The sequence below is a fragment of the Roseicyclus marinus genome, from assembly GCF_030163795.1.
Taxonomy (GTDB): domain Bacteria; phylum Pseudomonadota; class Alphaproteobacteria; order Rhodobacterales; family Rhodobacteraceae; genus Roseicyclus; species Roseicyclus marinus.
In genome coordinates this window covers 167,326-219,221 of sequence record NZ_JASJOF010000001.1, presented here as the reverse complement: position 1 = coordinate 219,221, position 51,896 = coordinate 167,326, and the positions used below count along the sequence as shown (strand labels likewise).

Here is a 51,896-nt window from a genome sequence, read left to right as displayed (position 1 = left end):
GATCAGCCCGCCACCCCAATCGAACAAGACATCTCCGCCCGTCCGGGCCGCAAGATCAGGCGCATCGGTGGGTTTGACCGAGATCCGCCAGACATCGCCGGGCCTGCCCACGAAAGCCGCGACATCGCGGATCCGAGCCCATTGCTGCCCGACCTGATCCGCCCCGTCCTCGACCTCGACCGTGCCGAAGGGCGCCAGCAACTCCGCGAGGCGCCCGGCGCGATAGGCGACGCTGGCCGCGAACCCTTCGATCCTGAGCAGCGTCCGCCCCTCGTCCGGCAGATGTGCCGCCCCCGTCACCTCGAACGGAGAGCCGAGACCGACAGCCATCGCCTCGACCGCTTGCCGATCACCCAGACCTCCGATCGCCAGCGTCGCCGCCGCTTCGGGTGCGGGCAGCACCTTGAAGGCCACCTCCGTCAGGATCCCCAATGTGCCCCAGCTTCCGGCCATCAGCTTCACGAGGTCGTAGCCGGTGACGTTCTTCATCACCCGTCCGCCGTTCTTGACGACCGCGCCGGATCCGTCGACGAAACGGACCCCGATCAGGCTGTCGCGACAGGCGCCCGACTGGATGCGCCGCGGGCCCGAGACATTGGCGGCCACGACACCCCCGATCGTGGGGTCGCCCGACGTGCCAAGAAGCGCGCGATGATCCATCGGTTCGAAGGGCAAACGCTGCCCTTCGGCGGCCAGCGCGCCTTCAACCTCGGCGAGCGGCGTTCCCGCCTTGGCCACCAGAGTCAGCGCGCCGGGTTCGTAGAGATCAATGCCGGCCAGTCCCTTTACCGACACAAGCTCACCAGCGACGGGCCGGCCCACGGGTCGCGTCCCGCCCCCGACCACGCGGAGCGGACCCTTGGCCCCAGCCACCTTTTCGCTCAGTTCGGTCTCTGTGGCGGGGCTCGACATCGGCCTCATCCTTCATCTTGGCAGGAAAACTCTCGGGGAGGGTCCGGGAGGGGCAGACAGCCCCTCCCGGCGGATCGGCGCCGTCAGGCGGCGACCTGTCTCTCGCGGCGCTCCCGCGACACCGACAACGGGAAGACCTTGGCCGGGTTCAGCAACCACGCCGGGTCGAACACATCCTTGACCCGCATCTGCGCCTCGAGATCGGCAGGCGCGAATTGCGTTGTCATGAGGTCGCGCTTTTCGATGCCCACGCCATGCTCGCCAGTCAGGCATCCGCCCACCTCGACGCAAAGCTTCAGGATATCCGCGCCAAAGGCCTCGCACAGCTCCAGATCGCCCGGCTTGTTCGCATCGAACAGGATCAGCGGGTGCATGTTCCCGTCGCCCGCATGGAACACATTGGCCACGCCCAAACCGTAGTCCTTCGACATCTCGCCGATGCGCTTGAGCACATAGGGCAGCGAGGAGACCGGGATCGTGCCGTCAAGGCACATGTAATCGTTGATCTGCCCCATCGCACCGAAGGCCGATTTGCGGCCAAGCCAGATGCGCTTGGCCTCGTCCTCCGACTGCGCCTCGCGCAATTCGACCGGGTCGTGGCGCCGTGCGATCTGCGCGATCAGGCCCAGTTGCTCGTCGATCTCGGCCGGGCTGCCCTCCACCTCGACGATCAGCAGGGCCTCGCACATCGGGTAGCCGGCCTTGGCAAAGGCTTCGGTCGCCTCGATGCAGGGCCGGTCCATGAACTCGATGGCCACCGGCAGAACGCCCGCCTTGATGATGTCGGAGACACAGGCCCCCGCCACCTCGTTGCTGTCGAAACCGATCAGGACGGGCCGCGCCCCTTCGGGCTTGCGCAAGATGCGCAACGTGGCCTCGGTCACCACGCCCAATTGCCCCTCGGACCCGCAGATCACGCCCAAAAGATCATAGCCGCCCGCATCCAGATGCGCGCCGCCGATCTCCATCACGGTGCCATCCATGGTCACCATGGTCACGCCCATCAGGTTGTTGGTTGTCACCCCGTATTTCAGGCAATGCGCGCCGCCTGAATTCATGGCGATATTGCCCGCGATGGCGCAGGCAAGCTGGCTCGACGGATCGGGCGCGTAAAAGAAATCTTCCTGTTCCACCGCGCCCGTCACGCTCAGGTTGGTGCGCCCGGTCTGCACCCGGATGAAGCGGTTGTCGTAATCGGTCTCGAGCACCTTGTTCATGCGCGACACGCCCAAGATCACGCTGTCGGCTGTCGGCAGCGCACCGCCTGCCAACGACGTGCCGGAACCGCGCGGCACGACCGGCACGCCCTCGGCATGGCAGATGCGCAGTGCGATGGCGACTTCCTCGGTCGTTGCGGGCAGGACCACGGCAAGCGGCGGGCAGCGGTAGGCCGTCAGCGCGTCGCATTCATAGGCGCGCACCTCGGCCTCGTCGTGAATCACCGCAGCTTGCGGCAGAGCCGCGCGCAGGCGTTCCACGATCTTGCTTTTGCGCGATAAAATCGCGGCGTCCGGGGTCGGCATGTCCATGTCGCGATCCTCCCTCTCGCTGAATTGGTAAAGAAATATAACCAATACGACCATTTGACAACGAAAATCCCCCTGAGACAACTCCGCGCGTTGCCGCGCCCCACGAATACTGGGCAACTGCCGGCATGGAATGGATCAAGGTTCTTCACCTTCTGGCCGTGCTGGGCTGGATGACGGGCATCTTCGCGGTGCCCCGAGCGATCATCTTCTGGAAACGCGAATTCGCGCGGCTGGGGGAATTCGGGCCGACCGGCGATCTGACGATCCGCATCTACCGGTTTTCACTGGGTCTGGGGATCATCGCCATCGTAACGGGCCTCTGGCTGGGCTGGTTCTGGGGCTATCCGATCTGGGTCTGGACCAAGCTTGGTCTCGTGACGCTTCTGGCCGCGCATTACGGATGGACCGGGCGGCTGGTCCTGCGCGGCCGGCGCGGGGTCTTCACCGAAAGCGACTTCTACCTGCGGGTCTTCAACGAGATCAGCGTCTTCGGCGCGATCGGCGTGCTGATCATCGTGGTCTTCAAACCGTTTTGACGGCACACTCCCGCGCAGTCGCTGCGCAAGGGAGAACGCGATGACACGTTTCCACTCGCTGTTGGTCTTCATCCTCGTTCCGGCGCTGCCAGTCACGGCTCAGGCCGATCCGGTGGCCGATATCCTGTCCGAGGCGGAGGCCGATTGCGCAGGGTTCGAAAATGGCCGGTTCGACGCAGGCAATGCCGTGACCGAAGCCGATCTGGATGGCGACGGCATGAATGACCGGCTGGTTGACACCGCAAGTTTCACCTGCACCTCGGCGGCCAGCCTTTACTGCGGCTCGGGCGGGTGCAGCTTGATCGCAGTGGTCGGATCCGAAAGCTGGGATTTCTAAGTCGAAGGCTGGCGTCTGGACGAATGGAACAGCATACCGATCCTGTTGCTGGCCCGCGACGGCGGCTGGTGCGGGGCGAGCGGTGCCGAAACCTGTTTCGAGGCGATCCGTTGGTCGCAGGGAAGGATGCTGACGGTCGGGCCCCAGCCCTGACGCCGCCGCTTAGCGCCGCCCCTCGCGCAGCCATCCTGCCACGGTCAGTGCCGCCGCAAGCAGCAGGAACAGCCATGCCGCGATCAGGGGCGTGACCGTCACATCCGTCGTAAGATAGGCCTCGCGCGGGGTCAGGCCGATCCAGCCGCGTCCCGAGGCATTGCGCCCCTCGGCCACCCGCCGAAGGTCCGGCATACCGTCCTCAAGCCGCATCACCGCCCCGGTCAGGGGATCGGTCAACGGCAAGAGCTGGGCATCAGAGGCGATGGTTTCCTCGAATTCGCGCGGCGCAGCAGGCCCAAGCGCGATGACCGTGTCCAATTCGCCCTCGGCCAGACGGTAAAGCCCCTGTTCGCTTCCCTCGATCTCGGCGGTGAACCGCCCCGGCGCGGTTTCCTCCAGCACGATCTCGCTCTCGGTTCCATCGGGGGCGGTGACGCGCAGGGCACCAACGCCCTCGGCCAAAGTGCGGCGGGTCACGCGGATCGTCTGGCCGTCGGCTTGGGCCACCAGCGCTTCTTCCTCTAGGTCGGGCTCGCCCATCATCCAATGCGCCAGCCTGCGCAACATCTCCAGCTGCGGGCCACCCCCCTCGTAGCCCCGATCCCAAAGCCATGCATGATCGGACGCCAGAAGCGCCACGCGCCCCTCGCCCACCCTGTCCAGCATCAGGAGCGGCGCGCCGTCATTTCCGGTCATCACCGTCTGGCCCGACTGTTCGGTCACTTCGATCTGCCGCATCCAGCGGCCCCAAGGCTGATCGCTGCCCTCCAGCGGTTCATGCTCGGTCTCCAGCCCCGCCGTCACCGGATGGCGACGGCCCAGATCGGAAATCTCGGGCAGGAACGGCGCTTCGATCACGCGCGCGGTCGGGCGACCGGGCAGGATCTCGGCCAGGGGTGTCCGGTAGAGAGATGCCGCCGAGGCGTAATCGGGGCCCGCCGCCAACAGTAGCGCGCCGCCATCCTCGACGTAGCGGCGGATGTTGTCGATGTAGAGCATCGGCAGGATCCCGCGCCGCTGATAGCGGTCAAAGATGATCAGGTCGAAATCATCGACCGAATCCATGAACAATTCCCGCGTCGGAAAGGCGATCAGCGACAATTCGGTCACCGGCACGCCATCCTGCCGATCCGGCGGGCGCAGAATCGTGAAATGGACCAGATCCACCGAAGGGTCGGATTTCAGCAAGTTCCGCCAAGTGCGCTGGCCGGGATGCGGCTCGCCCGAAACCAGCAGGACGGACAGCCGGTCGCGGATGCCATTGATCTGCACCACGGCTGCGTTGTTGCGATCGGTCAGTTCTCCTTCCGCCACGGGGATGGTGAACTGCACCACATTCTGACCCGCATGTTCCAGCGTCAGGGGCAGTTGCAGCGTCTCGTTCGTGGGAACGGTGAATGTCCGCTCCTCCCCGCCGTCGAGCGCGATGGCAATCTCGGCCCGACCGGACAGGCCCGCGGGCACGGCGCCCTGATCCTCGATCCGGAGCGTCATCATCAGCTCTTCACCGATGATGCCGAAGGCCGGGGCCGTTTCGATCACCAGCCGCCGGTCCCAATCGGTGTCCCGTCCCGTCAGCAAGGCATGCAACGGTGCCGGCAGATCAGGCACCAGTTGCGCATCGTGCAATTGTCCGTCGGTGACAAGAATGGCACCGGCGATCCGGGCGCGCGGTTCCTCGGCCAGCATCCGGTTCAGTTCCGCCATCAACAGCGTACCGCCATTGTCGGGCGCATCCGTCACGGTCGAAATCCGCATCTCCATGCCCATCGCCGCGATCTCGGCCTCAAGGGCGGCCAGCGCTTCGGCCGTCTGGTCGGCCCGATCCGAAATCCGCTGGCTGGCCGAGGCATCGGCCACGACCAACACGATATCGGTGATCGGTTCGCGGTCTTCGGACTGAAGCGAGGGGTTCAGCAGCGCAGCCAAAAGCGCACCGGCCGCCAAAAGCCGGAAAGGCCAGCCGTTCAGCCCCCGCCACAGCGCCAGCGCGATCACCAGCGCCACGAACCCGGCTAGCGCCCAGATCATCGGCATCGGCAAAAGCGGATCGAAAAGGATCGTCTGCGCCATGTTACTGCCCCAACCTTTCCAGAAGGGCGGGCACATGCACCTGATCGGATTTGTAGTTGCCCGACAGCACGTACATCACGAGGTTCACGCCGAACCGCAACGCGATCTCGCGCTGGCGGTCGCCTGCCGATCCGCGCCCGATCGGATACAGCGGGCGGCCGGTTTCATCCTGCGCCCAGGCAGCAGCCCAATCATTGCCGCCGATCAGGACCGGCGTCACCCCGTCGTTGAGATTGCGAAATGGCATGCCCTCGACCGCTTCTGCATCGGGGGGCGAGGCCTCCAGCCAGACATCGCGGCTCAGGTGACGACCGGGAAAATCCTGCAACAGGTAGAAGGTCCGCGTCAGGATGTGATCGGGCGGCACTGGCTCCAGCGGCGGAATATCGAGCGGGGCGGCCAGTGTGCGCAGGCGCCGCCCCTCCGGCGTGCCCGATCCGAAGCCTCCGACATGCGCGTCGCGCGTGTCGAAAACGATCATCCCACCCGACCGCAGGTAGTCATTCAAGCGTCTGTAGGCCGCGGCCGAGGGCAGCGCCTGATCGGCGGTCACGGGCCAGTAGAGCATCGGAAAAAAGGCCAGTTCGTCACGTTCCAGATCCACACCGATCGGCGGCGCGGGCTCGACGGAGGTGCGCTGGAACAAGGTATTCGACAGCCCTTGCAGCCCCGCGCGCGAGGTGTCGTCGATCCGGGCATCGCCGGTCAGCACATAGGCGAGCGTGACTTCAGACGTGGCCAGCAGCGCGCGCGCGTCCTCTTCCGAAAGGTCCTGCGCCTGTCCGCCCTGCGGCAAAGCGGCCACCAGCGCCAGAACGGCGGCCCCGCGCGCAAGACCCGACAGCCGCCCCGCCAGCCAGAGCGAGGCGATGGCATCGACCAAAAGCAGCACCAACGCGCCGGTCAGGAACGCGGCCATCAAATCGGTCGGTGCGATGACGCGCATCCCCTCGACCGGGACGGCGGCAGGCCAGCTTGCGGGGATCAGGACAGTATCGGCCGTCACCACGTTGCGCGCGATCCGCCGGTCGTCCGAGGCGTAGAGCCCCGGCAGAAGATCGTCGGACAGCGGAGCCTCTGCCAGAATTTCGCCCGGCACGCCGGGGCGCGTGCCCGCGTCGCGCAGGGTGCCGAACCCGTCCAGAACCTGATCCGCCGTCCAGATCGTCCCCTCCAGATCAGCAGCCTCCGGCGTTGCGGGCTGCGTCGAGATCGCCAGCCGCTCCAGCATCTGCACGAAAAGTCCCGACAGGGGCAGTGTCGACCATTCGGCATTGGCCGTGACATGGAAGAGGACGACCGATCCCTGCCCATGGCTCGACCGGGTGACAAGCGGCGTGCCGTCCGTCAGCGAGGCGATGGTCCGCGCGGCAAGTTCGGGATCGGGCTGCGCCATCACCTGCGCGCTGATTTCCACGTCTTGCGGGATCTCTAGCCCGAAAAACGGTGATGTGTCGGGGAAAGGCCGCAGGCGTTTGGGTTCGCCCCAGCTCATCGCGCCCCCAACACTCCGCCCGCCTTCGCGCAATCGCACGGGCATCAGCGGCCCCACATCGTCGCGCGCCACGTCCGAGGCGGCCAACCTTGGCCCGGCAAAGCGCACCAAGAGCCCGCCACGGTCGACCCAATCGGTCAGCCCCTCCTCCTCTTCCGGGGACAGGGTGGCGATATCGGCAAGGATGACGACATCGGGGCTGGCCAAAAGGAGATCGGACAGCGCGCCCTCGATCAGGTCGGCGGTCGGCTCCAACGCTTGGCGCAGGTAATGCAGCGGCGACAAAAGCGCCTGTTGTTCATCCGTCGCCCCGCCCGCGATCAGTGCCACCTGACGGCGCTGCAACCCGTCATCGGTCAGGGTCACGGTCCCCGCGCCGCGCAGGCCCGCCACCTCGAACCGGGTGATGCGGTTTCGCAATTCCGGTGGCAAGTCGAACACCGCCTCTGTCGCCGTCGCGCCTGCCTCGAACAGCGCAGCGTTCCGCGCCAGATCGCGCGGAATGCCCGCGGGATCGAGGCCGTGGGCCACGACATCAAGCGCAAGCGGGGCATCCCCGCCCAGCCGGGTCAGCGAAACGCGGACTTCGCCATCCTCGAACCGGGGCGGGGCAAGGGCCACCACATCGCGGTCGCCCTGAAACACGGACAAGGGCCCAAGCGCGCGCAGCGCGGCCGTCAGGTCGCCGCGCCCCGGATGATCAAGGCCATCGGCGATCCACCACGTTTCCAGAGGGCCATCAAGGCCGGACGCCCAATCGGCAGCGGCCACCATGTCGGGCGCAAAGGGTCGCGGCACGAGCGACGGCAGACGCGGTAGCCAGGCATTGGCCGATTGCAAAGGCAGGTCGCCCGGTGGCAGATCGGTCAGCGCCACGATGGCCACGGGCCGCCCTGCGCGCCCCGCCTCGTCCAGCAAAAGGCCCGCCCGCTCGATCCGGTCCGGCCAATCGCGGGCCGAGGCCCAGCTGGCATCCATCACGATCAACAGCGGCCCGTCGCCCGTGCGCACCGCGGCCGGGTTCAGGACCGGTCCGGCAAAACCGATAATGGCCGCAGCCAGCGCCGCGATCCTGAGCAGCAACAGCCACCACGGCGTCTTGTCGGTCTGGCTCTCGTCATCCTTGAGGCCCAGAAGCAGCGCGACACCGGGAAACCGCCGCCGGATCGGCGCGGGCGGAACCGCGCGCAGGATCCACCACAAGACGGGCAGCGCGATCAGCGCGGTCAGCAAAAGCGGCGTGGCAAAGGCAAGGGATCCGATCATCCGCGCACCTTTTCCAAGGCGCGGTACAGCCACAGCAGCGTCGGCTCGGCAGGCTGATCGGTATGGTGCAGATGATAGCGCCACCCGGTGCGGCGGCACAGGTCCTGCAAATGCGCCTTCCGCTCGGCCAGACGCGCCAGATAGGCCTCGCGCAAGCTCCGCGCTTTCAGCGTCTCGAAACGGATCGCGCCGGTCATCGATTCGAACACGGTGCGCCCGTCATAGGGAAACACCTCTTCGTCGGGGTCGAGCACTTGGACCAGAGCACCCTTGACCTCCCGGTCGGCGGCGCGGCCCAGTGCCGCCTCGATCGCGGCGATATCGCCAAAGAAATCCGACAAGAACACCGCACGACCGCCCATCGGCATCGTCTGCGGCTTGGGCGCGCCGTAATCGCCGAGCGCATCGCTGTCCATCAGGGCTTGCGCCATCCGCATCAATTGGGCGGTGCCGCCGCGCGGGGGCTCGGCCAGATGGGTCAGGCCCACCCGCTCCCCACCGCGCACCGAAACGATGGCCAAGGCCATGGCCAGTGTCTGCGCCCGGCGCAATTTCGAGGGGCGGTTGCGATGGCCGGTAAAGGTCATGGAGGCGGCGTCATCCACCCCCAGCATGACCGATTGCGCGGCCTGCCATTCGGTCTGGCGGATGAAATGCCCGTCCGATCGCGCCGATCTGCGCCAGTCGATCTGGCGGTAGCCGTCGCCCGCCTGCGCGGGACGATATTGCCAGAATTCGTCGCCCATGCCCGCCCGCTTGCGCCCATGCACCCCCAAAAGCACCGTTGCCGCCAGATGCTGCGCATCGGCCATCAGCGCAGGCAGCGTTGCCGCAACCGCTTCGGAGCGGGAGCGCAGGCTTTCGGGCGTATGAAGCGCCGCGTCGTTCAAGCCGCAAGACCGATCCGGGTAACGCGGGCGGTGACCTCATCGATCACCTGTTCCAGAACCGCGCCCTCGGCCCGTGCGCCAAAGCTCAGCGCCATCCGGTGGCTCAGTACGGGACGCGCGAGCGCCGCCACATCCTCGGGCGAGGGTGCCAAGCGGCCACCGAGAAGCGCACGCGCCCGGACGGTCAGCATGAGCGCCTGCGCGGCACGCGGGCCGGGACCCCAGGCAACGGTCTTCTTGACGATCTCGGGGGCTTCCTCGGCTTCGGGGCGGCAGGCGCGCACCAGATCGAGGATCAATTCGACCACGCTTTCGCCGACCGGCATCCGCCGGACCACGCCTTGCGCCGCGATCAGCGCCTCGGGGGTGAAGACGGCATGGGATGTCGCCTCCTGCGTGCCGGTCGTGGCAAGCAGGATGCCGCGCTCCGTGTCCCGGTCCGGATAGGCCACATCGATCTTGACCAGAAAACGGTCCAGCTGCGCTTCGGGCAGGGGATAGGTGCCTTCCTGCTCGATCGGGTTCTGGGTGGCCAGCACGTGGAAGGGACGCGGCAGGGGTTTGTGATCGCCCGCGATGGTGACCTCGCGTTCCTGCATCGCCTGCAACAGCGCCGATTGCGTCCGGGGGCTGGCGCGGTTGATCTCGTCGGCCATCAGGAGCTGGCAAAAGATCGGACCGGGCAGAAAGCGGAAGCTGCGGCTGCCGTCCTGCGCCGTCTCCAGCACTTCGGAGCCCAGGATGTCGGCGGGCATGAGGTCGGGGGTGAACTGGATGCGGTTCGCCGAAAGGCCCATCACTGTCGACAGGGTGTCGACAAGGAGCGTTTTGCCAAGGCCCGGAAGGCCCATCAGGAGCGCATGACCGCCCGACAGCATGGCGGACAGCGCAAGGTTCACCACCTCGTCCTGTCCGATGATACGCTTGGCGATCGAGGCCTTGGCCTCGCCCAGCTTTACGCCCAGCGCTTCGATCTCGGCCACAAGCGCGTCGGGGTCAGACATGGCAATGCTCCGCTGGATGGTTATGTAGTCCTTGGTAACAGACCTATTCCGCGGACCACAAATGGCAAAGCGAGACACCACACAAAAGATCGTGACGGGATCGCCGGGCAGCGGGCTCGATACCCTTTTGAAGGCCACGAAAGATGCCGCAAAGGCGGGCGGTTTACCGCCGGTGCACCTGTGGAACCCGCCTTTCTGCGGGGATATCGACATGGAAATCCGCCGCGACGGGACATGGTTTCACGAGGGAACACCGATCGGGCGCGCGCCCTTGGTGCGGCTCTTCTCCACCATCCTGAAGCGCGAGGGGGACAGGTATTTCCTTGTCACGCCGGTCGAAAAGGTCGGCATCCGGGTCGAGGACGCGCCTTTTGTCGCGCAGGATTTCACCGTGACAGAGGATGGGCGCGGGCCGGCGCAGATCGTGACCTTCACCACCAACGTGGGCGACAGTGTCGCGGCCGGGCCCGAGAATCCGATCCGGGTCATGCGCGACGAAAGGGGCGAGCCAAGCCCCTATGTCCATGTCCGGGCGGGGCTTGAGGCGCTGATCGACCGCAAGAGTTTCTACCGGCTGGTCGACATCGGCGAGGCGCATCGCGTGGATGGCGAAGATTGGTTCGGCCTGTGGTCGGGCGGTGCGTTCTTTCGCTTCATTCCCGTCCGCGAATTGACGGGCTGAGGTGCCCGCGGATGGTCAGGCCGCCGAAATGGATCGGCGCGCGGACGTGCGGGCCCGCGGTCGGGAGACAAGCGTTTCGATCCGCTGCATCTCGGCCTCGGCACTGGCGATATCGGTGACGACGGTGACCGGAACCGGCAGATCAGCGATCCGGCCCTCATCGACAACCACCTGACCCGAAAGCAGAATATGGGCCGAGGGCCGAGTGCGGGCGAGAACGGTCAACAGGCGGCGCAACGCGGGATAGGAATGGCTGCCAGAACAGCTGAGACCGATCACGGGGCGGTCGTCGCGGGCGATGCGGCTCACCAATTCGTCATGGCCAAGCCCGACCATCAGGCCGACATCCCAGCCGTTGCGGCGGAACAGATCGGCCGCCATCATCACGCCCAAGGTGTGCTGTTCCCCGGGGACGGCAGCGAAAATCGCGCTTTTCGAATGGCTTGGCGTGGGGGCAGAGCGGGTCGGCGGCATCCGGCGCACCAGCGCCTGAATGCGGGCCGTGGCCAGCGCAACCTCGGTGAAGGGGATGCGGTCGCGGTCCCAGAGATCGCCGAGATGGCGGGCGGCGGGGCCAAGGTGGTCGAGGCACAGATCCTCGACCGAAAGGCCCGCGCGGAGAAGGTCGTCGACCAGCGCGGTCGCGGCCGCGTCATCTTCGTCGCAGAGCGCGTAAGCCATTGCTGCGGCACACGGATCCCCCAGAACCGCATGGGCCTGCGTCACGGCGGCATCGGCGTGCATCTCGGCGCAGAGGCGGGCCACGGCGCGCCGGGCGAGATCGTTCAGGTCGGAGGTCCTGTGGGCACAGCCGCTTGGCGATGCCTGCGTCAACTTTGTCGGATCAGTCGTCACGGTCGTTGGTCTCTCGTCGTCTGCAAGCCGTCCGTCCCGAAACGGGCCGAAAGGGTCCCACGCGCTTCCCTGTCTGAAGACGACTGTATACCGCGCGATGTGTCAATCAAGGTTTACATTTCGTGAATTTGCGTGGTGCAAAAGTAAACGAAGTATTTCCTATTCAGGTCAATATCTTAAGGAAATGTGAAAATCTGAGTTGACACTCGGTAAAGGTCTGGATCGGACCCATTTTCCCAGTTCCACGAGATTCGAACGCGCCGGGAAGGCCTGTTGAGGTGGCGGCGTGGCGGGGTGGAGAGGTCGTCACCAAGCACGAAAATCGCGCCCGTCGGGGCAAGGCTCGACAGCGGAAATCACCCGGCGCGAAGGGCGGGTGCGGTCAGGTTATTCGCGAGAAAGGGGAGAGTGGCGCACTGGGGAGGATTCGAACCCCCGACCCCTTGATTCGTAGTCAAGTACTCTATCCAACTGAGCTACCAGTGCGTGAGGGCGGGGTTTAGCGCCGCTATTCGGGGCTTGCAAGGGGGAATTCCCGATTGTCAGGTCGCCAATCCGAGCGGCAGCAGGATCTCGAACCGGGTGCCTTGTTCCGTGCTTTCGGCCAGTTCGAGCCGCCCGCCGTGGCCGCGCACCAATTCGGCGCAGATCGCGAGGCCCAGACCCGAGCCGCCCTTGCGCGCCGCGCCGTGGAAGGGTTTGAACAGGTGATCGCGCGCCTTTTGCGGCAGGCCGGGGCCGGTATCGCAGACCGAGATCATCCAGCCGTCGGCGGTTTCCGCGCCGCCGATCCGGATCTCGCCCGCAGCGCCGCTGGCGACGATGGCCTGCCGTGCATTGCGCACGAGATTGGACAGGACGCGGTGCAATTGTTCGGAATCGGCGCGTACGGTGACGCCCGATGGCACCTCGCAGAGATAGGCGATCTGCGCGCTGTCGGCGGACAAGCGGTCGTTTTCGACCACGTCTTCGACCAGGGGCCGAAGGGCCACGCGGTCGAGCTTGGGCGGGGGTTCTTCGGCGCGGCCGAAGGCGAGGGTCGCCTCGGTCAGGTTGATGGCGCGGTTGAGCGAGTTGACGAGCCGCGGTGCGATGCGGCGGACGGTCGGGTCGTTCGAGGCCTCTAGCCGGTCGGCCACGAGCGTCGCAACGGACAGCATGTTGCGCAGGTCATGGCTGATCTTGGCCACGGCCTCGCCCAGTTGGGCAAGCCTTTCGCGCTGCTTGAGCGCGCCGGTCAATTCGGTCTGGAGCGACAGGAGTGCGTCTTCGGCATTGCGCAATTCGCGCACGCGGCCCTGCGGGCGGATGATGCGGGTGGCGTCGGAGGGCGCCTCGGCATAGCGCATCATCGCGCCGACCAGCCGACGGATCGGCGTGACCATGAGGCGGCGCACGCTGACGAAGAGCAAGAGCGCGGTGAAGATCGAGATGACCGCCGATAGCGCCAGAATGCGCAGCCCGTAGTCAATCAGCGCCATGCGCAGGGGTTCGCTGGGCATGGTGATCTCGATCAACAGCCCCGCATCGCGCACCGGTTGGCCGATGACGCGGATCACCTCTGGCTCCGGGTTGGCGAGACGGGCCAAGGCATCGCGCATCAGCACCCAAGGCGCGGGATCGCGCAGGTCATAGGTGGCGGCGATGGCGGGCATCCCGTCACTGGACAGGATCAACTGGCGCACGGCGTCGCGCCGCAGCACGACGTTGAGAACCTCGGCATTGTCGAGAAGTTCGCGTTCCAGTTCCTCGGAGATCATGCCGTCGGTCGCCAGAAGCGCGAGCGAGGCGATCTGCGCCCGTTCGAGGCGGGCCAGCAGGTAATCCTCGCGGAAGCGGGCGACGGAGGGCACGAAGATAAAGACCTCGGCCAGCATCACGAAGATGATGGTCAGGATCAGAAAGCGCCCTGATAGCGAATGTCTCACGCGGTCCAGCCTATTCTTGGCCCGAAGACCTCAGGGCAGGCGCTGCACCAGACGGACGATGCGCTTGACCATGGGGCTTTCGAACAATTTAGGAGAGAAATAGGCCCCCGCGGCGCGTTTGTTAATCTCCCCCAGTGTCGGATACGGCGAGATCATGCCGGCAATGGCCGACATCTTGAGCCGATTGGCCAGTGCCAGCGCCCAGATCTGGATCAATTCGCCCGCTTGCGGCCCGACGATCGTGGCGCCCACCGGCCGCCCCTTGACCACCATGACCTTGCAGAAGCCCGTGGTCTGGCCAGTCGCGATGGCGCGGTCGTTATGGGCGAAATCGGCGCGGGCGATGAACAGGCGGTCGCCATGGAGCTTGCGCGCCTCGGCCTCGGTGAGGCCGACCTGCGCCAGTTCGGGCTCGGTGTAAGTGGTGCGCGGAATGTGGTCGGTGCGGGCGCGCGCGGGCAGGCCGAAGAGCATGGGACGGATGATGACACCCGCGTGGTAGCCCGCGACATGGGTGAATTGCAGGCCGCCCGCCGCATCGCCCACGGCATAGACGCGGCGGTTGGTCGAGCGCAGGCCGCTGTCGACGGTGATGCCGCGCCGGTCATGGCCGACATGCGCGCGGTCGAGGTCGAGCCCGTCGGTATTCACCTGACGCCCGACCGCCACCAGAAGGTGGGAGCCATCGAAGCCGCGGCCATCGCCGGTTTCGACGCGAATCGAACCTTCGGTGCCGGAGACGGAGGTGACCTCGGCCCCTTCGACGATCTCGATGCCCTCGGCGCGGAGGTGTTCCAGCACGATCGCGGCGGCTTCGGGATCGTCGCGGCCCAGCGCCTTTTGTCCTTCGAGCACGGTCACGCGGCAGCCGAGGCGGCGGTGGGCCTGCGCCATTTCCATGCCGATGGGGCCGCCGCCGATGATGATCAGGTGATCGGGCCTGTCGCGCAGGTCGAAGATGGTTTCGTTGGTGTGATGCGGCGTTTCGGTGAGCCCCGGAATGGGGGGGATAAAGGGACGGGAGCCGGTCGCGATGACGAAGCGGCGGGCGGTGATGATCGTATCGCCCGCCTGAACCTCGGTTTCCGAGATGAAGCGCGCCTGTGCTCGGATCACGCGAACGCCCAGACCTTCGAACCGTTCCTGGCTGTCGACGGGGGCGATGGTGTCGATGGTCGCCTGCACATGATCCTTGGCGGCGGCGAAATCGGGGGCGGGCTCATGGCCTGCCGTCCCGAACCCGCCCTTGGCCACGGCATGGACGCGGTGGCCCGCCGCCAAGAGCGCCTTGGAGGGAATGCAGCCATAGTTCAGGCAATCGCCGCCCATCTTGTGCCCTTCGATCAGGGTGACATCGGCCCCCATCTGGACCGCGCCCGCCGCGACCGAAAGGCCGCCCGATCCGGCGCCGATGATGCAGATATCCGTCTTGATGCGGGACATGGTGCGATGCCTTTCGCGAGAGGGTCAGAGGCCGGGGCGGCCCCGAAAGGCCTTGATCGCCACGGGCAGGAGGGCAAGGGCGGACAGCCCGAGGAGGGGCAGGAGGATCTGCGGCTCGAAGATCAGGCCGAGGTCGGGGCTTTCGCCACGGGCGAAGACCTCGGACAGGCCCGCGCCGACCGAGGTATAGACCAGCGCGCCGGGCATGATGCCGAAGAAGGTGGAAATGACGTAGCGCCGGAGCGGCACGTCGAGAAAGGCGGGGATCAGGTTGGCGAGGAAGAAGGGAACGACCGGCAGGAGGCGCATCAAGAACAGCATCGACCATTGGTTGTCGTCGATCCCGTCCTTGACGCGTTTGACCAGACCTTCGGAGCCTTCGAGCCGGGCGGCCATGCGCGTGCCGATGCCGCTGCGCGCGGCGAGAAAGATCGCGGTCGCCCCGAGCGTCGCGGCGGTGATGTTGAAGAGCGCGCCGGGGAAGGTGGCGAAGAGGAAGCCGCCCGTCAGCGTGGCGATGGTGGCGCCCGGCAGGGAAAAGGCCACGATCAGCGCGTAAAGCGCCACGAAGCCAAGGGCAGCGACAAGGTAATGGGCATCGCGGAAGGCGATCAGCGCCTCGCGATTCTCGGCCAGCGTCTGGAAGGTGAGCCGGTCGCCCAGAAGCCACCACCCCAGACCCGCGCCCAGCGCCAGCAAGATCAGCGGCAGGAGCCGCCCGGAGGGGGATTTATGCGTCTGGGTCACGGTGTCGGTCATGGGGGCACGGTCCTTTGGCTTTGTCCAGCATGTGCCGCAAAGGACGGCGCGGTGACAGGGCGCATCACGGGCGCTTGATGGGACGTGACGGCGCGACGGGATTTCGTGACCGGGTCGGCGAATTTCGGTAACACTGGGGGCACATGGTTACAGGATCGGCGGCGATGGAACGGATATTGGTCAGCGCCTGCCTGCTGGGTCAGCCCGTCCGGTACGACGGGCGGGGCAAGGGCGTGGCGTCGGATATCCTTGCGCGGTGGCGGGCCGAGGGGCGGCTGGTCGCCATCTGCCCGGAATTGGCGGGGGGATTCGGCGTGCCGCGCCCGCCCGCCGAGATCGCACCGGGGGCTGCGGGGGCCGGTGTGCTGGCGGGCGATGGCGTGATCCGCGACAGCGGCGGGCAAGATGTGACGGCGGGGTTTTTGGCGGGCGCGCACGCGGCGGTGCGGCTTGCCCGCGCGGAAGGCTGCCGGTTCGCCCTGTTGACGGAGGGAAGCCCGTCTTGCGGGGTGGAGCGGGTTCACGGCGGGTATTTCGATGGACGCACGCGCGCGGGCGAGGGCGTGGTGACAGCGGCGCTTCGCCAAGCGGGGCTGGAGGTTTTTCCCCAGAACCGCATCGCGGAGCTGGCGCGCGCGGTGGACGCCTTGGAAAATCGCCCCAACCCGCCTCGCAGTTGATTGACAGCCCGCGCGGCTTTCCGTATTTGCCGAGCCTCATCGGAGATTCCCTAGGGCCGACGAGGCGCAAGTGTGCGACCCGGCCCGGACGAGCGACGGAGAAGACAGATGTCGAAGCGGACTTATCAGCCCTCGAACCTCGTGCGGAAGCGCCGCCACGGGTTCCGCGCGCGCATGGCGACCAAGGGCGGCCGCAAGGTTCTGAACGCCCGCCGCGCCCGCGGCCGGAAGTCGCTCAGCGCCTGAACCCGGACAGGGCGATGCACATGGATGCGCCTCCGCCGGGCGATGGCCCGTCGGGGGCCTTTTCCGTTCCGGAGACCGGCACAAAGCTGTCGGTGCTGACGCAACGGGCCGATTTCCTGCGCGCGGCCCGCGCCCGTCGCCAGCCGATGCCCGGTTTCCTGTTGCAAGCGCGGCTGCGCGCCCCCGAGGAAGTGGCCGCGACGCCGATCCGCATCGGGTTCACCTGTTCGAAAAAGGTCGGCAATGCGGTGGCGCGCAACCGGGCCAAGCGGCGGCTGCGCGAGATTGCGCGGGCGGTGCTGCCGGTGGCGGGGCGGCCGGGCTGGGATTACGTTCTGGTCGGACGGCAGGGGGAGACGGCGGATCTGCCCTTTGACCAGTTGAAGGCCGATCTGGCGCAGGCCTTGGGCAAGCTGCACCGATGAGCCCCTTTGCCTACATCGTGTCGCTGCCCGTGCGATTCTACCGCTTGGTGTTCAGCCCGTGGGTCGGGCATGGCTGCCGCTACCAGCCGACCTGTTCGGCCTATGCGATGGAAGCGCTGGAAAAGCACGGCGGGATCAAGGGCGCGTGGCTGGCCGCGCGGCGGATCGCGCGCTGTCACCCGTGGGGCGGGTCGGGGATCGACAACGTCCCCGACTAGGGCGCGTCAGAGTTTTTCGAAACTGATGATGACCTCGCCGATCCGGACGCCATAGCGGAACATGTAGGCGCGGTTCAGCAGACGATCCTCGGACAGGAGCCACATCCAGTCATCGAAGGCGACGCGCAGGGTTTCGCCATCGCCGATGGGCAGATCGATCGTGTATTGCCAGTTGAAGGTGTCGCCGCGTTCCTCGCCCGTGGCGGTGCCGATCACGCCCGGCGCGGTGCCCTGCCATGTGTCGGGGCCGGTTTTCGTGAGCGTCCAGATGCGCTGTTCGGTCGATCCGTCCTCGTAGGTGAAATCCTCGACCAGACGCAGGGTTTCGCCATCCCATGTGCCGTCGATCTCGACCACGAAGCGGCGGCGGACGGTGCCGAAGACATCCTGGAACTGGCCATAGGCGACCAGATCGCCGGCAAAGAATTCCTCGAGGTTGAGTTCAGCGTCGCTGAGCGGGGCATCGTCGAGCGCGGGGCGGCCACCGCAGGCGGCAAGAAGGATCGTGAAACCGAGAATCAGGATCGCGCGCATCGTCATGTCCCCCCAAGGATCGGGCTTGGGGCGTGAGGTAACCCGGCAGCGCGGCAGGGCAAGCCGGGCGCGGCCCGCTTGACGCGCGCCCGCCCCCGGCCCCATAGACGGCCCGCGTGACAGGGAGTGCGCCCGATGCTCGACCGCGACGAAACCGGCGACGATATCGCCGACGACATCCATCCGCTGTTCTTCGGTGCGCCCAAGACCACCGAGTTCCGAAAGCTGCGCAAGCGCATCATCCGCGAGACCCGCGAGGCGATCGACCGCTACGGCATGGTCGACCGCGACCCTGCCGCGCCGCGTCAGAAATGGCTGGTCTGCCTGTCGGGCGGCAAGGATAGCTACACCCTGCTTGCGGCGCTGACGGAATTGCAGTGGCGCGGGCTTTTGCCCGTCGACATCCTGGCCTGCAACCTCGACCAGGGGCAGCCGGGGTTCCCGGCGACGGTGCTGCCCGAGTTTCTGTCGAAGATGGGCGTGCCGCACCGGATCGAATATGCCGACACCTATTCCATCGTGATCGACAAGGTTCCGCAGGGCCGGACCTATTGCGCGCTCTGTTCGCGGCTCCGGCGGGGGAACCTCTACCGGATCGCGCGGGAGGAAGGGTGTTCGGCCGTGGTTCTGGGCCATCACCGCGATGACATCCTGGCGACGTTCTTCCTGAACCTGTTCCATGGCGGAAAGCTTGCCACGATGCCGCCCAAGCTCCTGAACGACGAGGGCGATCTGTTCGTGTTGCGCCCGCTGGCGCATGTGGCCGAAGAGGATTGCGAGGCGTTTTCGCGGGCGATGAACTACCCGATCATCCCCTGCGACCTGTGCGGCAGCCAAGACGGGCTGCAACGGCAGGCCATCGGCCGGATGCTCGACGAATGGGAGACCAAGGCACCCGGTCGCAAGGGCAAGATGTTCTCGGCGCTGATGACGGCGCGGCCCTCGCATCTTCTGGACCCGGAGCTGTTCGATTTCGCCGGGCTGTCGCGCAAGCCCCCGGCGACCGGTTCCGAGAGCTGAGGCCGCCGGCCCCGCGCGGAAAAGGCCCCTTGACCTTTGCCCCCCCGATCTGTTGAACCCGCGCAGGCAACAAAAGCGGGATCCTTGCAGATATGGACGATCAGAACAGAAACCTGATCCTGGCCACGGCGTTGAGCTTTCTGGTCATTCTTGTCTGGTTTGTCCTGTTTCCGCCGCCCGAGCCGGTGACGGACCCCAACGCGACGCCGGTCGTGGAGACCGAAAATGGCGCGACGGGCACGGATATGGCGGTGCTTCCGCCCGCCGCGGACGGCACGCCCGACCTGCCCGAGGCCGAGGCCGCCGCAATCCCCGCAGCCCCCCGCCTGCCCATCGAAACGCCCGAACTGGAAGGGTCGATCTCGCTCATCGGGGGTCGGATCGACGATCTGTCGCTGCGCGGCTATTTCGAGACGCTGGACGAGGACAGCCCGATCGTCCGCCTGTTGTCGCCCGTCGGCAGCGAAGAACCCTATTACGCGCTTTACGGCTGGGCACCGGGCGGCGATCTGGGCTTCGAGGATGTGCCCGGCGCCAATACCGAATGGTCCGTCGAAAGCGGCGAGACCCTGACGCCCGAAACCCCCGTCACGCTGATCTGGGAAAACGGCAACGGGCTGGTGTTCCGTCGCACCATCGCCATCGACGAGAACTTCATGTTCTCGGTCACCCAGTCGGTCGAGAATACCGGGGCAGCGGCCGCGCGGCTTGCGCCCTACGGGATCGTGGCGCGCCATGGCCTGCCCGATGATCTGCAAAATTTCTTCATCCTGCACGAAGGCGTGGTACGCAAGGTCGACGGCCAGCTGGACGAGATCGGCTACAACGACCTGCCCGATCTGGATTTCGTGCAGCGTGAGGCCGCCGCCGCCGAAGTGGTGGATGTGACCGCCAATGGCTGGATCGGCTTTACCGACAAATACTGGATGACCACGCTGATCCCCGGGGCCGATCAGCCCTTTACCAGCGTCACGAAATACGTGGCCGCCGCCGACATCTACCAGACCGAGGCGCGCCTGCCTGCGATGACGGTGGAGGCGGGCCAGACCGCCGAAGTGACCACGCAGCTCTTCGCCGGGGCCAAGGAATGGCAGACGATCCGTGATTACGAGGATGCGGGCGTCCAGCGCTTCATCGACTCGATCGACTGGGGCTGGTTCTATTTCATCACCAAGCCGATGTTCTGGCTGCTGCATAACCTGAACCTTCTGATCGGCAACATGGGTCTTGCGATCATCGCGCTGACCGTGACGGTGAAGGCCGCGCTCTTCCCCTTGGCCTACAAATCCTATGCCTCGATGGCACGGATGCGCGAATTGCAGCCGCAGATGGAGAAGATCAAGGAACGCGTCGGCGACGACCGGCAGAAGATGCAGCAGGAGATGATGGAGCTCTACAAGCGGGAGAAGGTGAACCCCGCCTCGGGCTGTCTGCCGATCCTGTTGCAGATCCCGATCTTCTTCTCGCTCTACAAGGTGATCTTCGTCACGCTGGAATTGCGGCATGCGCCCTTCTTCGGCTGGTTGCAGGATCTGTCGACGCCTGATCCGTCCTCGATCTTCAACCTGTTCGGCCTGCTGCCTTGGGCCGCGCCCGAGCCGACCAGCCTTCTGGCGCTGATCTTCATCGGGGTTCTGCCCATCCTTCTGGGCATCTCGATGTGGCTGCAGCAAAAGCTGAACCCGCAGCCGACCGACCCGACGCAGGCCGCGATCTTTGCCTGGCTGCCGTGGGTGTTCATGTTCATGCTGGGCGGGTTCGCCAGCGGTCTGTTGATCTACTGGATCGCGAACAACACGATCACCTTCGTGCAGCAATACATCATCATGAAGCGGCACGGGTATACGCCCGACCTGTTCGGCAACATCCGCTCGAGCTTTGGTCGCAAGAAGACCGAGGGCAAATGAGCTGGACGCTGGCCCAGATCTGGCGGCATCCGATCAAGGGGATCGGGGCCGAGAGGCTGGACCATGCGGGGTTGCAGGTCGACCGGCCCTTGCCGCTCGACCGGGCTTGGGCGGTGCTGGAGGAAGGTGGCGAGGGTGGTGAGGGCTGGCGCGCCTGCCGCAACTTCCTGCGCGGGGCCAAGGGCGCGTCGCTGATGGCCGTGACGGCGCGGGTCGAGGGGGATGTGATCCACCTGTCCCATCCCGCGCGGCCCGACCTGTCGATCGATCCCGACACGCAAGACGGGGCCGAGGCGCTGTTTGCATGGCTGAAGCCGATCTATCCCACCGACCGGCGCGCACCCGCCGCGCTGATCAAAGCCCCTGCGCAGGGGATGAGCGATGCGCCCTTCGCCTCGGTCGCGGTGCTGAACATGGCCTCGCTGCGGGCGCTGTCGCAAAAGCTGGGGCAGGATCTGGACCCAAGGCGGTTTCGCGGCAACCTTTGGCTGGAGGGGCTGGCGCCCTGGGAGGAATTCGACCTCGTGGGCAAGCGTCTGCGGATCGGTGCGGCGGAACTGGAGGTGATCGAGCCGATCACCCGTTGCCGCGCCACCGAGGCCAATCCCGATACCGGACGGCGCGACGCAGGCACGCTGGCGGCGCTGCAGGACGGCTGGGGCCATGCGGATTTCGGAGCCTATGCGATGGTGCGCCGCGCGGGCCGTGTGGACGTGGGTGACGAGGTGACCAAGCTATGAGCGCCCTGCCCTTTCCGCTGGCCCCCGAGCCGGACGACATCACCGCCGAGATCGGCCGCAAGCTGTTCGCGGGCGGCGCGGATTTCCTAAAGGGCGTGGTGGCGATGGACGGATTGCCGCCCGCCGACCGGCCTGAGGTCTGTTTCGCAGGCCGATCGAACGTGGGGAAATCGACGCTGATCAACGCGCTGACCGGGCGCAAGGCGTTGGCGCGGGCGTCGAACACGCCGGGGCGCACGCAAGAGATCAACTTCTTCACGCTGGGCGAAAGCCATTACCTCGTCGACCTGCCGGGCTATGGCTATGCCGAAGCGCCGGTGGCGGTGGTCAAGCAATGGCAGGCGCTGCTCAAGGCCTATCTGTCGGGCCGTGCGACGCTGCGCCGGGCTTTCGTGCTGATCGACGCGCGGCACGGCGCAAAGGCGGTGGATGCAGAGATCATGGGCCTCTTGGACAAGGCGGCGGTGCCTTTCCAAGTCGTGCTGACCAAGGCCGACAAGGTGCGCCGCTCCGATCTCGACACGTCGCTGGCGCGCACGCGCGCGGTGCTGGCCAAGCACCCTGCCGCTTACCCGGAACTGATCCTGACCTCCTCCGACAAGGGCGACGGGATCGCGACGCTGCGCGCCACCATCGCCGGGATCACCTGACCTTTCGGCTTCATCTTCCCGAAAATACGGCGGCGCGACGCTTCACACGCAGGCGACACTGGCTTATTCAGGCGCAACGCCAGCTTGGGGCCCCAGATGAAGCAAAGAGACATGACCCGCGATCACCTTGCCGTTGCCCGCACGCTGAGCGAGGCGCTTCCCTATCTTCAGCGGTTCAACGATGCCGTCGTCGTCGTCAAATTCGGCGGCAACGCGATGGGCGATGACGACACGATGGAGAGCTTCGCGCGCGATATCGTCCTGCTGCGGCAGGTGGGCGTGAACCCGGTCGTGGTCCATGGCGGCGGGCCGATGATCAACGATCTGCTCGACAAGCTGGGCATCAAATCCGACTTCATCGACGGCAAACGCGTGACGGATGCGGCCACGGTGGAAGTCGTGGAAATGGTTCTGTCGGGCCTTGTGAACAAGCGGATCGTTCAAGCGATCAACGCGCAGGGCGGCAAGGCGGTGGGCCTGTCGGGCAAGGATGCCTCGCTCATGGTCTGCGAACCCGCCGATCCGAAATTCGGCTTTGTCGGCGAGCCGGTGGAGGTGAACCCGGCGGTGATCAACAACCTGTTCGAGGATGACATGATCCCCGTCATCGCGCCGGTGGGCGTGGGGCGGCAGGGCGAGACCTTCAACGTGAACGGCGATACGGCGGCGGGCGCGATCGCCGCGGCGCTGAAGGCCGACCGCTTGCTGTTGCTGACGAATGTCGCGGGCGTGAAGAATGCCGAAGGGCAGTTGGTGACGGAACTGAAAGCCGCCGAGGTCGAGGAGATGACGCGGGCCGGCGTGATCTCGGGCGGGATGATCCCCAAGACGGAAACCGCGATCCAAGCCGTGCGCGGCGGCGTCAGGGCCTGCACCATCGTGGATGGGCGGGTGCCCAATGCGGTGCTGCTGGAACTGTTCACCGAACATGGCGCGGGGTCCATGATCCGGGCTTGAGGGGGCTGCAACCGCTGTAGGTTTTGCGTCGTGACCCTGTCGTGATCCTGTAGTGAAACTGTAACGACACAGGCACGGCAGGCAACGGGGGATTAACCATGCGCTGCGAGGATATCGACGAGCGGCTCTCGGCGCATCGGCTGGAGGTCCTGGGCGGGTTCCATCCGGCACCCGAGGACGGCACACCCGAGGGTTGCGAAACGCTCCTGATGATCGGGCCGCGCGAGCCGGGGTTCTGGGCCCATGTCACCGCCGAACCGGAATTCGGCGATGGTGCCCCCGATCCGCTGGACCGCTGGTCGCGCCGGGTGATCGGGCGGCTGGCCTGCGATCTGAGGGCCAAGGCGCTGTTCCCGTTCGGCGGGCCGCCCTGGCATCCCTTCATCGGCTGGGCCAAGCGGACGGGCCGCGCCCATGCCAGCCCCGTGACGCTCTTGGTGCATGACCGGGCCGGCTTGATGGTATCCTACCGGGGCGCATTGGCGCTGCGGGAGCGGGTCGCCCTGCCTGCGCCGCCGCCCATGCCCTGCGCCCCCTGCCCCCGCCCCTGCGAGACCGCCTGCCCTGTTGGCGCATTGAGCGAGGCGGGCTATGACGTGGAGGCCTGCCACGCATTTCTGGACACGGAAAGCGGCCGGGATTGTCTGGATCGGGGCTGCCGGGTGCGGCGGGCCTGTCCGGTGAGCGAAACCTACGGCCGCCGTCCCGAACAATCGGCGTTCCACATGCGGAGCTTTCACCCATGGCGCTGACGCTGATCCTGACCCGCCACGCGAAATCGGATTGGGACGATCCGGAATTGCGCGACCATGACCGGCCGCTCAATCCGCGCGGTCAGGGGGATGCGCCCAAGGTCGGGGCTTGGCTTCGGGACAAGGGCCATGTGCCGGGACAGGCGATGGTTTCCTCGGCGCTGCGGGCGCAGGAGACATGGGACGGAATCGCGCCGGAGTTGGGACAGGCGGTGGCGATGAGCACGGAGCCGAAGCTTTACCACGCCGAGGCGGAGACGATCCTGTCGCATTTGCGCAGGGCCGAAGCGCCCGTGGTCATGATCATCGGCCACAATCCCGGCATCGGGGAATTCGCGCATCGGATCGTGGATGAGCCGGCCGCCCATCCCCGGTTCATCGACTATCCGACCTGCGCCACGTTGGTGGCGGAGTTTCCCGGTGAGGATTGGTCGGAGGTCGATTGGTGGGCGGGGCGCGTGGTGGATTTCATTGTGCCGCGCGATTTGTGAGGCGGGCACGAAACTGCAGTTTCGTGACAGGGAAAACTGGAGTTTTCCCACCCGCAAAACTGGAGTTTTGCGGGTGGGAAACCCCGGGGTTTCCCACCTGTGACGGCCTCAGTGACCGAGGATCTGGCTGAGGAACAGCTTGGTCCGCTCGTTCTGCGGATTGTTGAAGAAGGCCTTGGGCTCGTTCTGTTCGATGATCTGGCCCTGATCCATGAAGATCACGCGGTTGGCGACAGCCTGTGCGAAGCCCATCTCGTGGGTCACGCAAAGCATGGTCATGCCTTCCTCGGCGAGTGCGATCATCGTGTCGAGCACTTCCTTGATCATCTCGGGGTCGAGGGCGGAGGTCGGTTCGTCAAACAGCATGATGCGCGGGCGCATGCAGAGCGACCGGGCGATGGCGACCCGCTGCTGCTGGCCACCCGAGAGCTGGCCGGGATACTTGTTGGCCTGTTCGGGGATCTTCACCTTTTCAAGGAAATACATCGCGGTTTCCTCGGCCTCGCGCTTGGGCACCTTGCGGACCCAGATGGGCGCGAGGGTGCAATTCTCGAGGATGGTGAGGTGCGGAAACAGGTTGAAGTGCTGGAACACCATGCCGACTTCGGAGCGGATCTTGTCGATGTTCTTGAGGTCGGTGGACAGGACCGTGCCATCGACGGTGATGTTGCCCTTTTGGTGTTCTTCCAGCGCGTTGATGCAGCGGATCAGCGTCGATTTCCCCGAGCCGGAGGGGCCGCAGATCACGATCCGTTCGCCCCGGTTCACGGTCAGGTTGATGTCGCGCAGAACGTGGAACGTGCCGTACCACTTGTTCATGTTGCTGATCTCGATGGCGATCTCGTCGGAGACCGTCATGTGTGACCGGTTGATTTCGCGGTCCTGAAGGGCGGCTTGCGCGTCGCTCATGGTGTTTCTCCTCAGCGGCGGTCGGTCGCGAGCTTGCGCTCGAGATACATGGAATAGCGGGACATGAAGAAGCAGAAGACAAAGAACAGAAGCGCCACGAAGACGTAGAGCTCCCAGTAGATGCCGTTCCATTCCCCGGTGGCGCGGATGGCGTTGGTCAGGCCCAAGGGGTCACGCAGGCCGATGAAGACCACGAGCGTGGTATCCTTGAACAGTCCGATGAAGGTGTTCACGATCCCCGGGATGGAGATCTTGAGCGCCTGCGGCAGAACGATCAGGCGCATGGATTTCCAGTAATCGAGGCCAAGGCTGTCGGCGGCTTCGTACTGGCCCTTGGGCAGCGCGGCGAGCCCGCCCCGGACCACCTCGGCCAGATATGCGGAGGCGAAGAGGGTCACCATGATGATGACGCGCAGCAGGAGGTCGAAGTTCGTGCCGGGCGGCAGGAAGTAGTTCAACAGCAGCGATGCCGTGAACAGCCAGACGATCAGGGGGACGCCGCGGATCACCTCGATGAAGGTGACGCAGACCCATTTGATCAGGGGCATGGAGGATTGCCGCCCGAGCGCCAGCACGATGCCCAAAGGCAGCGACAGGACGATCCCCGAGGTGCCGATGATGATCGCCAGCATGAAGCCGCCGAAATCATCCGAGGTGATCGCAGGCAGACCGAAGGGCAGGATGGTGCCCAGAAGCCCCGAGACATGCGGCAGGAGCGGGAAAAGCCCGGAGATGCCGAGCAGGGACAGCGGGTTGAAGAAGAAGCAGAGCAGGGTCACGATCATGGCGAGCCCGCCCAAGAGCCCGCCGAAGCGCGCGCCTGCGTATTTCAGAATGTAGAGCGACAGGGCGAGGCCCAGCGCCACCGAGATCGGCCCCCAGATCGACCCGCCCCAGAGCAGGAAGACGGCGAGGAAGGGATAGATCAGCGAGAAGATCAGCATCCCGCGCGGCAGATTGTTGTACAGCACGGGTGCCACCGCGACCACCAGCAGCGCAAGCGCCAAGAGCGGACGCCAGTAGCCGAAGAAGAAGACGAGGGCATTGCCGAGCTCTGCGCGCATCGTACCGACGAATTCGATCCGCGCGGTCGCGTTGGACCCGGGGCCGAAGACCGCGTCCATCCCGCCTGCGGCGGCCAGTTCGTCGGCATAGAACAGCCGCGCCAGAAGGGGCGCGTCGATCGGGTAGAAGCCGAACAGGAGTTGCAGCCAGCGTTCGTTGATCACCGCCCAGCACGCCGCCGTGGACAGCCCGCGTTCGTCGCGGATGGCCCGGCATTCGGTGAGCGAGCCCGCATCCCAGATGCCGTTCAGCGTCCAGGGCAGGATGGCGGCGAGGATCGTGTAGACGAAATAGAGCGCCAGAAGCGTCAGAAGCGCGTTGGGGATGGACGAGAAGAGATTCTCGCGCATCCAGCGCAGCACGCCCGTCTGGCCCGGCGGCGGTGCGGCCGGGGGCAGGATGGCGGTGCGGACGAAGGCGGCGCTGTGGGCGTGTGTTTCACTCATCTCAGCGCTCCTTCAGTTTGACGCTGGAATTGTAGACGTTCATCAGGCTCGAGATGATGAGGCTGGTGATGAGGTAGAACAGCCCCAGAAGCAGCATCCCCTCGAGCTCGCGCCCGGTCTGGTTGATGGTGATGCCGCCCAGCGTCGAGCGGACGTCCATGTAGCCCACCGCGATGGCGAGCGAGGAGTTCTTGGTCAGGTTCAGGTATTGCGAGATCAGCGGCGGGATGATCACGCGCAGCGCCTGCGGCAGGATGATCAGCTGCATCGTGCGGTTGGGCTGGATGCCCAGCGCGAAGGCGGCCTCGGTCTGCCCCTTGGACACGGCGAGGATGCCCGAGCGGACGATCTCGGCGATGAAGGCGGAGGTATAGAGCGAGAGCGCCAGCCAGAGCGCGATGAAGGAGTTGCGGACCTGAATGCCGCCCTCGAAGTTGAAGCCGCCAAGCTCGGGATACTGGAGCGTGATGGGGCGACCCATCACGAAGAAGGCCAGCAGCGCGGGAACGATCAAGAGACCGAGCGACATCCAGAGGACAGGCAATTGCTGACCGGTCTGTTCCTGCTTTTTGCGGGCATAGCTGCGCAGGACGAAGATCGCGGCAATCGACAAGAGGAAGATGGCGACGACGATACCCGAGCCAGCCCCCCAGACGGGAGCGGGGAGGTAGACGCCCCGGTTGGTGATGGCGACGCTGTCCCAGAAGATCATCGAGGAACTGCCCCCCTCGCGGAAATCGCGCGGCAGGGGTGTCGCCTCGGTCATCACGGCGAAGACGATGTAGATCCAGATCAGGAGCGGCGTGTTGCGCATCGCCTCGACGTAGACGGTCATGATGCGGGCCACGAGCCAGTTCTTGGACAGGCGCAGGACGCCCGCAAGGACGCCGATCACCGTGGCGAGGATGCAGCCTAGGACGGCCACGAGCAGCGTGTTGAGGATGCCCACCAGAGCGGCGCGGGCATGGGTGTCTTGCGACGAGAAGGGAATGATCTGCTGGTTGATGTCATACCCGGCGGTGGTGCCGAGGAAGCCGAAGTCGATATCCTTGCCGAGCGCGGCGAGGTTGGTGACGGTGTTGTTCACCAGTTCGACCAGCAAGAGCATGATCAGGATTGCCGCCACGACCTGAATGGTCAGGGAGCGATACCGCGCATCGTACAGCAACTGGCTGAGACGGAAGGATTCGCGGGGAGGGGCGGTCAGATCGGCCATGCGCACTCCACATCAGATATGGCTGTTCCGTTCCGGCGAACCGGGCAGACAGGCGTGATGAATGTCACGAGATTTCTTGGAAAAAGGCCCGGGCAATCATGCCCGGGCCCAAGATCGGCGCCCGATCAGCGGAAGGGCGGCGAGTACAGCAGGCCGCCATCGGTCCACTGCGCGTTCAGGCCGCGCGCCAGACCAACGGGGGTGTTTTCGCCGATGTTCTGCTCGAACACTTCGCCGTAGTTACCGACAGCCGCGATCACGTTGACAGCCCAGTCATTCGACAGGCCGATCATCGCGCCCAGTTCACCTTCGGTGCCCAGGAGACGGTTGATTTCCGGGTTGGCGGTGGGTGCTGCGGCCAGTTCACGGACGTTGGCCGAGGTCACGCCGTATTCTTCGGCTGCGATCAGGGCGTTCAGCGTCCAGCGGACGATATCGCCCCACTCGCTGTCACCGTGACGGACGACGGGACCAAGCGGTTCCTTGGACACGATTTCCGGAAGGATCACGTGCGATGCCGCGTCTTCGAAGGTTGCGCGGGTTGCCGCGAGGCCGGAGACGTCGGTGGTGTAGACGTCGCAAGCGCCGGCGAGGTACTGCTGCTGGCCTTCGGCATTGGTGGCGACCGGAACCGGCTCGTAGCTGATGTTGTTCACGCGGAAGAAGTCAGCGAGGTTGAGTTCGGTGGTGGTGCCGGTCTGGATGCAGACGGTGGCGCCATCAAGCTCGGTTGCCGAGGACACGCCGAGCGCGGTGTTCACCATGAAGCCCTGGCCGTCGTAGTAGTTCACACCCACGAAATCGAGGGCGAGGTCGGTGTCGCGCGAGAAGGTCCAGGTGGAGTTGCGGACCAGAACGTCGACTTCGCCAGCGGCGAGTGCGGTGAAGCGGGTCTGGCTGGTCAGCGGGACGAATTCAACGGCCTGCGGATCGCCCAGAACGGCGGTTGCCACAGCACGGCACAGCGAGACGTCGAAGCCCGACCAGACGCCGTTGGCGTCGGGCGCGGCGAAGCCTGCGAGGCCCTCGTTCGAGCCGCACAGAAGCGTGCCGCGAGCCTGCACCTGTTCCAGCGTGGTTTGGGCCGACGCGATACCGGCTGCGAGGCCGGCAACGGCGAGCGTGCCCAAGAATACGGATTTCTTCATGTTAACCTCTTCCTGAAGGACTGCCCTTTGGGCATTGGTTTTTGGTTGCCCTAGGGGCGGGTCGTCGGTCTGCGAGAGACATTTGCCCCTCAACCGCTGCCAAAATGGGCGAAGTGAACGCAAGAGGTCAAGCGAAACGGGCGAAGTTTCCCATGGGTAAGGCGGGAAATTTGCCCAAAAAAGCATCGCATCGCCTGAAATGACTGCATTTTCCGGAAGAAGGCCGATCTCAGGCTTTCGGCGGTTCGCATATCGACCAGAAAACATCGGCCTGCAGAAACTGCGCACGCTTGAAGGCGGCAGCCTCGGAGGCCTCTTCGTCCTCGCCCCATTGCTCGATCTGCCAATCCTCATCGATTCGGGAGAGCGACCAAGCGGTGTCCGGGGCAAGGTGGCGGTGGGCCACCGCAAGCCCGAGCAGGATCGACCCCGAGAGCGTCACCAGATCATGGAGCGCGGTCAGGCGGAATTCGTCGACGGCCGCGACATGCGCGAGGAGCGCGTCGAGGCTGGCCGCGGGCTGGGGCACGGGCAGGACGCCGGCGGTGGGTACGAGCGGCGCGCCGAGCGTGTCGGCGGCCCAGGCAAGGACCGGGTCCCAGCCCTGCGCCTGACGGGCGGCGAGTTCGGCGGGGGATGCGGCGCGGTGGCAGGTCAGGTCGGTTTCGCCATAGGCCGCAAGCATCGCCGCAACTTCGGGCTTTTGCGGGCGGACGCGTTCGATGGCGGAATTGGCGGCGCGGGTGACGGGCATGGTGAGGGGTCTGATCTCACCCTCTTGGGCCGCCCATTCGGCGGCGATGGCCTGCGCCATGGATTCGGTCGGCACGATCAGGGGCTTTTTGCCGGGGGTCTGGACGCGGCGGGTGTCGAGCAGAACGCCGAAGCCGCCATCGGTTTCGATGATGGAGACATCGGTCCAGAAGCGTTTGGCCTTCCATCCGCCGGTCATGCAGGCACCCCCAGTCGGTCGAGCGTTTCGGGAAGGGCGGCGAAATCGTCGATCAGGGCGTCGGCCCCGGCGCGGGTCAGCGCATCGGCCGGGTGATAGCCCCAGGTTACCCCGATAGCGTGGACGCCGGCGGCGCGGCCCATGTCGATGTCGAAGGTCGTGTCGCCGATGATCGCCGCGCGGCGGGCATCGACGCCGGTGTCGCGCAGGCAGGCGTGGATCATGGAGGGGTGCGGTTTGGAGGGATGATCGTCGGCGACCTGCACGGATTGGAACAGGCCGCGCAGCCCGTGCAGGTCGAGGATATGGTCGAGGCCGCGCCGCGATTTGCCGGTGGCGATGGCAAGGAGCGTGTGATCCTGCCCCGCCAGATCGTCGAGCGCCGCGCGCGCGCCGGGAAAGAGCGGCGACAGCGCCGCACCCTCGGGCGAGAGGCGGAGGCGCGCGAAGGCATCCTTGTAGGCGGCGACAAGGCTGTCGTGGTGATCGGGCAGGTCCGGGGCAAGACGCGCGATGGCGACCGGCAGGGACAGGCCCACGATCGAGAGCGTGTCGGCGCGGGCTGGCGCGGGCAGGTCATGGGCGGCAAAGGCCGCGCCCATCGCGGCGAGGATATGGGCCTGACTGTCGATCAGCGTGCCGTCGACATCGAAGATAACAAGACGAAGCTCGGTCATTCCTCGTCCTCGAACGGATCGACGGGAACATCGGCGGGGCGCCATTCCATCGCATCCCAAGTCTTTTGCATATGCGGCGGCAGGGGTGCGGTGATCATCAGCCGCGCGCCGGTCACGGGATGGACCATGGCGATCGAGCGGGCGTGGAGGTGCAGCTTGCGGCTGATTTCGCCGCCCAGCTGCGCGCCCCAGCCATCGCCGAGGTTTTCCTGCCCGGAGCCGCCGTATTTGCCGTCGCCCACCACCGGGTTGCCCAGTGCCGCCATGTGCGCGCGCAGCTGGTGGGTGCGGCCCGTGACGGGGACGAGCGCCACCCATGCGGTGCGGGTGCCCAAGGCCGAGAGCGTGGCGTAATCGGTGACGGCCCGTTTCGCGCCATCGGTCGCGTCGACCTGATCGAGCGGGATGGTGAGCATCTTTTCCCCCTCCCCGCCCGCGCCGCGGCCCGGTGCCTTGACGAGGCCGGTCTTGATCGTGCCCATCCGGGGGCTGGGGACACCGGCGGTGGCGGCCCAGTAGATCTTGCGGGTGGATTTGGCGCGGAAGGCTTCGGTCAGCGCCTGCGCGGCCTGACGGCTGCGGGCGAGCAGGAGGACGCCGGACGTGTCCTTGTCGAGGCGGTGGACGAGGCGGGGTTTGTCGGCGGCGTCGAAGATCAGCGCCTCGGCCAGACCGTCGACATGGCGGGTGTGGCCCGATCCGCCCTGCGTGGGCAGGCCCGCAGGCTTGTTCAGCGCGATGATGTGGTCGTCGCGGTAGATCACGGCGGCGCGCATCATCTGCGCGTCGGCATCCGAGATGCGGGGTTTTGCGGGCGCCTCGGGCGCGTCGGTGTCGGGAAGGGGCGGAATGCGGATCGCCTGCCCCTCCTCCACCCTTGTGGCGGGTTTGGCGCGGGCGCCGTCGATGCGGATCTCGCCCTTGCGGCACATCTTTTCGATGCGGCCCTGCGGGATATGGGGGAATTGGCGGCGGAACCAACGGTCGAGGCGCTGTCCGCCCTCGCCCGTCGCCACGGTCAGGGTCTGGACGCCGGTCATGCGAAGCTCCGCGCTAGGGCCATTCCGGCGAAAAGCGCCGCGATGGAGAGGGTGACATTGGCGAGGACATAGAGGGCCGCAAGGCCCAGTGCGCCGCGTTCGTAAAGCGTGACCGCCTCGAGCGAGAAGGCGGAGAAGGTGGTGAAGCCGCCAAGGATGCCGGTGGCCACAAGCGGCGACAGGTGGGTCAGGCCGCGTTGGGCGGCGGCGGTGATGAACAGGCCCATGGCAAGCGAGCCGAGGATGTTCACCGTGAGCACGCCCAAGGGCATGGGCGTGTGGCCGAACAGCCGGATCAGGCCGATGCCGGTGAGGTATCGGAGCACGGCACCGAGGGCGCCGCCAAGGGCCACTTGGAGGATCGCGGTCATGGGCGGGTGCATGGGTCGGGCGGGAGGCGGAGTCAATGGGTGGGAGGGGAAAGGCGAAAAACTGCAGTTTTTCGAGTGGGAAAACTGCAGTTTTCCCTTTCGTTTTCCTGCAGGAAAACGGCCTAGCCCTTGCGTTTGGCGCGCAGGCCCTCGAACCAGTCGAGACGTTTTTTCAGGTCGCGTTCATAGCCGCGTTCGACGGGGGCGTAGAAGGACGGGCGCGACATGGTGTCGGGGAAATAGTTCTGCCCGGAAAACCCGTCTTCGGCGTCGTGGTCATAGGCATAGCCCGCGCCGTAGCCCTGATCCTTCATCATCTTGGTGGGCGCGTTCAGGATATGCTTGGGCGGCGGTTCGGAGCCGGTGGAGCGGGCGCTGGCCCGCGCCGCCTTGTAGGCGACGTAGGCCGCGTTCGATTTGGGGGCGAGGGCGAGGTAGATCACGGCCCCGGCCAGCGCCAGTTCGCCTTCGGGACTGCCCAAGCGTTCGTAAGTGGCCCAGGCGTCGAGGCAGTGGCGTTGGGCGGCTGGATCGGCCAGCGCGATATCCTCCACCGCCATGCGGGTGAGGCGGCGGGCGAGGTAGCGAGGATCTTCGCCGCCTTCGAGCATCCGGGCGAACCAGTAGAGCGCGGCATCTGGGTCGGAGCCGCGCACGGATTTGTGGAGTGCGGAAATCAGGTTGTAATGCGCCTCGCCCGATTTGTCGTATTGGGCGGCGCGGCGTTGCAGGCGTTGGCCCAGCTGATCGGCGGTCAACTGTCCCTCGACCTTCCAGGCGGCGACCTGTTCGACGAGGTTGAGAAGCGCGCGCCCGTCGCCATCGGCCATGGAGATCAGCGCGGCGCGCGCCTCGGGACGGAGGGGGAGCGGGTGGTGAAGCTCCAGTTCGGCATGGGCTGCGAGCTTTTCGAGGGCGGCCTCGTCCAGCCGGTTCAGCACCAGCACCTGTGCGCGGGACATGAGCGCGGCGTTCAACTCGAAACTGGGGTTCTCGGTCGTGGCGCCGACCAGAAGGATCGTTCCATCCTCCATATGGGGCAAGAAGCCGTCCTGCTGCGCCTTGTTGAAGCGGTGGATCTCGTCGACGAAGAGGAGTGTCCCCTGCCCGTTCGCATGGCGCAGTTTCGCCGCCTCGAAGACTTTGCGCAGATCGGGAACGCCGGTGAAGATCGCGCTGATCTGGACGAAATGAAGCTGCGTTTCCTGCGCCAGAAGGCGGGCGATGGTGGTCTTGCCCACGCCGGGCGGACCCCAGAGGATGAGGGAGGTGAGCGCACCCGCATCCAGCATAACCCGCAGCGCGCCATCGGGGCCGAGGAGGTGATCTTGCCCGATGACATCGACCAGCCGCGTGGGGCGCAGCCGGTCGGCCAAGGGGCGGGGGCCCGCGGGCCTTTGGTCCTTTTCAGGCTGTGGCGTGTCGAACAGATCCATGCCGCGCAAGCTACGCCCGCGACGAGACGGACGCCAGAGCGGAGGATCAGTGCATCTTGGAGGCCATGGAGACGAAGAAGCAGCGATGGGCCACGCCGCCGATCTTCATCACCGGGCCGGCCGGGTCCATGTCGATGCCGAGGCGGCGGCCGAGACGCGGGATCGCGATGGGCAGAAGGCCGATCAGCGTCGAGGCCCCGAGTGCGCGGGCCGAGCGGACCATATGACCCATGAGCGACAGCTGGACCTGATGGCGGATGTCGGTTTCCACGCCTTCGGCCACGAACAGGCGGTTCGCATCCCAGATATGGGGCGCGATGGGGGCGGGATCGTCGAGCAGGTTGGCGGGGATGGAGGACAGGAGCCCGCGCTGCGCGTCGCGGACCATGTAGGAATAGACACCGCAGCGCGCGGTGGTGGGCGTGAGCCGGAGCCCCGCCAGCACCCTGTCGCCCTGATGGACGCAGACCCAGCGGCTTTGGGCAGTGTCATATTGATCGAATTCCATCCCATCGGCGCTGGGAAGATCCCAGTTCATGCCATCGACGAAGGTGCGGTGGCGTGCTTTCAGCATGTTGGCGAAAAGCGGCCCGTGCTGGTGGAAATTGGTGAAGGACAGGGTCGTCATCTGCATGGTGGCCCCCAAGGCAAAAGGATTGGCGCGATGTCGTGACCATCGCGGCGGGGCCGGTCATGCGGCGGCGAGCGGTGCGGCCTCAGATCAATCCGTATTCCCGGGCTCTTTGCACGGCTTCGGCCGTGGTGCGGGCCATCAGTTTTTGCCTGGCCGAGGTCAGGCGCGCCTTGAAGGCGCTTTCGGATATGCCGAGGCGAGCGGCGGCAGCGGCATGGCGGTCCCCTTCCGCGATGCATTTCAGGGCGTCGGCCTGCGCACGCGACAAGCGCGCGGGCGGCTCGGACAGGTCGTGCATGCGCTGCACGATCCTGTGGACATGGGCCATTTCGTCATCGGTGAATTCGCGGTCGGCGCGGGCCGCGCCCGCGATGGTGCGCGAGGACATCGGACCGATGGAGGCGATCATGCCGTAGACGAGGCCGTAGCTGGCGGCCTCGGGCAGGATGGAGAAGGGATCGGGCAGGCCGATCTGGGACCAGCGGCGGGTGCCGGAATGGCTTAGACCCCAAGCAAGCGTGGGATCGCGCAGACCGTAGAGCTTGGCGGTGTAAACCTCCTGCCAGGCCTCGGGATAGGTGTTCACCATGATGAGGGGCGAGACGTAGCGGATATGCAGACCGACAGCGAAACCGCCCGGCGCGGCAAGCGCTAACTCGTGCAACAAAAGATCAAGAACTGGCGCTTTGGACATGACAAAATGACTAAATGTACATGGACTTTTAGACAGGTTGTCTTGAATCCGGTCAACCGTATTCTTTCATCGGACCTTTTATGGGTGAGGCTGGTGGACAAGAAGATCGACCCGGATCTTTTTGCGCGTCTCATGCAGTTGCCGGCACGGGCGCGCAAAGACCTTCTCGAATATATCGGACAGGGGCCGTTTGCGGTGCCGCCGGCCGATGCCTTGTCGCGGGGAACGCCTGTGGCGATGGCCGAGCCCCCGGTGGCCGCTGCCAAGCCGGGCAATCCCGAAAGCTGACGCCGGTTACGGTCCAAAGCCTGCATCCAAACGCAAGACGCCCCGGCATTATGCCGAGGCGTCGAGGATTTTCGGGCGCGAGGCGCGTGGGAGGCCTCAGGCCTCTTCCACAACCTCTTCTGCTTCGAGGCGGGCGCGGTCGGCGGCACCCTTGGCGTCGACGTCGCGGTCGACGAATTCGATGATCGCCATGGGCGCCATGTCACCGTAGCGGAAGCCGGCCTTGAGGACGCGGACATAGCCGCCCTGACGCTCGGCGTAGCGGGGGCCGAGAACGTCGAAAAGCTTTTCGACATGCATGTCCTGCTTGAGCTGGGCCGCGGCCTGACGGCGCGCATGCAGGTCGCCGCGCTTTGCGAGCGTCACCAGCTTTTCGATGACCCGGCGCAATTCCTTGGCCTTGGGCAGGGTCGTCTTGATCTGTTCGTGTTCGATGAGCGAGCCGGACATGTTGGCGAACATCGCCTTGCGATGTTCGTGGGTCCGGTTCAGGCGGCGGTATCCGCGGGCGTGACGCATGGTCTATCTCCGTTCACATTTTGCTTTGTCCGGAGGCCCGTGCGTGCAGGCCTCTCACCTATTGGGGCGGTATTGCCCGGGTAGATCGGTGGGCGGATCGCCCACCCTACGAGACGTGGCCCGTAGGGTGGGCAATCTTGCCCACCTCTCAGAAGTTGTCTTCGTACTTCTTGGCCAGTTCCTCGATATTGTCTGGCGGCCAATCGACGATGTCCATCCCGAGATGCAGGCCCATGCCCGAAAGCACTTCCTTGATCTCGTTGAGCGACTTGCGGCCGAAGTTCGGGGTGCGGAGCATCTCGGCTTCGGTTTTCTGGATCAGGTCGCCGATATAGACGATGTTGTCGTTCTTCAGGCAGTTGGCCGAACGCACCGACAATTCCAGCTCGTCCACCTTCTTGAGGAGGAGCGGGTTGAATTCGAGATCGTCGTCATCATCCGCGCGGCCTGCGGCCTCGGGCTCGTCGAAGTTCACGAAGATCGACAGCTGGTCTTGCAGGATGCGGGCGGCATAGGCCACGGCGTCATCGGGCGAGATCGAGCCATCGGTTTCGAGCTTGAGCGTCAGCTTGTCATAGTCGAGCACCTGCCCCTCGCGGGTGGGCTGCACGTCATAGGACACTTTCTTGACCGGGGAATAGATCGCGTCGATCGGCATCAGGCCGATGGGCGCATCCTCGGGGCGGTTCTTGTCGGCGGAGACATAGCCCTTGCCGGTGTTGACCGTCAGTTCCATGTAGAGATTCGCCCCATCGTCGAGGTGGCAGATCACGTGATCCTTGTTCAGGATCTCGATGCCCGCACTTTCGGAGATGTCGCCCGCCGTCACGACGCGCGGACCCTTGGCCGAAACCGAGAGACGCTTGGGGCCATCGACCTCCATGCGGATCGCGACGCCCTTGAGGTTCAGGACGATGTCGGTGACATCCTCACGGACGCCCGCGACACTGGAAAACTCGTGCAGCACACCGTCGATCTGGACGCTGGTGATGGCCGCGCCCTGCAGCGAGCTCATCAGCACGCGGCGCAGGGCATTTCCGAGCGTCAGGCCAAAGCCCCGCTCCAGCGGTTCGGCCACGACGGTGGCCTTGCGCGCGGGATCGGTGCCGGGCTGGACGACCAGCTGCGCCGGTTTGATGAGTTCCTGCCAATTCTTGTGGATCATGCGTCGCCTCCATTCTTGTGTCCGGGCGATCCAGCCCCGACACGCTCGAGGATCAAAATGACGTCAGCGAGCCGCGCAATCGGTCGCGCAGCCCGCCGGGGAAAAACGATATGCCTCAGACGCGACGGCGCTTGGGCGGACGGCAGCCGTTGTGAGCCATCGGCGTCACGTCGCGGATCGACGTGATCTGGAAGCCCGCAGCGGCCAGAGCGCGCAGCGCGCTTTCACGGCCCGAACCGGGGCCCTGAACCTCGACCTCGAGGGTCTTGACGCCGTGTTCCTGTGCCTTGCGGCCCGCATCTTCGGCGGCCATCTGAGCGGCGAAGGGGGTCGACTTGCGGCTGCCCTTGAAACCCATCGTGCCGGCGGACGACCACGAAATGGCGTTGCCCTGCACGTCGGAGATCAGGATCTTGGTGTTGTTGAACGAGGAATTCACATGAGCAACGCCAGCGGCGATGTTCTTGGAAACCTTGCGCTTGGCGGGACGACGATCGCGTGCCATTGAACCAGCCCTCCCTTACTTCTTCTTGCCGGCGATGGCCTTTGCGGGGCCTTTGCGCGTGCGTGCGTTGGTGTGGGTGCGCTGACCGCGCACGGGCAGGTTGCGGCGATGACGCAGGCCGCGGTAGCAGCCGAGGTCCATCAGACGCTTGATGTTCATCTGAACTTCGCGGCGCAGGTCGCCTTCGACAGTGAAGTTGGCGTCGATATGCTCGCGGATCTGGAGCACTTCGGCGTCAGACAGCTGGTTGACGCGGCGGGTCTGGTCGATGCCGACGGCGTCGCAGATCTGCTTGGCCGAGGCGTGGCCGATGCCCGCGATATAGGTGAGCGCGATGGGAACGCGCTTGGACGTGGGGATGTTCACCCCTGCGATACGTGCCAAGGTCGTCAGTCCTTTTCGTTGCGAGCCCGTGATGCCAGGCCCTTTTTTCACAACAACAGGCCCTTGGCCGTGATGGCCGAAGGACCCGATCTTTCAGGTCGAAGGGATTGGGCCCATAGGCCTGCACCGCTCATGATTCCCGGAGGGAAGCCGCCGTGTAGGCGCAATCGGGCGGGGCGTCAAGGTCTGCAGGCCCCGGTCTGTCAAGAGAAATCGACGCGCGGCGTCAGCCGAGAAGCGCGTCGATCTGGGCGGCGACATCATCGATGGGCGCGAGGCCGTCGACACCCTTGAGCAGGCCCTTGGCGTGGTAATAGCCCACGAGCGGCGAGGTCTGCTTGTAATAGGCCATCAGACGGGTCTTGAGGCTTTCGGCATTGTCGTCGGCGCGGACGGGCTTGCCTGCGGCGCGGGCCTCTTCGGCGCGCCCGACGATGCGGTCGACGAGCACCTCGTCATTCACCTGCAACTCGATCGCGGCGTGAAGCCCCTGCCCCATCTCGGCCAGAAGCGCGCCAAGCGCGTCGGCCTGCGCCAGCGTGCGGGGGAAACCGTCGAAGATGAAGCCAGAGCCGCCCTGCGCCAGTTTCTCGCGGATCAGGCCGATGACGATCTCGTCGGTGACGAGCTGACCCTTGGCCATGACCTCGGCCACGATCTTGCCCATCTCGCTGCCCGAAGCCTGCGCCTCGCGCAGCATGTCGCCGGTGGAGAGCTGGACCATGCCGCGCGACTTGGTCAAGAGCCCCGCCTGGGTGCCTTTGCCCGCGCCGGGCGGTCCGAGAAGGATGATGTTCACGCTCATCGACGCTGCGGTCCCTTGGCCGGCTTGCGGGTGCCGGACTTGCGGCCACGCAGCTGGGATTTCTCGATCAGGCCCTCGTACTGATGGGCCAGAAGGTGGCTCTGGATCTGCTGCACGGTATCCATGCCGACCGAGACGATGATCAGGATGGAGGTGCCGCCGAAATAGGCCGTGATGGCAAGGTTCGTGCGCACCATTTCGGGCAGAAGCACCACAAGCGCCAGATAGGCCGAGCCGAGCACGAGGATACGATTGACCACGTATTCCAGATACTCGGAGGTCTTCTTGCCGGGACGGATGCCCGGGATGAAGCCATTCTGGTTCTTGAGGTTGTCGGCCACGTCATCCGTCTTGAAGGAGACGTTGAGCGTGTAGAAATAGGTGAAGAACACGATCATGCCGCCGAAGAACAGCAGGTAGAGCGGCTGACCGGGGCCGAAATTCGCCAGAACCCAGGACATGACCGGACCCGCCGCCTCACCACCCGAGAAGGTGGTCAGCGTGGTCGGCAGAAGCAGGAGCGAGGAGGCGAAGATCGCGGGAATGACGCCTGCGGGGTTCACCTTGACGGGCAGGTGGCTGGAGCCGCCGTCATAGACCTTCATCCCCACCTGACGGCGCGGATACTGGATGTGGATCTTGCGCAGGCTGCGTTCCATGAACACGACGAAGAAGAGCGTCGCGACCAGCATGACGATCACACCCAGAACGGCGGGGGTCGTCAGCGCGCCGGAGCGGCCGGATTCGAAGAATTGCGCAAGCGCTGCCGGGATCTCGGCGATGATGCCCACGAAGATGATGAGCGAGATACCGTTGCCGATGCCGCGCTGGGTGATCTGTTCGCCCAGCCACATCAGGAACATGGTGCCACCGACCAGCGTGATGACGCAGGCCGCGCGGAAGAACCAACCCGGATCGGAAGCAAGGCCGCCCGCCTCCATGCTGACGGCAAGGCCGTAAGCCTGCGCGGTCGCAAGCGCCACGGTGCCGTAGCGGGTGTATTGGTTGAGTTTCTTGCGGCCCTGTTCGCCCTCTTTCTTGAGCTGCTCGAGAGCGGGAACCATTGCCGCCATGAGCTGCACGATGATCGAGGCCGAGATATAGGGCATGATGCCGAGCGCGAAGACGCCCATCCGGCTGAGCGCGCCGCCCGTGAACATGTTCAGGACGCCGCCAAGACCCGCCGCCGCCTGATCGAAGAAGGCGCGCAATTCGACGCCGTCGATACCGGGCACGGGAATATAGGTGCCGATGCGGTAGATGATCAGAAGGCCGAGGGTGAACCAGATGCGCTGACGCAGTTCGGTCGCTTTGCCGAACGCGCCCCAGCTCATGTTCGCGGCCATTTGCTCCGCTGCTGATGCCATGCCGCCTCTCTGATGGGCAATGCGCCGCCGGACCGATGGGCGATCCTGCGGCGCGTAAGACTTGATGGGTTATGTAGGCGGATTGCGAACCGCCCACAAGCGTCGGGGGGCCGCAGCCCCCCTACCCGGTGTTACTCTGCCGCTGCTGCCTGAGCGACGGTCAGGGTGCCGCCCGCCTTGGCCACGGCCTCGACCGCGGATTTGGAGGCGCCCGTGACATTGAGCCTCAGCTTGGCGGTGACATCACCCTTGGCCAGAACGCGGATGCCGTCGAGCTTGCGACGCACCAGACCGGAGGCGACCAGCGCATCCTCGGTGATGGGGGCGGAGGCGTCGATCTTGCCCTCGTCCACGAATTTCTGGATCAGGCCGAGGTTGACGACGGCGAAAGCCTTGCGGTTGGGCTTGTTGAAGCCGCGCTTGGGCAGACGCTGGTAGAGGGGCATCTGGCCGCCTTCGTAGGCGTTGATCGCCACACCCGAGCGGGATTTCTGACCCTTGATACCGCGGCCGGCGGTCTTGCCCTTGCCCGAGCCGGGGCCGCGGGCGACGCGCTTGGCCTTTTTGGCGGCGCCGGGATTGTCGCGAAGTTCGTGCAGTTTCATGTCGCTTCTCCTTGAGCCGGAACACCTGCCTTGAAGCGAAACTGGCAGGGACGCGGCATATGATGGTGGTGGTATGGGGCGGGCCCGCGTCGGGCCCTGCCCCTGTCAGATGGTCACGGCCGGTATCAGCCGCGTTCCTCGATGATCTCGACCAGATGCGGGATCTTGCGGATCATGCCGCGGACCGATGGGGTATCCTCAAGCTCGCGGGTCTTGTGCATCTTGTTGAGGCCCAGCCCGATCAGCGTGGCACGCTGGTCGGCAGGACGGCGGATCGGGCTGCCGATCTGCTTGACGACAATGGTCTTTGCCATGGAACTCAGGCCTCCTCTGCGACCGCTTCGGCGACGGGAGCGCCGTCGCGCTTGGGCAGGATGTCGGCCACCTTCTTGCCGCGGCGTGCGGCGATCTGGCGGGGCGAGGTTTCCTTTTTCAGCCCGTCGAGCGTGGCGCGGATCATGTTGTAGGGGTTCTGCGACCCGGTGGACTTGGCCACCACGTCCTTGACGCCCAGCATTTCGAACACGGCGCGCATCGGACCACCGGCGATGATACCGGTACCTTCGCCTGCGCTACGCATCACGACGTGGCCGGCACCATGATGGCCTTCCATGTCGTGGTGCAGCGTGCGGCCCTCCTTGAGGGGGACGCGGATCAGCTGGCGGCGGGCCTGTTCGGTCGCCTTGCGGATCGCCTCGGGCACTTCTTTCGCCTTGCCCTTGCCGAAGCCGACGCGGCCGCGCTGATCGCCGACAACGACGAGTGCCGCAAAGCCGAAGCGCTTGCCGCCTTTCACCGTCTTGGAGACGCGGTTGATCGCCACGAGGCGTTCTGCGAATTCCGGGGTTTCCTCGCGCTCTTCGCGGCGGCGGCCACGGCGCTGATCGCCCCCACGCTCGCCCCGATCACGCTGTTCACGTTCTGCCATGTGGCACTTCCTTGTCTTGTCGGGCGCTCGCGAGCGCCGGTTGGGTCAACCTTGGTGAACCTTGGGCTCGTAGCCCTGCGGTTCCCCGGTCATCGAAGACGCGCCCGGGGGTGCGCCTTGCAAGTCGGTGTACGGATTTGGTGGGCAGATTGCCCACCCTACGCCGACAGTGTGGTAGGGTGGGCAATCTGCCCACCAAACCGATCAGAACTTCAGGCCGCCTTCGCGGGCTGCATCGGCAAGCGCCTTGATGCGGCCGTGGAAGAGGAAGCCGCCGCGGTCGAAGTACACGTCCTCGACGCCGGCTTTCTTTGCCCGCTCGGCAATCGCGGCGCCCACCTTGCTGGCGGCCTCCACGTTGTTCTTGCCGACAACGCCCAGGTCCTTTTCGAGCGACGAGGCAGAGGCCAGCGTGACCCCTTTCGCGTCGTCGATCAGCTGGACGCTGATGTTCTTGTTCGAACGATGAACCGACAGGCGGGGACGCCCGTTTGCCATCGCGCGCAATTTGTTCCGGTTGCGCAGGCGGCGCTTCTGGAACAGGTCTCTGGTGCTCAGTGCCATGTGCGTCGCCCTTACTTCTTCTTGCCTTCCTTGCGGAAGATGTACTCGCCCTTGTAGCGGATACCCTTGCCCTTGTAGGGCTCGGGCGCGCGCCATTCGCGGATGTTCGCGGCCACCTGACCGACCAGCTGCTGGTCGATGCCCTCGATCACCACTTCGGTGTTCTTGGGCGTGGTGACGGTGACACCCGCCGGAACGGCGAAATCCACGTCGTGGCTGTAACCGAGGGCCAGTTTCAGGACAGCGCCCTGAGCATTGGCGCGGTAACCCACGCCCTGGATCTCGAGCTCTTTCTTGAAGCCCTGGCTCACGCCGATGACGAGGTTCTCGACCATCGAGCGGGACATGCCCCACTGCTGGCGGGCGCGCTTGGACTTGCCACGCGGCACGACAGAGACGGCGTTGTCGGCGATCGTCAGCGTGACATCGTCGGTTGCGGTGAAGGTGCGGGTGCCCTTGGGCCCCTTGACCTCGATGGTCTGGCCGGAGACGGAGGCGGAGACCCCCGACGGCAGCTCGACCGGTTTTTTCCCAATACGAGACATTAGCCGTTCCTCCTCAGAACACGGTGCAGAGCACTTCGCCGCCGACATTCTGCGCGCGGGCGGTGGCATCGGTCATCACGCCCTTGGACGTGGAGACGATGGAAACGCCCAGGCCCTGACGGACCTGCGGAATGTCGCCCACGCCCAGATAGACGCGGCGGCCGGGTTTCGAGACGCGCTTGAGCTCGCGGATGACCGGCGTGCCTTCGTAGTACTTCAGGCTGATTTCAAAGGCCGGGTGGCCCTTGGCGTCGGTCGCGGGCTCGTAGCCGCGGATGTAGCCCTCGTCAGCCAGCACATCCAGGACGCGCGCGCGCTGCCGGGAGGCCGGGGTCATGACGGTGGACTTGCCACGCATCTGCGCATTGCGGATGCGGGTCAGCATATCGCCGATAGGATCGTTCATCGTCGGATCTCCTTACCAGCTCGACTTGACCATGCCGGGGATCTGGCCCATCGAGGCCAGGTCACGCAGCATGATCCGCGACATCTTCAGCTTGCGGTAATACGCCTTGGGGCGACCGGTGAGCTGGCAGCGGTTGTGCAGCCGGGTGGGCGAGGAATTGCGCGGCAGCTTCGCCAGTTTCAGGCGAGCCTTGAAGCGTTCTTCCATCGGCTTGGATTCATCGTTTGCGATCTCTTTGAGCGCCGCGCGCTTGGTGGCGTATTGTGCCACAAGCTTCTGACGCTTGAGTTCGCGGTTCACCATGGAGACTTTTGCCATGTGTCTGTTCCCTCTCGCGTCAGGCGTTGAACGGCATGTTGAAGTGCTTGAGCAGCGACTTCGCCTCGGCGTCCGACTTTGCGGTCGTGACGATGATGACGTCGATGCCCCAGACCTCGTCGACCTTGTCGAAGTTGATCTCGGGGAACACGATGTGTTCCTTGATCCCCATCGCAAAGTTGCCGCGGCCGTCGAAAGCCGGCTTCACACCACGGAAGTCGCGGATGCGGGGCATCGCGACGGTGATCAGGCGGTCGAGGAAGTCGTACATGCGGTCGCCGCGGAGCGTGACCTTGGCGCCGAGCGTCATGCCTTCGCGGACGCGGAAGCCTGCGATCGACTTTTTCGCGATGGTGGCGACAGCCTGCTGACCGGCGATGGTGGTCAGATCTTCGACCGCCGATTTCGCCTTCTTGGAGTCGCGTACAGATTCCGCACCGCAGCCGATGTTCAGCACGATTTTCTCGAGCTTCGGGATCTGCATGTCGTTCTTGTAGGCGAACTCTTCCTTGAGAGCGGGCTTGATCGTCTCGCGGAAGTGCGTCTTGAGGCGCGGGGTGTAGGTTGCGGTATCAAGCATCGATCACGTCCCCCGTGGTCTTGGCGACACGCAGCTTCTTGCCGTCTTCGAGCTTGAAGCCGACGCGGGTCGGTTTGCCGTTCTTGTCCAGCAGCGCGAGGTTCGACAGCGCGATCGGCATCGCCTGAGGGATGCGGCCGCCCTGGCTCGAGGCGCTTTGCTTGGTGTGGCGGATGGCGATGTTCACGCCGTCGACGATGGCCTTGCCTTCGGCGGGCATGACGCGGGTGATTTCACCCTGCTTGCCCTTGTCCTTGCCGGCCAGCACGACGACCTTGTCACCTTTGCGGAGTTTGGCAGCCATTACAGCACCTCCGGCGCGAGCGAGATGATCTTCATGAAGTTCTTCGCGCGCAGCTCACGAACCACCGGCCCGAAGATACGGGTGCCGACGGGCTCGTTGTTGTTGTTGAGGATGACGGCGGCGTTGCGGTCGAAGCGGATGGCGGTGCCATCTTCGCGGCGCACTTCCTTGGCGGTGCGCACGACGACGGCCTTGCGGACATCGCCCTTCTTCACGCGGCCACGCGGAATGGCCTCTTTCACCGACACCACGATGATGTCGCCGACCGAGGCGTACCGGCGGTGGGAACCGCCGAGGACCTTGATGCACTGAACCTTCCGGGCACCGGAATTGTCAGCCACATCCAGATTGGTCTGCATCTGGATCATTTGGTTTCTCCCGACGTCCGGGGCCGCCTTGTCAGGACATTGACCCCGGGGTTTCGATCAAACCGAGATGTGCTTGGGGTGCGTCAGACGCGCTCCAGCACCTCCCAGCGCTTGGTTTTCGACTTGGGTGCACATTCCTGGATACGGACGATGTCACCCACGTTGAACTGGTTGGTCTCGTCGTGGGCGCGGTACTTCTTGGACTTCCGGATGGTCTTGGCCAGAACCGGATGCTTGAAGCGACGCTCGACCGATACGGTGACGGTCTGGGCGTTGGCGTTCGACGTGACGGTGCCTTGCAGGATACGCTTGGGCATCAGTTGGCCTCCCCTGCTGCGGCAGCCGCTTTTTCGTTCAGAATGGTCAGCACGCGGGCTGCGTCACGCTTGACGGAGCGCATGCGGGCGGTGTTTTCGAGCTGGCCGGTGGCCTGCTGGAAGCGGAGGTTGAAGGCCTCCTTCTTGAGCTGGACGAGCTGGTCACGCAGCTGATCCGGCGTCTTCTCGCGAAGTTCGCTGGCGTTCATCGCCTTGGTCCTTTCAACATCACGGGGACGCCCCATAGCATAGGGTCACGCCGATTCCCGTGGAGGTCGGTGAATAGAGGGCGCGTATAGGGGGAAAGCGGGGATGCCGCAACCCCATAATCCTTGCCTGATTGCCATGTCGCGGTATATACAACCGTATAAACATTGGGGGCGCCATGATCGAGACCAAGATCCGCAAGGTCGGCAATTCCGCCGTCATGACCCTGACCGCCGAGATGCTGGCCATTCTCGACGCCAAGGAAGGCGACACGCTGCACGTCGTGCGGGGCGATGACGGGTCGCTCAGGATCATGGCCAATGACCCTGCCCTTGCCGCGGCGCTTGCCGCTGGTGAGGTCGTGATGGACGAGAACAGGGACCTGTTGCAGGCCTTGGCGTGACCGCCCCTGTCTGGGTGCCGCTGCGAGCGGTCATCAGCTTTCACGACCGGCAGATCGCGCGGCATGGCGGTGCGCCGGGGATGCGCGATCTGACGCTGCTCGAGGCCGCCTGTGCGCGGCCCGTCAATCGCAACGCATATGGCGAGACCGATCTGCATGTGCTGGCGGCGGCCTATGCTTTCGGTATCTGCAAGGCCCATGCTTTCGTGGATGGAAACAAGCGCACGGCTTTTGTGACAACGCTGACCTTTCTGCGGCTGAACGGCTTGCAGATGCGCCCCGATCCGGTCGAGGGCGTACGGATGATGGAGGACCTGGCCTCAGGAGAGGTGACAGAGGCGGATTTCACGGGTTGGCTGGGGCAAAAAACGCGGCCGCTCTGATCGTGGAGCTCCGCCCGTTCGCGCCTCGGAAGGTCCACAGGACCTTTCGCCGACTGCGCCCGAACCGCCCGTCACTCCCATCGATAGTTGAAACTGACGCTCACCCGGTCATCCTCGTCCATGTTCATCGGCACCTCGTGGCGGAGCCAGCTTTCCCACAAAAGCACATCGCCCGCGACCGGCCCCGGATAGACGAAGGCGCGCAGTTCCTCGCGGCAATCCTTCCTGCGGTTCGGGGCCGCCATCATCATCGCGTGGCGCGGATCCTCCAGCTTGATCGACCGCGCGGCGGGGGGGACCTGCACGTAGGTCGTGCCGGAGATCACCGAATGAGGGTGGATGTGGCTGGTGTGGATGCCACCTTCGGGGAGGATGTTGATCCAGATATCTTCTAGCACCAGCTTGCGCCCCTCCAGATCGAATTCCAGATCCTCGGCGAAGGCCGCGACATGCGCGTCGAGCGCCTGAACCAGCATCTCGAAGATCGGGAAGCGCCAGGGCAGATCGGTGAGAGAGGCGTAGGACGTGTAGCCGGGATAGCCGTTTTCCTCGCACCATTCCTGCCCGGCCTCGTCATCCTCGGCGATGGAAAAGCACGAGGCCACCAGTTCGTCATGGTCGATGGCGGGGCCAAGCTCGGCCAGTTTGCCGTGATAGAGGCGAGTGACGAAGAGCGATTTGATATTGGGCATGGTCAGGATCCTGGTGGGTCTGCCTAGGGTGTGCCTTTCGGCAGGCCTAGGCGCAACGCCAAATGAAAAAGGCCCCCGAACGAACCGGGGGCCTTTTCTGTTCTGGCGCGGGCGCGGACCGGATTACCAGTCTTCGCGCACCACGGTACGGGTCTTGATCGGCAGCTTCATCGCAGCAAGGCGCAGAGCCTCGCGGGCGATCTCTTCCGATACACCGTCGACCTCGAACATGATCCGGCCGGGCTTGACCTTGCAGGCCCAGTAATCGACCGAACCCTTACCCTTACCCATCCGGACTTCGACCGGCTTGGAGGTCACGGGGGTGTCCGGGAAGATCCGGATCCAGACGCGGCCCTGACGCTTCATGTGACGGGTCAGAGCGCGGCGAGCTGCCTCGATCTGACGTGCCGTCACGCGCTCGGGCTGGAGCGCCTTGAGGCCGAAGGTGCCAAAGTTCAGGTCAGACCCGCCCTTGGCTTCGCCGCTGATGCGGCCCTTGAACATCTTGCGGAATTTCGTGCGTTTGGGTTGCAGCATCTCTAATGCTCCTTACCGGTCACGGCGCGGGCGCGGGCCCCCGCCTTCCTGAAGCTCCGCCTGACGACGATCGCGGGCCGAAGGATCATGCTCGAGGATCTCGCCTTTGAAGATCCAGACCTTGACCCCGATGATGCCGTAAGGCGTGGACGCCTCGGCCAGCGCATAATCGATATCGGCGCGCAGCGTGTGCAGCGGCACACGGCCTTCGCGGTACCACTCGGTCCGGGCGATCTCGGCGCCGCCGAGGCGGCCCGCGACGTTGACCCGGATACCCAGAGCACCCATGCGCATCGCGTTCTGCACCGCACGCTTCATCGCGCGACGGAACGAAACCCGGCGCTCGAGTTGCTGGGCGATGGATTCCGCGACGAGGGCTGCGTCCAGCTCGGGCTTGCGAACCTCAACGATGTTGAGATGCAGTTCCGAGTCGGTCAGCGCCGCCACTTTCTTGCGCAGGGTTTCGATATCGGCGCCTTTTTTGCCGATGATCACGCCCGGACGCGCGGTGTGGATCGTCACCCGGCACTTGCGGTGCGGGCGTTCGATGATGACGCGGCTGACGCCGGACTGCTTGCACTCTTCCTCGATGAACTCGCGGATCTTGAGATCTTCAAGGAGCAGTTTGCCGTAGTCCTTGGTATCGGCATACCAGCGGCTGTCCCAGGTGCGGTTCACCTGCAGGCGCATGCCGATCGGGTTGACCTTGTGTCCCATTACGCAGTCTCCTCGACCTGGCGGACCTTGATGGTCAGCTCGCTGAACGGCTTCTGGATGCGGCCGAACCGGCCACGTGCCCGCGGACGGCCACGCTTCATCACCAGGTTCTTGCCCACCCAGGCTTCGACGACGACAAGCTCGTCGACGTCGAGACCGTGGTTGTTCTCGGCGTTGGCGATAGCGGACTGAAGGCATTTCTTCACGTCCAGCGCGATCCGCTTCTTGGAGAAGGTCAGGTCGCTGAGCGCCTTTTCGACCTTCTTGCCGCGGATCAGCTGCGCCAGCAGGTTGAGCTTTTGCGGGCTGGTCTTCAGCATGCGCAGCTTGGCCATCGCCTCGTTGTCCGCCACGCGGCGGGGATTCTTATCCTTGCCCATGGCTTACTTCCTCTTGGCTTTCTTGTCGGCCGCGTGACCGTAATAGGTCCGCGTCGGCGAATATTCCCCGAATTTCTGGCCGATCATGTCCTCGGTGACGTTCACCGGAACATGCTTCTGACCATTGTAGACCCCAAAGGTGAGGCCCACGAACTGGGGCAGGATGGTGGAACGGCGCGACCAGATCTTGATGACCTCGTTGCGGCCCGATTCCCGGGCTTTCTCGGCCTTCTTGAGGACATAGCTGTCGACAAAAGGACCCTTCCAGACGGAACGCGACATGGATCAGCGTCCTTTCTTCTTGGCGTGACGCGAGCGCACGATGAGCTTTTGCGACGCCTTGTTCTTGTTGCGGGTGCGGCGACCCTTGGTGTCCTTGCCCCAGGGCGTGACCGGCGTACGGCCACCCGAGGTGCGACCCTCACCACCACCATGGGGGTGGTCGATCGGGTTCATGGCGACACCGCGAACGGCGGGGCGCTTGCCCATGTGGCGGACGCGACCGGCCTTGCCGAGGTTCTGGTTCGAGTTGTCGGGGTTCGAGACCGCGCCAACCGTCGCCATGCATTCCTGGCGCACGAGCCGCAATTCGCCCGAAGACAGGCGGATCTGCGCATAGCCACCGTCACGGCCGACGAACTGGGCATAGGTGCCTGCGGCGCGTGCGATCTGGCCACCCTTGCCGGGCTTGAGCTCGATGTTGTGGACGATCGTGCCGATCGGCATGCCCGAGAAGGGCATCGCGTTGCCCGGCTTGATGTCGGCCTTGGCGGACGCCACGACCTTGTCACCGATGCCGAGACGCTGGGGCGCGAGGATATAGGCTTGTTCACTATCTTCGTAGCGGATCAGCGCGATGAAGGCGGTGCGGTTGGGATCGTATTCGATCCGCTCGACCGTGGCCGAAACGTCGAACTTGGTCCGCTTGAAATCGACGATGCGATAAAGACGCTTTGCGCCACCGCCACGCCGGCGTGCGGTGATCCGTCCGGTGTTGTTCCGGCCGCCATTACCCGTCAGACCCTCGGTCAGGGCCTTTACGGGGCGACCTTTCCAAAGCTCCGAACGGTCGATCAGCACCAGCCCGCGCTGGCCCGGCGTCGTCGGCTTGTACGACTTGAGTGCCATGCTTTCTGTCTTCCGTTGCTTTGCAGGGGGTGAACCCTGTTTTCGATGTATAGGGCCCCGAAGGTCCCCGGCTTGCTACCCGGCATCCGAAGGTACCGGAAATGTCACGGCCCCGGGACGCGCCCGGGGCCAATGGGATGCCGCGCTCTATTAGAGCCCGGTCGAGACGTCAATGGTGTTGCCCTCTTCGAGGGTAACATAGGCCTTCTTCACGTCCTTGCGGGTGCCGGGGCGCCCGCGGAACCGCTTGACCTTGCCCTTGGTGATGGTCGTGTTCACGGCCTTCACCTTCACACCGAAGAGGCTTTCGACGGCCTCCTTGATCTGGGGCTTGTTCGAGTCGATCGCCACTTCGAAGACCACCGCGCCGTTCTCGGACGCCATGGTGGATTTCTCGGTGATGATCGGCTTGCGGATCACGTCGTAATGTGCGGCTTTCGCGGTCATTGCAGCCGTGCCTCCAGTGCTTCGAGACCGGCCTTGGTGATGACCAGGGTGTCCCGCTTGAGGATGTCATAGACATTCGCGCCCATCGACGGCAGGACATCCAGCCCTTCGATGTTGCGCGCCGCCATGGCGAAGTTCTCGTCGACCTGCGCGCCATCGATGATGAGCACGCGCTTCCAGCCGAGGTTCTTGATCTGCTTGGCCAGCATCGCGGTCTTGGGTGCGTCCATTGCGGCCGATTCCAGAACCACGAGGTTACCCTCGGCAGCCTTGGCCGACAGCGCATGCTTCAGACCCAGCGCCCGGAACTTCTTGGTCAGGTCATGGGCGTGGCTGCGCGGGGTCGGGCCCTTGTAGACGCCACCCTTGCGGAAGATCGGAGCCTTGCGGGAGCCGTGACGTGCGCCGCCGGTGCCCTTTTGCTTGTAGATCTTCTTGGTCGAGTAGCTGACCTCGGACCGGCCCAGCGTGGAGTGCGTACCCTGCTGTGCCTTGTTGCGCTGCCAGCGCACGACGCGGTGCAGGATGTCGGCGCGGGGTTCCAAGCCGAAGATGGCTTCGCCCAGATCGACCGAACCGGCCTTGCCGCCGTCCAGTTTGATGACGTCGATTTTCATGCCTCACCGTCCTTCTTCTCGGCATCCTCGGCGGGCGCCTCGGTTGCAGCCTCGGCCTCGGCGGCTTCGAGCGCTGCCTGTTCAGCCTCGGCTGCGGCCTTTGCGGCAGCAGCCTCTTCAGCGGCGGCTTGCGCCGCGGCTTCGTCGGCCAGACGCTTGGCTTCCTCGGCGGCGGATTTCAGAGCTGCGGGCAGGATCGCGTTTTCGGGGAAGGGCTTCTTCACCGCATCCTTGATCGTGACCCAGCCGCCCTTGGAACCCGGCACGGCGCCCTTGACCATGATCAGGCCACGGTCGCTGTCGGTGCGGACCACCTGCAGGTTCTGGGTCGTAACGCGCGCGGCACCCATGTGGCCGGCCATCTTCTTGCCCTTGAATACGCGGCCCGGGTCCTGACACTGACCGGTGGAGCCGTGCGAACGGTGGCTGATCGACACGCCGTGCGAGGCGCGCAGACCACCGAAATTGTGCCGCTTCATGGCACCTGCGAAACCCTTACCGATCGAGGTGCCCGTCACGTCGACGAACTGACCTTCGAAGTAATGGTCGGCGATGATTTCCTCACCGACGGGCAGCAGGTTTTCCGCGTCGACGCGGAATTCCACGAGCTTCCGCTTGGGCTCAACGCTGGCCTTCGCGTAATGGCCACGCATCGGGGCCGAAACGCGCTTGACCTTGGCCGTGCCCGCGCCGAGTTGGACGGCGGTATAGCCATCGGTCTCGGGCGTACGCTGGGCGACGACCTGAAGCTTGTCGAGGTGGAGAACGGTCACCGGGATCTGACGGCCGTCTTCCATGAACAGCCGGGTCATGCCCAGCTTCTTGGCGATTACACCAGAGCGCAACATGTCTACTGCCCCCCCTCAGACCTTGATCTCGACATCCACGCCGGCGGCGAGGTCGAGCTTCATCAGCGCGTCCACCGTCTGCGGGGTCGGATCGACGATGTCGAGCAGACGCTTGTGGGTACGGATTTCCCACTGGTCACGCGATTTCTTGTCGATGTGGGGGCCACGGAGAACCGTGAACTTTTCGATCTTGTTGGGCAGCGGGATCGGCCCGCGGACCTGCGCACCCGTGCGCTTCGCCGTGTTCACGATCTCCGCGGTGGAGGCATCGAGAACCCGGTAATCGAACGCCTTGAGGCGGATCCGGATATTCTGGCTGGCAATCGCCATCGTCTTTTCCTTTCAGTTGAGAGGAGGGGGTTTAGGTCCACCCCTCGTCGAACCGGTTTCATTGATCCGGCCTTTTGGCCGGTGAAGGCCGCGCCTTACAGCGCGGCCCCCGGGTTTTCAAGTCACCACCTGTGGCGGGGGCAAAGATTCTTCGCCTGGCCGGAGT

67 protein-coding genes and 1 tRNA gene (1 of these 68 running past the window's edge) are annotated in these 51,896 nt (G+C 65.2%); 17 read left to right on the top strand and 51 right to left on the bottom strand.

Going from position 1 to position 51,896, the window contains the following annotated elements:
• Together QQK63_RS01200 and QQK63_RS01195 are read right to left on the bottom strand one after the other, a co-directional pair.
• On the bottom strand, window positions 1–912 hold the 5' portion of the coding sequence (locus QQK63_RS01200) for an FAD-binding protein (protein WP_277826127.1). Its footprint begins 207 nt before the window's first position; only the first 912 of its 1,119 coding nucleotides appear in the window; it begins with the start codon at window positions 910–912; its stop codon lies beyond the left edge, outside the window.
• Window positions 913–995: 83 nt separating this feature from the next.
• Window positions 996–2,441 (bottom strand): FAD-linked oxidase C-terminal domain-containing protein, encoded by a 1,446-nt coding sequence (locus QQK63_RS01195; protein WP_277826125.1) that lies wholly within the window; start codon window positions 2,439–2,441, stop codon window positions 996–998.
• A gap of 125 nt (window positions 2,442–2,566) precedes the next feature.
• On the opposite strand from QQK63_RS01195, the gene QQK63_RS01190 reads away from it, so the two are divergent.
• A complete protein-coding gene (locus QQK63_RS01190; protein ID WP_277826123.1) occupies window positions 2,567–2,977 on the top strand; it encodes a CopD family protein in 411 nt (136 codons plus the stop codon).
• Between the two features lie 40 nt (window positions 2,978–3,017).
• Window positions 3,018–3,314, top strand: coding sequence for a hypothetical protein (locus QQK63_RS01185; protein WP_277826122.1), 297 nt, complete (start codon window positions 3,018–3,020; stop codon window positions 3,312–3,314).
• A 162-nt stretch (window positions 3,315–3,476) separates the two neighbouring features.
• On the opposite strand, the gene QQK63_RS01180 is transcribed toward QQK63_RS01185, so the two are convergent.
• Genes QQK63_RS01180 through QQK63_RS01165 form a run of 4 tightly spaced genes read right to left on the bottom strand, consistent with a single transcriptional unit; the run spans window position 3,477 to window position 10,198 of the window.
• Window positions 3,477–5,543: a hypothetical protein gene (locus tag QQK63_RS01180; RefSeq protein WP_277826120.1), complete on the bottom strand. Its 2,067-nt coding sequence runs from the start codon at window positions 5,541–5,543 to the stop codon at window positions 3,477–3,479.
• Between the two features lies 1 nt (window position 5,544).
• Window positions 5,545–8,304 carry a DUF4159 domain-containing protein gene (locus QQK63_RS01175; protein WP_277826118.1) on the bottom strand — a complete coding sequence of 920 codons (2,760 nt, stop codon included), beginning with the start codon at window positions 8,302–8,304 and terminating at the stop codon, window positions 5,545–5,547.
• Window positions 8,301–9,194, bottom strand: coding sequence for a DUF58 domain-containing protein (locus QQK63_RS01170; RefSeq protein WP_277826116.1), 894 nt, complete (start codon window positions 9,192–9,194; stop codon window positions 8,301–8,303). The genes QQK63_RS01175 and QQK63_RS01170 overlap by 4 nt, the downstream gene beginning before the upstream one ends.
• Window positions 9,191–10,198 carry an AAA family ATPase gene (locus QQK63_RS01165; protein ID WP_277826114.1) on the bottom strand — a complete coding sequence of 336 codons (1,008 nt, stop codon included), beginning with the start codon at window positions 10,196–10,198 and terminating at the stop codon, window positions 9,191–9,193. The genes QQK63_RS01170 and QQK63_RS01165 overlap by 4 nt, the downstream gene beginning before the upstream one ends.
• Window positions 10,199–10,259: 61 nt before the next feature.
• Between QQK63_RS01165 and QQK63_RS01160 the strand changes: the two genes are divergently transcribed.
• A complete protein-coding gene (locus QQK63_RS01160; protein WP_277826112.1) occupies window positions 10,260–10,880 on the top strand; it encodes a DUF1285 domain-containing protein in 621 nt (206 codons plus the stop codon).
• A gap of 15 nt (window positions 10,881–10,895) precedes the next feature.
• Here QQK63_RS01160 and QQK63_RS01155 read toward each other — a convergent pair whose 3' ends face one another.
• The 5 genes from QQK63_RS01155 to QQK63_RS01135 form a co-directional block, all read right to left on the bottom strand.
• Window positions 10,896–11,714, bottom strand: a complete 819-nt coding sequence (locus tag QQK63_RS01155; RefSeq protein WP_277826110.1) for a cobalamin B12-binding domain-containing protein — start codon at window positions 11,712–11,714, stop codon at window positions 10,896–10,898.
• Window positions 11,715–12,144: 430 nt separating this feature from the next.
• Window positions 12,145–12,221 (bottom strand) — tRNA-Arg (locus tag QQK63_RS01150).
• Between the two features lie 56 nt (window positions 12,222–12,277).
• Window positions 12,278–13,663 (bottom strand): sensor histidine kinase, encoded by a 1,386-nt coding sequence (locus QQK63_RS01145; protein WP_277826108.1) that lies wholly within the window; start codon window positions 13,661–13,663, stop codon window positions 12,278–12,280.
• Between the two features lie 30 nt (window positions 13,664–13,693).
• Window positions 13,694–15,106, bottom strand: a complete 1,413-nt coding sequence (locus QQK63_RS01140; RefSeq protein ID WP_277826106.1) for a dihydrolipoyl dehydrogenase family protein — start codon at window positions 15,104–15,106, stop codon at window positions 13,694–13,696.
• Between the two features lie 24 nt (window positions 15,107–15,130).
• Window positions 15,131–15,865 carry a TVP38/TMEM64 family protein gene (locus tag QQK63_RS01135; RefSeq protein WP_277826104.1) on the bottom strand — a complete coding sequence of 245 codons (735 nt, stop codon included), beginning with the start codon at window positions 15,863–15,865 and terminating at the stop codon, window positions 15,131–15,133.
• A gap of 164 nt (window positions 15,866–16,029) precedes the next feature.
• Here QQK63_RS01135 and QQK63_RS01130 point away from each other — a divergent pair, with 164 nt between their 5' ends.
• From QQK63_RS01130 to yidD, 4 genes are all read left to right on the top strand, one after another.
• Entirely contained in the window at window positions 16,030–16,545 is a 516-nt protein-coding gene (locus QQK63_RS01130) for a 2-thiouracil desulfurase family protein (protein WP_277826102.1), read from the top strand.
• Window positions 16,546–16,653: 108 nt separating this feature from the next.
• Entirely contained in the window at window positions 16,654–16,791 is a 138-nt protein-coding gene (gene rpmH / locus QQK63_RS01125) for a 50S ribosomal protein L34 (protein ID WP_277826100.1), read from the top strand.
• Between the two features lie 20 nt (window positions 16,792–16,811).
• A complete protein-coding gene (gene rnpA, locus QQK63_RS01120; protein WP_336618798.1) occupies window positions 16,812–17,216 on the top strand; it encodes a ribonuclease P protein component in 405 nt (134 codons plus the stop codon).
• Window positions 17,213–17,434, top strand: coding sequence for a membrane protein insertion efficiency factor YidD (gene yidD, locus QQK63_RS01115; protein WP_277826096.1), 222 nt, complete (start codon window positions 17,213–17,215; stop codon window positions 17,432–17,434). The genes rnpA and yidD overlap by 4 nt, the downstream gene beginning before the upstream one ends.
• 6 nt (window positions 17,435–17,440) lie before the next feature.
• Here yidD and QQK63_RS01110 read toward each other — a convergent pair whose 3' ends face one another.
• Window positions 17,441–17,968, bottom strand: coding sequence for a DUF3833 domain-containing protein (locus QQK63_RS01110; RefSeq protein WP_277826094.1), 528 nt, complete (start codon window positions 17,966–17,968; stop codon window positions 17,441–17,443).
• 135 nt (window positions 17,969–18,103) lie between these two features.
• Between QQK63_RS01110 and ttcA the strand changes: the two genes are divergently transcribed.
• From ttcA to QQK63_RS01075, 7 genes are all read left to right on the top strand, one after another.
• A complete protein-coding gene (gene ttcA / locus QQK63_RS01105; protein ID WP_277826092.1) occupies window positions 18,104–18,988 on the top strand; it encodes a tRNA 2-thiocytidine(32) synthetase TtcA in 885 nt (294 codons plus the stop codon).
• A 92-nt stretch (window positions 18,989–19,080) separates the two neighbouring features.
• A complete protein-coding gene (gene yidC / locus QQK63_RS01100; protein WP_277826090.1) occupies window positions 19,081–20,895 on the top strand; it encodes a membrane protein insertase YidC in 1,815 nt (604 codons plus the stop codon).
• Window positions 20,892–21,635, top strand: a complete 744-nt coding sequence (locus QQK63_RS01095) for an MOSC domain-containing protein (protein WP_277826088.1) — start codon at window positions 20,892–20,894, stop codon at window positions 21,633–21,635. Before yidC ends, QQK63_RS01095 begins: the two co-directional genes overlap by 4 nt.
• Window positions 21,632–22,285, top strand: a complete 654-nt coding sequence (yihA, locus tag QQK63_RS01090; RefSeq protein WP_277826086.1) for a ribosome biogenesis GTP-binding protein YihA/YsxC — start codon at window positions 21,632–21,634, stop codon at window positions 22,283–22,285. The genes QQK63_RS01095 and yihA overlap by 4 nt, the downstream gene beginning before the upstream one ends.
• Before the next feature lie 96 nt (window positions 22,286–22,381).
• A complete protein-coding gene (gene argB, locus QQK63_RS01085) occupies window positions 22,382–23,242 on the top strand; it encodes an acetylglutamate kinase (protein ID WP_277826084.1) in 861 nt (286 codons plus the stop codon).
• A gap of 98 nt (window positions 23,243–23,340) precedes the next feature.
• Window positions 23,341–23,994 (top strand): ferredoxin, encoded by a 654-nt coding sequence (locus QQK63_RS01080; protein WP_277826082.1) that lies wholly within the window; start codon window positions 23,341–23,343, stop codon window positions 23,992–23,994.
• Complete coding sequence (locus QQK63_RS01075) at window positions 23,985–24,485, top strand: SixA phosphatase family protein (protein WP_277826080.1); 501 nt, start codon at window positions 23,985–23,987, stop codon at window positions 24,483–24,485. Before QQK63_RS01080 ends, QQK63_RS01075 begins: the two co-directional genes overlap by 10 nt.
• A gap of 108 nt (window positions 24,486–24,593) precedes the next feature.
• On the opposite strand, the gene QQK63_RS01070 is transcribed toward QQK63_RS01075, so the two are convergent.
• The 11 genes from QQK63_RS01070 to QQK63_RS01020 all read right to left on the bottom strand — a co-directional run bounded on the left by QQK63_RS01070 (window position 24,594) and on the right by QQK63_RS01020 (window position 35,073).
• The gene (locus QQK63_RS01070) at window positions 24,594–25,394 is read right to left on the bottom strand and encodes an amino acid ABC transporter ATP-binding protein (protein ID WP_277826078.1); all 801 of its coding nucleotides are present in this window, start codon (window positions 25,392–25,394) and stop codon (window positions 24,594–24,596) included.
• Between the two features lie 11 nt (window positions 25,395–25,405).
• Window positions 25,406–26,905, bottom strand: a complete 1,500-nt coding sequence (locus tag QQK63_RS01065) for an amino acid ABC transporter permease (RefSeq protein WP_277826076.1) — start codon at window positions 26,903–26,905, stop codon at window positions 25,406–25,408.
• A 1-nt stretch (window position 26,906) separates the two neighbouring features.
• Entirely contained in the window at window positions 26,907–28,121 is a 1,215-nt protein-coding gene (locus QQK63_RS01060; protein ID WP_277826074.1) for an amino acid ABC transporter permease, read from the bottom strand.
• 125 nt (window positions 28,122–28,246) lie between these two features.
• Window positions 28,247–29,269, bottom strand: coding sequence for an amino acid ABC transporter substrate-binding protein (locus QQK63_RS01055; protein ID WP_277826072.1), 1,023 nt, complete (start codon window positions 29,267–29,269; stop codon window positions 28,247–28,249).
• Between the two features lie 229 nt (window positions 29,270–29,498).
• Window positions 29,499–30,221: an ATP12 family chaperone protein gene (locus QQK63_RS01050; protein WP_277826070.1), complete on the bottom strand. Its 723-nt coding sequence runs from the start codon at window positions 30,219–30,221 to the stop codon at window positions 29,499–29,501.
• Complete coding sequence (locus QQK63_RS01045; protein ID WP_277826068.1) at window positions 30,218–30,898, bottom strand: HAD-IA family hydrolase; 681 nt, start codon at window positions 30,896–30,898, stop codon at window positions 30,218–30,220. Before QQK63_RS01045 ends, QQK63_RS01050 begins: the two co-directional genes overlap by 4 nt.
• Window positions 30,895–31,938 carry an RluA family pseudouridine synthase gene (locus QQK63_RS01040; RefSeq protein WP_277826066.1) on the bottom strand — a complete coding sequence of 348 codons (1,044 nt, stop codon included), beginning with the start codon at window positions 31,936–31,938 and terminating at the stop codon, window positions 30,895–30,897. Before QQK63_RS01040 ends, QQK63_RS01045 begins: the two co-directional genes overlap by 4 nt.
• On the bottom strand, window positions 31,935–32,309 hold the full coding sequence (gene crcB / locus QQK63_RS01035) for a fluoride efflux transporter CrcB (RefSeq protein ID WP_277826064.1): 375 nt from the start codon (window positions 32,307–32,309) through the stop codon (window positions 31,935–31,937). Before crcB ends, QQK63_RS01040 begins: the two co-directional genes overlap by 4 nt.
• 122 nt (window positions 32,310–32,431) lie before the next feature.
• Window positions 32,432–33,745, bottom strand: coding sequence for a replication-associated recombination protein A (locus QQK63_RS01030; RefSeq protein WP_277826062.1), 1,314 nt, complete (start codon window positions 33,743–33,745; stop codon window positions 32,432–32,434).
• Between the two features lie 46 nt (window positions 33,746–33,791).
• Window positions 33,792–34,379, bottom strand: a complete 588-nt coding sequence (locus QQK63_RS01025; RefSeq protein WP_277826060.1) for an acyl-homoserine-lactone synthase — start codon at window positions 34,377–34,379, stop codon at window positions 33,792–33,794.
• Between the two features lie 82 nt (window positions 34,380–34,461).
• Window positions 34,462–35,073 (bottom strand): helix-turn-helix transcriptional regulator, encoded by a 612-nt coding sequence (locus QQK63_RS01020; RefSeq protein WP_277826058.1) that lies wholly within the window; start codon window positions 35,071–35,073, stop codon window positions 34,462–34,464.
• A gap of 93 nt (window positions 35,074–35,166) precedes the next feature.
• On the opposite strand from QQK63_RS01020, the gene QQK63_RS01015 reads away from it, so the two are divergent.
• A complete protein-coding gene (locus QQK63_RS01015; protein WP_277826056.1) occupies window positions 35,167–35,361 on the top strand; it encodes a hypothetical protein in 195 nt (64 codons plus the stop codon).
• Window positions 35,362–35,457: 96 nt separating this feature from the next.
• Here the strand turns inward: QQK63_RS01015 and rplQ are convergent, their stop codons facing one another.
• The 18 genes from rplQ to rpmC all read right to left on the bottom strand — a co-directional run bounded on the left by rplQ (window position 35,458) and on the right by rpmC (window position 45,250).
• Window positions 35,458–35,880, bottom strand: a complete 423-nt coding sequence (gene rplQ, locus QQK63_RS01010) for a 50S ribosomal protein L17 (protein WP_277826054.1) — start codon at window positions 35,878–35,880, stop codon at window positions 35,458–35,460.
• Between the two features lie 148 nt (window positions 35,881–36,028).
• Window positions 36,029–37,045: a DNA-directed RNA polymerase subunit alpha gene (locus tag QQK63_RS01005; protein WP_277826052.1), complete on the bottom strand. Its 1,017-nt coding sequence runs from the start codon at window positions 37,043–37,045 to the stop codon at window positions 36,029–36,031.
• Between the two features lie 115 nt (window positions 37,046–37,160).
• Window positions 37,161–37,550 carry a 30S ribosomal protein S11 gene (gene rpsK / locus QQK63_RS01000; RefSeq protein ID WP_277826050.1) on the bottom strand — a complete coding sequence of 130 codons (390 nt, stop codon included), beginning with the start codon at window positions 37,548–37,550 and terminating at the stop codon, window positions 37,161–37,163.
• Between the two features lie 15 nt (window positions 37,551–37,565).
• On the bottom strand, window positions 37,566–37,934 hold the full coding sequence (rpsM, locus tag QQK63_RS00995) for a 30S ribosomal protein S13 (protein ID WP_277826048.1): 369 nt from the start codon (window positions 37,932–37,934) through the stop codon (window positions 37,566–37,568).
• Between the two features lie 226 nt (window positions 37,935–38,160).
• Complete coding sequence (locus QQK63_RS00990) at window positions 38,161–38,733, bottom strand: adenylate kinase (protein WP_277827759.1); 573 nt, start codon at window positions 38,731–38,733, stop codon at window positions 38,161–38,163.
• 2 nt (window positions 38,734–38,735) lie between these two features.
• Window positions 38,736–40,106: a preprotein translocase subunit SecY gene (secY, locus tag QQK63_RS00985; RefSeq protein ID WP_277826046.1), complete on the bottom strand. Its 1,371-nt coding sequence runs from the start codon at window positions 40,104–40,106 to the stop codon at window positions 38,736–38,738.
• 131 nt (window positions 40,107–40,237) lie between these two features.
• On the bottom strand, window positions 40,238–40,711 hold the full coding sequence (rplO, locus tag QQK63_RS00980) for a 50S ribosomal protein L15 (RefSeq protein ID WP_277826044.1): 474 nt from the start codon (window positions 40,709–40,711) through the stop codon (window positions 40,238–40,240).
• A 125-nt stretch (window positions 40,712–40,836) separates the two neighbouring features.
• Window positions 40,837–41,025, bottom strand: a complete 189-nt coding sequence (gene rpmD / locus QQK63_RS00975; RefSeq protein ID WP_277826042.1) for a 50S ribosomal protein L30 — start codon at window positions 41,023–41,025, stop codon at window positions 40,837–40,839.
• 5 nt (window positions 41,026–41,030) lie between these two features.
• Window positions 41,031–41,639: a 30S ribosomal protein S5 gene (gene rpsE, locus QQK63_RS00970; protein WP_277826040.1), complete on the bottom strand. Its 609-nt coding sequence runs from the start codon at window positions 41,637–41,639 to the stop codon at window positions 41,031–41,033.
• A gap of 204 nt (window positions 41,640–41,843) precedes the next feature.
• Window positions 41,844–42,203 carry a 50S ribosomal protein L18 gene (gene rplR / locus QQK63_RS00965; RefSeq protein ID WP_277826038.1) on the bottom strand — a complete coding sequence of 120 codons (360 nt, stop codon included), beginning with the start codon at window positions 42,201–42,203 and terminating at the stop codon, window positions 41,844–41,846.
• Window positions 42,204–42,214: 11 nt separating this feature from the next.
• Window positions 42,215–42,748 (bottom strand): 50S ribosomal protein L6, encoded by a 534-nt coding sequence (gene rplF, locus QQK63_RS00960; RefSeq protein ID WP_277826036.1) that lies wholly within the window; start codon window positions 42,746–42,748, stop codon window positions 42,215–42,217.
• Window positions 42,749–42,761: 13 nt separating this feature from the next.
• Entirely contained in the window at window positions 42,762–43,154 is a 393-nt protein-coding gene (rpsH, locus tag QQK63_RS00955) for a 30S ribosomal protein S8 (RefSeq protein ID WP_277826034.1), read from the bottom strand.
• Window positions 43,155–43,166: 12 nt separating this feature from the next.
• On the bottom strand, window positions 43,167–43,472 hold the full coding sequence (gene rpsN, locus QQK63_RS00950; protein ID WP_277826032.1) for a 30S ribosomal protein S14: 306 nt from the start codon (window positions 43,470–43,472) through the stop codon (window positions 43,167–43,169).
• A gap of 19 nt (window positions 43,473–43,491) precedes the next feature.
• Window positions 43,492–44,052: a 50S ribosomal protein L5 gene (rplE, locus tag QQK63_RS00945; protein ID WP_277826030.1), complete on the bottom strand. Its 561-nt coding sequence runs from the start codon at window positions 44,050–44,052 to the stop codon at window positions 43,492–43,494.
• Window positions 44,045–44,356, bottom strand: coding sequence for a 50S ribosomal protein L24 (rplX, locus tag QQK63_RS00940; RefSeq protein WP_277826028.1), 312 nt, complete (start codon window positions 44,354–44,356; stop codon window positions 44,045–44,047). Before rplX ends, rplE begins: the two co-directional genes overlap by 8 nt.
• Window positions 44,356–44,724, bottom strand: coding sequence for a 50S ribosomal protein L14 (rplN, locus tag QQK63_RS00935; protein WP_107975769.1), 369 nt, complete (start codon window positions 44,722–44,724; stop codon window positions 44,356–44,358). The genes rplX and rplN overlap by 1 nt, the downstream gene beginning before the upstream one ends.
• An 83-nt stretch (window positions 44,725–44,807) precedes the next feature.
• Window positions 44,808–45,041 carry a 30S ribosomal protein S17 gene (rpsQ, locus tag QQK63_RS00930; protein ID WP_277826026.1) on the bottom strand — a complete coding sequence of 78 codons (234 nt, stop codon included), beginning with the start codon at window positions 45,039–45,041 and terminating at the stop codon, window positions 44,808–44,810.
• Window positions 45,041–45,250 (bottom strand): 50S ribosomal protein L29, encoded by a 210-nt coding sequence (gene rpmC / locus QQK63_RS00925; RefSeq protein WP_277826024.1) that lies wholly within the window; start codon window positions 45,248–45,250, stop codon window positions 45,041–45,043. Before rpmC ends, rpsQ begins: the two co-directional genes overlap by 1 nt.
• Window positions 45,251–45,426: 176 nt before the next feature.
• Here rpmC and QQK63_RS00920 point away from each other — a divergent pair, with 176 nt between their 5' ends.
• On the top strand, window positions 45,427–45,651 hold the full coding sequence (locus tag QQK63_RS00920; protein WP_277826022.1) for an AbrB/MazE/SpoVT family DNA-binding domain-containing protein: 225 nt from the start codon (window positions 45,427–45,429) through the stop codon (window positions 45,649–45,651).
• Window positions 45,648–46,034 carry a type II toxin-antitoxin system death-on-curing family toxin gene (locus tag QQK63_RS00915; protein ID WP_277826020.1) on the top strand — a complete coding sequence of 129 codons (387 nt, stop codon included), beginning with the start codon at window positions 45,648–45,650 and terminating at the stop codon, window positions 46,032–46,034. The genes QQK63_RS00920 and QQK63_RS00915 overlap by 4 nt, the downstream gene beginning before the upstream one ends.
• 71 nt (window positions 46,035–46,105) lie before the next feature.
• Here the strand turns inward: QQK63_RS00915 and QQK63_RS00910 are convergent, their stop codons facing one another.
• From QQK63_RS00910 to rpsJ, 10 genes are all read right to left on the bottom strand, one after another.
• Window positions 46,106–46,726, bottom strand: coding sequence for a TIGR02466 family protein (locus QQK63_RS00910; RefSeq protein WP_277826018.1), 621 nt, complete (start codon window positions 46,724–46,726; stop codon window positions 46,106–46,108).
• A 123-nt stretch (window positions 46,727–46,849) separates the two neighbouring features.
• Window positions 46,850–47,263, bottom strand: a complete 414-nt coding sequence (rplP, locus tag QQK63_RS00905; RefSeq protein ID WP_277826016.1) for a 50S ribosomal protein L16 — start codon at window positions 47,261–47,263, stop codon at window positions 46,850–46,852.
• Between the two features lie 12 nt (window positions 47,264–47,275).
• The gene (rpsC, locus tag QQK63_RS00900) at window positions 47,276–47,980 is read right to left on the bottom strand and encodes a 30S ribosomal protein S3 (protein ID WP_277826014.1); all 705 of its coding nucleotides are present in this window, start codon (window positions 47,978–47,980) and stop codon (window positions 47,276–47,278) included.
• Window positions 47,980–48,360 carry a 50S ribosomal protein L22 gene (gene rplV / locus QQK63_RS00895; protein WP_277826012.1) on the bottom strand — a complete coding sequence of 127 codons (381 nt, stop codon included), beginning with the start codon at window positions 48,358–48,360 and terminating at the stop codon, window positions 47,980–47,982. Before rplV ends, rpsC begins: the two co-directional genes overlap by 1 nt.
• A 3-nt stretch (window positions 48,361–48,363) precedes the next feature.
• The gene (rpsS, locus tag QQK63_RS00890) at window positions 48,364–48,642 is read right to left on the bottom strand and encodes a 30S ribosomal protein S19 (RefSeq protein ID WP_277826010.1); all 279 of its coding nucleotides are present in this window, start codon (window positions 48,640–48,642) and stop codon (window positions 48,364–48,366) included.
• Between the two features lie 3 nt (window positions 48,643–48,645).
• Window positions 48,646–49,488 carry a 50S ribosomal protein L2 gene (rplB, locus tag QQK63_RS00885; protein ID WP_277826007.1) on the bottom strand — a complete coding sequence of 281 codons (843 nt, stop codon included), beginning with the start codon at window positions 49,486–49,488 and terminating at the stop codon, window positions 48,646–48,648.
• Window positions 49,489–49,638: 150 nt separating this feature from the next.
• A complete protein-coding gene (locus tag QQK63_RS00880) occupies window positions 49,639–49,935 on the bottom strand; it encodes a 50S ribosomal protein L23 (RefSeq protein WP_277826005.1) in 297 nt (98 codons plus the stop codon).
• Window positions 49,932–50,552 (bottom strand): 50S ribosomal protein L4, encoded by a 621-nt coding sequence (gene rplD / locus QQK63_RS00875; protein WP_277826003.1) that lies wholly within the window; start codon window positions 50,550–50,552, stop codon window positions 49,932–49,934. Before rplD ends, QQK63_RS00880 begins: the two co-directional genes overlap by 4 nt.
• Entirely contained in the window at window positions 50,549–51,400 is an 852-nt protein-coding gene (rplC, locus tag QQK63_RS00870; protein WP_277826001.1) for a 50S ribosomal protein L3, read from the bottom strand. Before rplC ends, rplD begins: the two co-directional genes overlap by 4 nt.
• Before the next feature lie 15 nt (window positions 51,401–51,415).
• Window positions 51,416–51,724, bottom strand: a complete 309-nt coding sequence (rpsJ, locus tag QQK63_RS00865) for a 30S ribosomal protein S10 (RefSeq protein WP_109670966.1) — start codon at window positions 51,722–51,724, stop codon at window positions 51,416–51,418.
• Between the last annotated feature and the right edge of the window lie 172 nt (window positions 51,725–51,896).

Excerpts from the sequence above, each read along its gene's own strand:
- rpsK (WP_277826050.1), bottom strand. The coding sequence starts at position 37,550 with ATGGCACGCGATCGTCGTCCCGCCAAGCGCAAGGTTTCCAAGAACATC.
- rplO (WP_277826044.1), bottom strand. The coding sequence starts at position 40,711 with ATGAAACTGCACGAACTTCGCGACAATCCCGGCGCCGCCAAAAAGGCC.
- QQK63_RS01160 (WP_277826112.1), top strand. The coding sequence starts at position 10,260 with ATGGCAAAGCGAGACACCACACAAAAGATCGTGACGGGATCGCCGGGC.
- rplN (WP_107975769.1), bottom strand. The coding sequence starts at position 44,724 with ATGATCCAGATGCAGACCAATCTGGATGTGGCTGACAATTCCGGTGCC.
- QQK63_RS01060 (WP_277826074.1), bottom strand. The coding sequence starts at position 28,121 with ATGGCCGATCTGACCGCCCCTCCCCGCGAATCCTTCCGTCTCAGCCAG.
- rplD (WP_277826003.1), bottom strand. The coding sequence starts at position 50,552 with ATGAAAATCGACGTCATCAAACTGGACGGCGGCAAGGCCGGTTCGGTC.
- argB (WP_277826084.1), top strand. The coding sequence starts at position 22,382 with ATGAAGCAAAGAGACATGACCCGCGATCACCTTGCCGTTGCCCGCACG.
- QQK63_RS01045 (WP_277826068.1), bottom strand. The coding sequence starts at position 30,898 with ATGACCGAGCTTCGTCTTGTTATCTTCGATGTCGACGGCACGCTGATC.
- QQK63_RS01025 (WP_277826060.1), bottom strand. The coding sequence starts at position 34,379 with ATGCAGATGACGACCCTGTCCTTCACCAATTTCCACCAGCACGGGCCG.
- QQK63_RS01185 (WP_277826122.1), top strand. The coding sequence starts at position 3,018 with ATGACACGTTTCCACTCGCTGTTGGTCTTCATCCTCGTTCCGGCGCTG.
- rplQ (WP_277826054.1), bottom strand. The coding sequence starts at position 35,880 with ATGCGTCACGCCCGCGGATACCGCCGCCTGAACCGGACCCACGAACAT.
- rpsN (WP_277826032.1), bottom strand. The coding sequence starts at position 43,472 with ATGGCAAAAGTCTCCATGGTGAACCGCGAACTCAAGCGTCAGAAGCTT.
- QQK63_RS01195 (WP_277826125.1), bottom strand. The coding sequence starts at position 2,441 with ATGGACATGCCGACCCCGGACGCCGCGATTTTATCGCGCAAAAGCAAG.
- rplX (WP_277826028.1), bottom strand. The coding sequence starts at position 44,356 with ATGGCTGCCAAACTCCGCAAAGGTGACAAGGTCGTCGTGCTGGCCGGC.
- rnpA (WP_336618798.1), top strand. The coding sequence starts at position 16,812 with ATGGATGCGCCTCCGCCGGGCGATGGCCCGTCGGGGGCCTTTTCCGTT.
- QQK63_RS00920 (WP_277826022.1), top strand. The coding sequence starts at position 45,427 with ATGATCGAGACCAAGATCCGCAAGGTCGGCAATTCCGCCGTCATGACC.
- QQK63_RS01065 (WP_277826076.1), bottom strand. The coding sequence starts at position 26,905 with ATGAGTGAAACACACGCCCACAGCGCCGCCTTCGTCCGCACCGCCATC.
- rplP (WP_277826016.1), bottom strand. The coding sequence starts at position 47,263 with ATGCTGCAACCCAAACGCACGAAATTCCGCAAGATGTTCAAGGGCCGC.
- QQK63_RS01095 (WP_277826088.1), top strand. The coding sequence starts at position 20,892 with ATGAGCTGGACGCTGGCCCAGATCTGGCGGCATCCGATCAAGGGGATC.
- QQK63_RS01130 (WP_277826102.1), top strand. The coding sequence starts at position 16,030 with ATGGAACGGATATTGGTCAGCGCCTGCCTGCTGGGTCAGCCCGTCCGG.
- QQK63_RS01190 (WP_277826123.1), top strand. The coding sequence starts at position 2,567 with ATGGAATGGATCAAGGTTCTTCACCTTCTGGCCGTGCTGGGCTGGATG.
- rpmH (WP_277826100.1), top strand. The coding sequence starts at position 16,654 with ATGTCGAAGCGGACTTATCAGCCCTCGAACCTCGTGCGGAAGCGCCGC.
- rpsH (WP_277826034.1), bottom strand. The coding sequence starts at position 43,154 with ATGAACGATCCTATCGGCGATATGCTGACCCGCATCCGCAATGCGCAG.
- QQK63_RS01180 (WP_277826120.1), bottom strand. The coding sequence starts at position 5,543 with ATGGCGCAGACGATCCTTTTCGATCCGCTTTTGCCGATGCCGATGATC.
- QQK63_RS01135 (WP_277826104.1), bottom strand. The coding sequence starts at position 15,865 with ATGACCGACACCGTGACCCAGACGCATAAATCCCCCTCCGGGCGGCTC.
- QQK63_RS00910 (WP_277826018.1), bottom strand. The coding sequence starts at position 46,726 with ATGCCCAATATCAAATCGCTCTTCGTCACTCGCCTCTATCACGGCAAA.
- rpsS (WP_277826010.1), bottom strand. The coding sequence starts at position 48,642 with ATGTCGCGTTCCGTCTGGAAGGGTCCTTTTGTCGACAGCTATGTCCTC.
- rplB (WP_277826007.1), bottom strand. The coding sequence starts at position 49,488 with ATGGCACTCAAGTCGTACAAGCCGACGACGCCGGGCCAGCGCGGGCTG.
- rplC (WP_277826001.1), bottom strand. The coding sequence starts at position 51,400 with ATGTTGCGCTCTGGTGTAATCGCCAAGAAGCTGGGCATGACCCGGCTG.
- QQK63_RS01140 (WP_277826106.1), bottom strand. The coding sequence starts at position 15,106 with ATGTCCCGCATCAAGACGGATATCTGCATCATCGGCGCCGGATCGGGC.
- yihA (WP_277826086.1), top strand. The coding sequence starts at position 21,632 with ATGAGCGCCCTGCCCTTTCCGCTGGCCCCCGAGCCGGACGACATCACC.
- ttcA (WP_277826092.1), top strand. The coding sequence starts at position 18,104 with ATGCTCGACCGCGACGAAACCGGCGACGATATCGCCGACGACATCCAT.
- QQK63_RS01080 (WP_277826082.1), top strand. The coding sequence starts at position 23,341 with ATGCGCTGCGAGGATATCGACGAGCGGCTCTCGGCGCATCGGCTGGAG.
- QQK63_RS01110 (WP_277826094.1), bottom strand. The coding sequence starts at position 17,968 with ATGCGCGCGATCCTGATTCTCGGTTTCACGATCCTTCTTGCCGCCTGC.
- QQK63_RS01040 (WP_277826066.1), bottom strand. The coding sequence starts at position 31,938 with ATGACCGGCGTCCAGACCCTGACCGTGGCGACGGGCGAGGGCGGACAG.
- QQK63_RS01020 (WP_277826058.1), bottom strand. The coding sequence starts at position 35,073 with ATGTCCAAAGCGCCAGTTCTTGATCTTTTGTTGCACGAGTTAGCGCTT.
- yidD (WP_277826096.1), top strand. The coding sequence starts at position 17,213 with ATGAGCCCCTTTGCCTACATCGTGTCGCTGCCCGTGCGATTCTACCGC.
- QQK63_RS01055 (WP_277826072.1), bottom strand. The coding sequence starts at position 29,269 with ATGAAGAAATCCGTATTCTTGGGCACGCTCGCCGTTGCCGGCCTCGCA.
- rplE (WP_277826030.1), bottom strand. The coding sequence starts at position 44,052 with ATGCTTGATACCGCAACCTACACCCCGCGCCTCAAGACGCACTTCCGC.
- QQK63_RS01075 (WP_277826080.1), top strand. The coding sequence starts at position 23,985 with ATGGCGCTGACGCTGATCCTGACCCGCCACGCGAAATCGGATTGGGAC.
- QQK63_RS01030 (WP_277826062.1), bottom strand. The coding sequence starts at position 33,745 with ATGGATCTGTTCGACACGCCACAGCCTGAAAAGGACCAAAGGCCCGCG.
- secY (WP_277826046.1), bottom strand. The coding sequence starts at position 40,106 with ATGGCATCAGCAGCGGAGCAAATGGCCGCGAACATGAGCTGGGGCGCG.
- rplV (WP_277826012.1), bottom strand. The coding sequence starts at position 48,360 with ATGGGCAAGGATAAGAATCCCCGCCGCGTGGCGGACAACGAGGCGATG.
- rplF (WP_277826036.1), bottom strand. The coding sequence starts at position 42,748 with ATGTCTCGTATTGGGAAAAAACCGGTCGAGCTGCCGTCGGGGGTCTCC.
- rpmD (WP_277826042.1), bottom strand. The coding sequence starts at position 41,025 with ATGGCAAAGACCATTGTCGTCAAGCAGATCGGCAGCCCGATCCGCCGT.
- rplR (WP_277826038.1), bottom strand. The coding sequence starts at position 42,203 with ATGGCACTGAGCACCAGAGACCTGTTCCAGAAGCGCCGCCTGCGCAAC.
- QQK63_RS01165 (WP_277826114.1), bottom strand. The coding sequence starts at position 10,198 with ATGTCTGACCCCGACGCGCTTGTGGCCGAGATCGAAGCGCTGGGCGTA.
- QQK63_RS01175 (WP_277826118.1), bottom strand. The coding sequence starts at position 8,304 with ATGATCGGATCCCTTGCCTTTGCCACGCCGCTTTTGCTGACCGCGCTG.
- QQK63_RS00880 (WP_277826005.1), bottom strand. The coding sequence starts at position 49,935 with ATGACCGCGAAAGCCGCACATTACGACGTGATCCGCAAGCCGATCATC.
- QQK63_RS01070 (WP_277826078.1), bottom strand. The coding sequence starts at position 25,394 with ATGAGCGACGCGCAAGCCGCCCTTCAGGACCGCGAAATCAACCGGTCA.
- rpsC (WP_277826014.1), bottom strand. The coding sequence starts at position 47,980 with ATGGGACACAAGGTCAACCCGATCGGCATGCGCCTGCAGGTGAACCGC.
- rpmC (WP_277826024.1), bottom strand. The coding sequence starts at position 45,250 with ATGAACGCCAGCGAACTTCGCGAGAAGACGCCGGATCAGCTGCGTGAC.
- QQK63_RS01005 (WP_277826052.1), bottom strand. The coding sequence starts at position 37,045 with ATGATCCACAAGAATTGGCAGGAACTCATCAAACCGGCGCAGCTGGTC.
- rpsQ (WP_277826026.1), bottom strand. The coding sequence starts at position 45,041 with ATGCCCAAGCGTATCCTGCAAGGCACCGTCACGTCGAACGCCAACGCC.
- crcB (WP_277826064.1), bottom strand. The coding sequence starts at position 32,309 with ATGACCGCGATCCTCCAAGTGGCCCTTGGCGGCGCCCTCGGTGCCGTG.
- yidC (WP_277826090.1), top strand. The coding sequence starts at position 19,081 with ATGGACGATCAGAACAGAAACCTGATCCTGGCCACGGCGTTGAGCTTT.
- QQK63_RS01050 (WP_277826070.1), bottom strand. The coding sequence starts at position 30,221 with ATGACCGGCGGATGGAAGGCCAAACGCTTCTGGACCGATGTCTCCATC.
- rpsE (WP_277826040.1), bottom strand. The coding sequence starts at position 41,639 with ATGGCAGAACGTGAACAGCGTGATCGGGGCGAGCGTGGGGGCGATCAG.